The organism is Actinoplanes sp. NPDC051475, assembly GCF_040689425.1.
In the GTDB taxonomy this organism is placed as follows: domain Bacteria; phylum Actinomycetota; class Actinomycetes; order Mycobacteriales; family Micromonosporaceae; genus Actinoplanes.
The window spans coordinates 138,727-196,397 of the sequence record NZ_JBFAZZ010000008.1 but is presented as its reverse complement, the minus strand read 5'-3'; the positions used below and the strand labels follow the sequence as shown (position 1 = coordinate 196,397).

General features: G+C 69.5%; 51 protein-coding genes and 2 tRNA genes (1 of these 53 running past the window's edge). 21 read left to right on the top strand and 32 right to left on the bottom strand.

What is annotated here, in order from left to right; genetic code table 11:
• From AB0368_RS18510 to AB0368_RS18500, 3 genes are all read right to left on the bottom strand, one after another.
• Nucleotides 1-394, bottom strand: the 5' portion of a protein-coding gene (locus tag AB0368_RS18510) for a hypothetical protein (RefSeq protein WP_366155089.1). 56 nt of this gene lie to the left of the window's left edge; 394 of the gene's 450 nt are visible here — the first part of the coding sequence; it begins with the start codon at nucleotides 392-394; the stop codon falls past the left edge of the window.
• Between the two features lie 496 nt (nucleotides 395-890).
• Nucleotides 891-1,115: a DUF397 domain-containing protein gene (locus tag AB0368_RS18505; RefSeq protein WP_366155088.1), complete on the bottom strand. Its 225-nt coding sequence runs from the start codon at nucleotides 1,113-1,115 to the stop codon at nucleotides 891-893.
• Entirely contained in the window at nucleotides 1,079-1,960 is an 882-nt protein-coding gene (locus tag AB0368_RS18500; RefSeq protein WP_366155228.1) for a helix-turn-helix transcriptional regulator, read from the bottom strand. Before AB0368_RS18500 ends, AB0368_RS18505 begins: the two co-directional genes overlap by 37 nt.
• A gap of 448 nt (nucleotides 1,961-2,408) precedes the next feature.
• On the opposite strand from AB0368_RS18500, the gene AB0368_RS18495 reads away from it, so the two are divergent.
• Nucleotides 2,409-2,708, top strand: coding sequence for a hypothetical protein (locus AB0368_RS18495; protein ID WP_366155087.1), 300 nt, complete (start codon nucleotides 2,409-2,411; stop codon nucleotides 2,706-2,708).
• Between the two features lie 18 nt (nucleotides 2,709-2,726).
• Here the strand turns inward: AB0368_RS18495 and AB0368_RS18490 are convergent, their stop codons facing one another.
• Nucleotides 2,727-3,437 carry a PASTA domain-containing protein gene (locus tag AB0368_RS18490; RefSeq protein WP_366155086.1) on the bottom strand — a complete coding sequence of 237 codons (711 nt, stop codon included), beginning with the start codon at nucleotides 3,435-3,437 and terminating at the stop codon, nucleotides 2,727-2,729.
• A 215-nt stretch (nucleotides 3,438-3,652) separates the two neighbouring features.
• Here AB0368_RS18490 and AB0368_RS18485 point away from each other — a divergent pair, with 215 nt between their 5' ends.
• Entirely contained in the window at nucleotides 3,653-5,581 is a 1,929-nt protein-coding gene (locus tag AB0368_RS18485) for a Hansenula MRAKII killer toxin-resistant protein 1 (RefSeq protein ID WP_366155085.1), read from the top strand.
• Here AB0368_RS18485 and AB0368_RS18480 read toward each other — a convergent pair.
• Both AB0368_RS18480 and AB0368_RS18475 read right to left on the bottom strand, forming a co-directional pair.
• Nucleotides 5,578-7,089: a glutamate--cysteine ligase gene (locus tag AB0368_RS18480; protein ID WP_366155084.1), complete on the bottom strand. Its 1,512-nt coding sequence runs from the start codon at nucleotides 7,087-7,089 to the stop codon at nucleotides 5,578-5,580. The genes AB0368_RS18485 and AB0368_RS18480 overlap by 4 nt on opposite strands.
• 350 nt (nucleotides 7,090-7,439) lie before the next feature.
• Entirely contained in the window at nucleotides 7,440-8,021 is a 582-nt protein-coding gene (locus AB0368_RS18475; RefSeq protein WP_366155083.1) for a YceI family protein, read from the bottom strand.
• 99 nt (nucleotides 8,022-8,120) lie between these two features.
• Between AB0368_RS18475 and AB0368_RS18470 the strand changes: the two genes are divergently transcribed.
• A complete protein-coding gene (locus tag AB0368_RS18470; RefSeq protein ID WP_366155082.1) occupies nucleotides 8,121-8,606 on the top strand; it encodes a MarR family transcriptional regulator in 486 nt (161 codons plus the stop codon).
• 296 nt (nucleotides 8,607-8,902) lie between these two features.
• Here AB0368_RS18470 and AB0368_RS18465 read toward each other — a convergent pair whose 3' ends face one another.
• From AB0368_RS18465 to AB0368_RS18415, 11 genes are all read right to left on the bottom strand, one after another.
• Complete coding sequence (locus AB0368_RS18465; protein WP_366155081.1) at nucleotides 8,903-11,362, bottom strand: helix-turn-helix domain-containing protein; 2,460 nt, start codon at nucleotides 11,360-11,362, stop codon at nucleotides 8,903-8,905.
• 114 nt (nucleotides 11,363-11,476) lie between these two features.
• A complete protein-coding gene (locus AB0368_RS18460; RefSeq protein ID WP_366155080.1) occupies nucleotides 11,477-12,634 on the bottom strand; it encodes an acyl-CoA dehydrogenase family protein in 1,158 nt (385 codons plus the stop codon).
• Between the two features lie 23 nt (nucleotides 12,635-12,657).
• The gene (locus AB0368_RS18455) at nucleotides 12,658-14,184 is read right to left on the bottom strand and encodes an acyl-CoA carboxylase subunit beta (protein WP_366155079.1); all 1,527 of its coding nucleotides are present in this window, start codon (nucleotides 14,182-14,184) and stop codon (nucleotides 12,658-12,660) included.
• Between the two features lie 220 nt (nucleotides 14,185-14,404).
• On the bottom strand, nucleotides 14,405-15,559 hold the full coding sequence (locus AB0368_RS18450) for a chaplin family protein (protein ID WP_366155078.1): 1,155 nt from the start codon (nucleotides 15,557-15,559) through the stop codon (nucleotides 14,405-14,407).
• A 257-nt stretch (nucleotides 15,560-15,816) separates the two neighbouring features.
• A complete protein-coding gene (locus AB0368_RS18445) occupies nucleotides 15,817-16,845 on the bottom strand; it encodes a hypothetical protein (RefSeq protein WP_366155077.1) in 1,029 nt (342 codons plus the stop codon).
• A 153-nt stretch (nucleotides 16,846-16,998) separates the two neighbouring features.
• Nucleotides 16,999-17,880: a hydroxymethylglutaryl-CoA lyase gene (locus tag AB0368_RS18440; RefSeq protein WP_366155076.1), complete on the bottom strand. Its 882-nt coding sequence runs from the start codon at nucleotides 17,878-17,880 to the stop codon at nucleotides 16,999-17,001.
• A gap of 5 nt (nucleotides 17,881-17,885) precedes the next feature.
• Nucleotides 17,886-19,235: a biotin carboxylase N-terminal domain-containing protein gene (locus tag AB0368_RS18435; protein WP_366155075.1), complete on the bottom strand. Its 1,350-nt coding sequence runs from the start codon at nucleotides 19,233-19,235 to the stop codon at nucleotides 17,886-17,888.
• Nucleotides 19,236-19,600: 365 nt separating this feature from the next.
• The gene (locus AB0368_RS18430; RefSeq protein WP_366155074.1) at nucleotides 19,601-20,206 is read right to left on the bottom strand and encodes a helix-turn-helix domain-containing protein; all 606 of its coding nucleotides are present in this window, start codon (nucleotides 20,204-20,206) and stop codon (nucleotides 19,601-19,603) included.
• 179 nt (nucleotides 20,207-20,385) lie between these two features.
• The gene (locus AB0368_RS18425) at nucleotides 20,386-20,922 is read right to left on the bottom strand and encodes a VanZ family protein (protein WP_366155073.1); all 537 of its coding nucleotides are present in this window, start codon (nucleotides 20,920-20,922) and stop codon (nucleotides 20,386-20,388) included.
• A gap of 11 nt (nucleotides 20,923-20,933) precedes the next feature.
• The gene (locus AB0368_RS18420) at nucleotides 20,934-21,941 is read right to left on the bottom strand and encodes a sulfurtransferase (protein WP_366155072.1); all 1,008 of its coding nucleotides are present in this window, start codon (nucleotides 21,939-21,941) and stop codon (nucleotides 20,934-20,936) included.
• 5 nt (nucleotides 21,942-21,946) lie between these two features.
• Nucleotides 21,947-22,720, bottom strand: coding sequence for an SGNH/GDSL hydrolase family protein (locus AB0368_RS18415; RefSeq protein ID WP_366155227.1), 774 nt, complete (start codon nucleotides 22,718-22,720; stop codon nucleotides 21,947-21,949).
• Between the two features lie 147 nt (nucleotides 22,721-22,867).
• Between AB0368_RS18415 and AB0368_RS18410 the strand changes: the two genes are divergently transcribed.
• The 4 genes from AB0368_RS18410 (at nucleotide 22,868) to AB0368_RS18395 (ending at nucleotide 26,979) form a co-directional block, all read left to right on the top strand.
• On the top strand, nucleotides 22,868-24,592 hold the full coding sequence (locus AB0368_RS18410; protein WP_366155071.1) for a proline--tRNA ligase: 1,725 nt from the start codon (nucleotides 22,868-22,870) through the stop codon (nucleotides 24,590-24,592).
• Between the two features lie 373 nt (nucleotides 24,593-24,965).
• A complete protein-coding gene (locus AB0368_RS18405) occupies nucleotides 24,966-25,358 on the top strand; it encodes a CBS domain-containing protein (protein ID WP_366155070.1) in 393 nt (130 codons plus the stop codon).
• Nucleotides 25,359-25,906: 548 nt separating this feature from the next.
• The gene (locus AB0368_RS18400) at nucleotides 25,907-26,344 is read left to right on the top strand and encodes a SufE family protein (RefSeq protein WP_366155068.1); all 438 of its coding nucleotides are present in this window, start codon (nucleotides 25,907-25,909) and stop codon (nucleotides 26,342-26,344) included.
• Nucleotides 26,341-26,979: a DsbA family oxidoreductase gene (locus AB0368_RS18395; protein ID WP_366155067.1), complete on the top strand. Its 639-nt coding sequence runs from the start codon at nucleotides 26,341-26,343 to the stop codon at nucleotides 26,977-26,979. Before AB0368_RS18400 ends, AB0368_RS18395 begins: the two co-directional genes overlap by 4 nt.
• Before the next feature lie 238 nt (nucleotides 26,980-27,217).
• On the opposite strand, the gene AB0368_RS18390 is transcribed toward AB0368_RS18395, so the two are convergent.
• Both AB0368_RS18390 and AB0368_RS18385 read right to left on the bottom strand, forming a co-directional pair.
• Nucleotides 27,218-27,736 (bottom strand): GNAT family N-acetyltransferase, encoded by a 519-nt coding sequence (locus tag AB0368_RS18390; RefSeq protein WP_366155066.1) that lies wholly within the window; start codon nucleotides 27,734-27,736, stop codon nucleotides 27,218-27,220.
• 496 nt (nucleotides 27,737-28,232) lie between these two features.
• Nucleotides 28,233-28,793, bottom strand: coding sequence for a YbaK/EbsC family protein (locus tag AB0368_RS18385; protein WP_366155065.1), 561 nt, complete (start codon nucleotides 28,791-28,793; stop codon nucleotides 28,233-28,235).
• 178 nt (nucleotides 28,794-28,971) lie between these two features.
• Here AB0368_RS18385 and AB0368_RS18380 point away from each other — a divergent pair, with 178 nt between their 5' ends.
• Nucleotides 28,972-29,715, top strand: coding sequence for a hypothetical protein (locus tag AB0368_RS18380; protein WP_366155064.1), 744 nt, complete (start codon nucleotides 28,972-28,974; stop codon nucleotides 29,713-29,715).
• A gap of 12 nt (nucleotides 29,716-29,727) precedes the next feature.
• On the opposite strand, the gene AB0368_RS18375 is transcribed toward AB0368_RS18380, so the two are convergent.
• Nucleotides 29,728-30,126: an NUDIX domain-containing protein gene (locus AB0368_RS18375; protein ID WP_366155063.1), complete on the bottom strand. Its 399-nt coding sequence runs from the start codon at nucleotides 30,124-30,126 to the stop codon at nucleotides 29,728-29,730.
• A gap of 304 nt (nucleotides 30,127-30,430) precedes the next feature.
• Here AB0368_RS18375 and AB0368_RS18370 point away from each other — a divergent pair, with 304 nt between their 5' ends.
• Nucleotides 30,431-31,303, top strand: a complete 873-nt coding sequence (locus tag AB0368_RS18370; RefSeq protein WP_366155062.1) for a sulfotransferase domain-containing protein — start codon at nucleotides 30,431-30,433, stop codon at nucleotides 31,301-31,303.
• Nucleotides 31,304-31,617: 314 nt separating this feature from the next.
• On the opposite strand, the gene AB0368_RS18365 is transcribed toward AB0368_RS18370, so the two are convergent.
• The 7 genes from AB0368_RS18365 to gyrB all read right to left on the bottom strand — a co-directional run bounded on the left by AB0368_RS18365 (nucleotide 31,618) and on the right by gyrB (nucleotide 38,896).
• A complete protein-coding gene (locus AB0368_RS18365) occupies nucleotides 31,618-32,136 on the bottom strand; it encodes a helix-turn-helix domain-containing protein (RefSeq protein WP_366155061.1) in 519 nt (172 codons plus the stop codon).
• 613 nt (nucleotides 32,137-32,749) lie between these two features.
• A tRNA-Ala gene (locus tag AB0368_RS18360) sits at nucleotides 32,750-32,822 on the bottom strand.
• A 14-nt stretch (nucleotides 32,823-32,836) separates the two neighbouring features.
• Nucleotides 32,837-32,965, bottom strand: a complete 129-nt coding sequence (locus AB0368_RS18355) for a DLW-39 family protein (protein ID WP_211277715.1) — start codon at nucleotides 32,963-32,965, stop codon at nucleotides 32,837-32,839.
• Between the two features lie 40 nt (nucleotides 32,966-33,005).
• Nucleotides 33,006-33,079, bottom strand: a tRNA-Ile gene (locus AB0368_RS18350).
• 336 nt (nucleotides 33,080-33,415) lie between these two features.
• Nucleotides 33,416-34,291 carry a DUF3566 domain-containing protein gene (locus AB0368_RS18345; protein WP_366155060.1) on the bottom strand — a complete coding sequence of 292 codons (876 nt, stop codon included), beginning with the start codon at nucleotides 34,289-34,291 and terminating at the stop codon, nucleotides 33,416-33,418.
• A 3-nt stretch (nucleotides 34,292-34,294) separates the two neighbouring features.
• The gene (gyrA, locus tag AB0368_RS18340) at nucleotides 34,295-36,787 is read right to left on the bottom strand and encodes a DNA gyrase subunit A (RefSeq protein WP_366155226.1); all 2,493 of its coding nucleotides are present in this window, start codon (nucleotides 36,785-36,787) and stop codon (nucleotides 34,295-34,297) included.
• Between the two features lie 156 nt (nucleotides 36,788-36,943).
• The gene (gene gyrB, locus AB0368_RS18335) at nucleotides 36,944-38,896 is read right to left on the bottom strand and encodes a DNA topoisomerase (ATP-hydrolyzing) subunit B (RefSeq protein ID WP_366155059.1); all 1,953 of its coding nucleotides are present in this window, start codon (nucleotides 38,894-38,896) and stop codon (nucleotides 36,944-36,946) included.
• 611 nt (nucleotides 38,897-39,507) lie between these two features.
• On the opposite strand from gyrB, the gene AB0368_RS18330 reads away from it, so the two are divergent.
• Nucleotides 39,508-40,074, top strand: coding sequence for a hypothetical protein (locus AB0368_RS18330; RefSeq protein WP_366155058.1), 567 nt, complete (start codon nucleotides 39,508-39,510; stop codon nucleotides 40,072-40,074).
• Here AB0368_RS18330 and AB0368_RS18325 read toward each other — a convergent pair.
• From AB0368_RS18325 to dnaN, 4 genes are read right to left on the bottom strand one after another with little or no spacing between them, the layout of a single operon-like run.
• Entirely contained in the window at nucleotides 40,071-40,622 is a 552-nt protein-coding gene (locus tag AB0368_RS18325) for a DciA family protein (RefSeq protein WP_366155057.1), read from the bottom strand. The two genes, AB0368_RS18330 and AB0368_RS18325, sit on opposite strands and share 4 nt — an antisense overlap.
• Entirely contained in the window at nucleotides 40,615-41,742 is a 1,128-nt protein-coding gene (recF, locus tag AB0368_RS18320) for a DNA replication/repair protein RecF (protein ID WP_366155056.1), read from the bottom strand. The genes AB0368_RS18325 and recF overlap by 8 nt, the downstream gene beginning before the upstream one ends.
• Before the next feature lie 3 nt (nucleotides 41,743-41,745).
• Complete coding sequence (gene gnd, locus AB0368_RS18315; protein WP_366155055.1) at nucleotides 41,746-42,618, bottom strand: phosphogluconate dehydrogenase (NAD(+)-dependent, decarboxylating); 873 nt, start codon at nucleotides 42,616-42,618, stop codon at nucleotides 41,746-41,748.
• A 35-nt stretch (nucleotides 42,619-42,653) separates the two neighbouring features.
• Nucleotides 42,654-43,787 carry a DNA polymerase III subunit beta gene (gene dnaN, locus AB0368_RS18310; RefSeq protein WP_366155054.1) on the bottom strand — a complete coding sequence of 378 codons (1,134 nt, stop codon included), beginning with the start codon at nucleotides 43,785-43,787 and terminating at the stop codon, nucleotides 42,654-42,656.
• A gap of 1,503 nt (nucleotides 43,788-45,290) precedes the next feature.
• On the opposite strand from dnaN, the gene AB0368_RS18305 reads away from it, so the two are divergent.
• Together AB0368_RS18305 and AB0368_RS18300 are read left to right on the top strand one after the other, a co-directional pair.
• Complete coding sequence (locus AB0368_RS18305) at nucleotides 45,291-45,695, top strand: hypothetical protein (RefSeq protein WP_366155053.1); 405 nt, start codon at nucleotides 45,291-45,293, stop codon at nucleotides 45,693-45,695.
• A 243-nt stretch (nucleotides 45,696-45,938) separates the two neighbouring features.
• Nucleotides 45,939-46,313 (top strand): hypothetical protein, encoded by a 375-nt coding sequence (locus AB0368_RS18300; protein WP_366155052.1) that lies wholly within the window; start codon nucleotides 45,939-45,941, stop codon nucleotides 46,311-46,313.
• A 218-nt stretch (nucleotides 46,314-46,531) separates the two neighbouring features.
• On the opposite strand, the gene dnaA is transcribed toward AB0368_RS18300, so the two are convergent.
• Nucleotides 46,532-48,340, bottom strand: coding sequence for a chromosomal replication initiator protein DnaA (gene dnaA / locus AB0368_RS18295; RefSeq protein ID WP_366155051.1), 1,809 nt, complete (start codon nucleotides 48,338-48,340; stop codon nucleotides 46,532-46,534).
• A gap of 587 nt (nucleotides 48,341-48,927) precedes the next feature.
• On the opposite strand from dnaA, the gene rpmH reads away from it, so the two are divergent.
• The 9 genes from rpmH to AB0368_RS18250 all read left to right on the top strand — a co-directional run bounded on the left by rpmH (nucleotide 48,928) and on the right by AB0368_RS18250 (nucleotide 56,120).
• Nucleotides 48,928-49,065, top strand: coding sequence for a 50S ribosomal protein L34 (gene rpmH / locus AB0368_RS18290; protein ID WP_106128710.1), 138 nt, complete (start codon nucleotides 48,928-48,930; stop codon nucleotides 49,063-49,065).
• Between the two features lie 34 nt (nucleotides 49,066-49,099).
• Nucleotides 49,100-49,456 (top strand): ribonuclease P protein component, encoded by a 357-nt coding sequence (gene rnpA / locus AB0368_RS18285; RefSeq protein WP_366155050.1) that lies wholly within the window; start codon nucleotides 49,100-49,102, stop codon nucleotides 49,454-49,456.
• A complete protein-coding gene (yidD, locus tag AB0368_RS18280) occupies nucleotides 49,453-49,710 on the top strand; it encodes a membrane protein insertion efficiency factor YidD (protein WP_366155048.1) in 258 nt (85 codons plus the stop codon). Before rnpA ends, yidD begins: the two co-directional genes overlap by 4 nt.
• A 1-nt stretch (nucleotide 49,711) precedes the next feature.
• Complete coding sequence (yidC, locus tag AB0368_RS18275; protein ID WP_366155046.1) at nucleotides 49,712-50,737, top strand: membrane protein insertase YidC; 1,026 nt, start codon at nucleotides 49,712-49,714, stop codon at nucleotides 50,735-50,737.
• 147 nt (nucleotides 50,738-50,884) lie between these two features.
• Entirely contained in the window at nucleotides 50,885-51,445 is a 561-nt protein-coding gene (locus AB0368_RS18270; RefSeq protein WP_366155044.1) for a R3H domain-containing nucleic acid-binding protein, read from the top strand.
• A 106-nt stretch (nucleotides 51,446-51,551) separates the two neighbouring features.
• Nucleotides 51,552-51,815 carry a hypothetical protein gene (locus AB0368_RS18265; protein WP_366155043.1) on the top strand — a complete coding sequence of 88 codons (264 nt, stop codon included), beginning with the start codon at nucleotides 51,552-51,554 and terminating at the stop codon, nucleotides 51,813-51,815.
• A complete protein-coding gene (gene rsmG, locus AB0368_RS18260; RefSeq protein ID WP_366155042.1) occupies nucleotides 51,760-52,515 on the top strand; it encodes a 16S rRNA (guanine(527)-N(7))-methyltransferase RsmG in 756 nt (251 codons plus the stop codon). The genes AB0368_RS18265 and rsmG overlap by 56 nt, the downstream gene beginning before the upstream one ends.
• A 1,509-nt stretch (nucleotides 52,516-54,024) precedes the next feature.
• Complete coding sequence (locus AB0368_RS18255) at nucleotides 54,025-55,074, top strand: AAA family ATPase (RefSeq protein ID WP_366155041.1); 1,050 nt, start codon at nucleotides 54,025-54,027, stop codon at nucleotides 55,072-55,074.
• Nucleotides 55,071-56,120 carry a ParB/RepB/Spo0J family partition protein gene (locus AB0368_RS18250; protein WP_366155040.1) on the top strand — a complete coding sequence of 350 codons (1,050 nt, stop codon included), beginning with the start codon at nucleotides 55,071-55,073 and terminating at the stop codon, nucleotides 56,118-56,120. The genes AB0368_RS18255 and AB0368_RS18250 overlap by 4 nt, the downstream gene beginning before the upstream one ends.
• Nucleotides 56,121-57,671: the final 1,551 nt, after the last annotated feature.

Genomic DNA, 57,671 nt, shown 5'->3' with positions numbered 1-57,671 from the left:
ACCAGCGGTCCAGCCAGTCCGACGGCGGCAGGGTCCCACGGGCCGGGAGCTCCAGCAGCAGCCCCCGCAGCAGCGGGTGGTCCGCCATCGACGGGGACGGGGTCGCGTCGACCCAGCCCCCGGGCGGGAATACCGGCTCGGTCAGGCCCTGCATGTCCAGTGAGGGCAGCTTCGCCGCGCGGTCCAGGGCACTGGTCGGCTCGATCGGGGTACGGGTCGGCAGGCCGGACGAGGACAGACTCGGCCCGCTGCCCCGCGCCATCAGTTCGCCGTCGCCGTTCTCGGCCGCCAGCGCCGCTTCCCGCCGGTTCTGCCGGTATGCGCTCACGCCTCCGCTGAACCTGTCCTGCGCGGTGGGGGATCCGTTGCTCAGATTGTCGGAACCAATCGTCATGTTCTCGCCTTGCCTCGCTCGTTGAGTTGGCCCTACCCGCACCGTCACGCGAGGGGGACGGTCAGCCGTACGGGCAAACAGCGGTACGCGGGCGCGGTCCGGTCCGCGCTTAAGGCGTTCAACGAGGAGAGTCCCCGAGGAGCGACGGTACAAATACGGCGAAATGCGACGGCCGCCACCATGACCCGCGACAGCATCCCGCCGTTCTCGATCGGTGGGCCCGGCTTTCCGGCCCAACGGCCGCCACCCTGACCGGCGACGGCCGTCCCACCGTTTCTTGATCGCGCGCCGCACCCACCGCCGGCTCAACCATCTCTTCCGCGACTGGTCGGCATATACCCCGGCCGCTGGGCGTGTGCCCCAGCCGCTGGGCGTGTACTCCGGCCGCTGGGCGTCTATCCCGGCGGCTCGGCGTGCACGGCTTCCCGGCCCCGGCCCCAGCCCCATCCGTCCGGCATGGTCGCGGGCCCGAATCCGGGCCCTTGATCATCTGTTGCTAAAGATCGAACTCGCCGTCCTTGGCGCCGCCCACGAAGGCGTCCCACTCGGCGACGGTGAAGATCAGGGCGGGCCCGGCCGGGTTCTTCGAATCACGGACGGCAATGGCCTCGTCGACGAACGCCACCTCGACGCAGTTGTCGCAGTTGGGGCCGCTGCGCGTGCTCTTGAACCACTCAGCGCGGCTCAGATCGATCCGGAAACCCTTGGTCTCGACTTCCACAATGGCTCCTCTGCCAGCATTAAGATCATGTTTCTGGACTCCTCCGGTGAGAGGGCCGTCGCCCGGATGGTGTCGAAGATGGAGTTGTACTTGCGGAGTTCGTCGGTCTTCTCCAGGAAAAGCCCGCCGGTTGCGTTCTCGGCGAACACCACGTTCGGGTCCTCGGCATCGGGAAAGTCGAGGATCGCGAATGTGCCGTCCATGCCGGCGTGGGCTCCCACCGCGAAGGGCAGGATCTGGAGGGTCACGTTCGGCAGCTCGGTCATCTCGCCCAGGCGCAGCAATTGGTCGCGCATGACCTCGTCGCCACCGACCGGCCGGCTCAGCACCGCCTCATCGAGCACCACCCAAAGATCGATCGGATCGTCCTGAATCAATAACGCTTGGCGAGCCATTCGGACGCGTACCCGCTGCTCTATTTCTTGTTCGCTGTCACCCAGTCGGGCGGCCCGAATCATCGCAATTGCATACTTGTCGGTCTGCAAGAGTCCGGGCACCACCTGCTGCTCGTACGCCCGGATGGATTTGGCCGCCGCCTCGAGCCCCACATAGGCCCCGGTGAGCACGGTGCTGAACGGATGCCACCAGCCCTTCTGGCGGGCTTCACGCGCAATCTGCACCAATTCGTCAGAAGGTGCACCAGCCACGCCATAAATGTCCAACATGTCCTTTACATCGCGTGGCGTGGCGCTCGTGTGACCGGTCTCGATTCTGGACACTTTGGACGGTGAGCACCCGAGCCGGTCGGCGACCACGTCGATCGTCACGCCGGCGGCGTCGCGGTATCTGCGCAGCTCAGCACCGAGACGGCGGCGGCGGATGGTGGGGCTGCGGCGCGGATTCACGCGTACCTCCGGGGGCGCGGCGGAAACGGCGAGATGCTCCGCCGTACGGCGTTTGTCGCGTCCAGTCTCTCTGTTGATCTCTTGATCCTTCAAGCGTCGACAGTGATCACTTGGTCACTTACGGCTGACATGCAACTTGCATCGATGGGGTGCGTGGTGCAATCTTTCGGTATGGCAGGCGTCACTTAGTGTTCCGAGCGGCGCCACCTAGCCCGACGGTCCGCACCGAGCGCGTCGAATGCGGGGGTCGGCTCCAACCGAATGTCCTACGTGGACTTTACGAAGTCGCGGGGTCCTGGCGGGGGCCGACGGCGGCGTTACGGCACCGTTGTGATGATTGGCATCTTCACAACCTTGCCAAGGCGTACGAGCCGGGCACACTGGAGCATCTGTGTTCACTGTGCGGCAAAGCGGTGTTTGCCCGAGACTGTTCAGGACAGGAGTTGACGTGCTTCCTCGGTCCGGCGATGTCATACACGTGACGAAGGCGGCGAGCGTCCAATTCTCATCGCCGATGATTTTCCGGGTGATCCGCGTCCATGACTGGCCCACGTACGAGGGCTGGATCTGGCTGGACGGCTACGAGCTCAACTCCTCGGGCGACGCCGTCGAGCGCCGGTCCATCTTCGTGCAGGTCAGCGGCCTTCGCCAGGTCGGCAAGGCGCCGGACCCCCGTACCCGCAACGGCCGTCAGCCGGGACTGTCCTCGGGCACCATTCCCGCCCGGGCCCTGCGCGCCAACCGCTGACCGAGGTGAACGGCCCGGTCAGTCCGGGTCCACGTCGTCGGTTGCCGAGGGCGGGGTCGCGGGCGTGGTGGCGGTCGGCTCCGCCGCGATGATCAGGTTGACGATCGTGTCGCCGGGCACCTGCTGGCCCTCGATCGGGTCGCTGCCGATCACCGTGTCCGGGGGCGCCTCGGTGCTGGCCCGGTACCGCAAGCGGTAGTTCAGACCCGTACGGTTAAGCGCAGCTCGAGCCTCGTCCAGCGAGAGTCCCCGCAGCGCCGGGATCGCGACGTCGGCCGGGGAACTCGGCGGGGCGCTCGACGGCTCGGTCGTGGTGGGAGCCGTGGTCGGCGGCTTGGTGGTCGGTCTCGTCGTAGGCGCCTGGGCAGCCGAGGTCGTCACCACCGGCACCGGCGTCTCCTCGTCGTCGCCCGTGGACTGCAAGATCAGATAGACGCCCCAGCTCAGCGCGCCTAGCAGCACCAGGGCCACGATGCCCACCACGATCGGCATCCACCAGCGACCGCGCGGCTCGTCGGCGGGGACCGCCGCCCAATCCGTACGGGTGACATCGCCGCCCGGGCGCGGCGGCCGGACCCCGGCACGGCCGGCCCAGACCTGATCGTCGTCCGCCCAGTTGTCGGCGTCCTGCACGGGCGAGTAGACAGCGGTCGCGTCGGCCCCGGTTACCCGTGTCGCGTCATCGACAGTCGGCGTGATGCGCGTCGCATCGTCAGCCGCGGGCAGCACTTCCGTATGATCCGTATCCCCCGATCGAGGGTCCCCATTCGAGTGCTTTTCGCCCTCGTCGGAAGGTTCGCCGCGGAAAGGGAAGTACTCGCCGGTGTCGTCGGACATCGCCGCACCCTTTCTCTCGCCTCGTCCCTCAACCGTCAACTTAGCCAATCTTGAAGGATCCGCTCATCGATTCGCAGGCATGGTCCCGCCCGGCTACAGTGCCCCGCATGGCCGCGAGGGGCTGGACAGCGCAGGTGGCAGCCGCGGCCGGAGTGGCCGCGGGGACGGGTGCCGCCCAGCTCGGCCTCGGCTACGGCCTGGGTGTGGTGGTCTGGCCGACCGGCGCCGCGGACGGCGACGACGTCTGGCTGGGCAGCCTCGGCTGGGCGACCTGGATCGCGGCGAGCGCGACCGTGTTCGGCGCGGTCATCGCGGGGCGGCTCGGCCGGGCGGTGGGCGGACCATGGCGCTTCGCGCTCGCGGCCTCGGCCGCGGTCGGTGCCCTGCTGACGGTCGCGCTGATCGCGCTTCCGGCCCGCAATGCGGTACGCCCCGACACGTTCTCCCCGGAGACAGTGGCCGGCGGGTACGCGGTGATCGGCGTCCTGCTCGGCCTCATGATCGCGTACTGGGCGGTGCTCTCGCGCCCGGTCGCCGCCAACCTCATCGCCACGGCGGGCTGGCTCTGGGCATTGGCCACCGCGGCGATCGTGGCCGACGTCTTCTGGCACCGCCCGACGGCGACATACCTGTCGAGCTGGCAGTTCGCCTCGGCACACGGCGACGGCCAGGGCACGATCCACTGGCCGAGCGCGCTGCTCACCCTGCTGGCCGCCTTCGTCCTGGGCGTGATCGGCGCCTGGCCGGCCGCCCGCCGCGGGGATCTGGGCGTGGCCGCGGCGACCTCCGGTGCGGTCGGACCACTGCTGGTGGCGGCCGCCTTCTTCGTGCTCGCCCCGCAGCTGTCGCCGCCTTTCGGCCCGCTCGGATCGGCATACCTGATCGCGCCGTACGCGGTGCTGGCCGGGCTCGCCGGCTCGGCCGCGACGATCGCATTGGCCCAGCAGAGCGCGGCACGCCGGACGGCACGGACCGACACGCCGCGCGGGGCCGCGGTGCCCACTCCGCGATCCGGCACGGACGCCAAGCAGGCGGGACGTGCCGGCGCCGAAGCCAAGCAGACAGCGCGTCGCGGCGCCGCAGCCGGTCAGGCGACGCGTCCTGGCGGCGAAGCTCAGCAGGCTCCCGCGGCCGGCGCGAGGGGCAAGGCCGCCACACGCCCCGCGGCCGGCGCGAAGGGCAAGCCCGCAACGGGTCTCGCGGTCGGCGCGGAGGCCAACCCTGCGACACGCTCGGCGACCGGCACGGACGTCATGCCGGCACCCCGTTCTGCTCCCGGCGTGGAAGCCAAGCCGGCCGATCCCACGCCGCGTCCCGCTGACAAGGAAAGCAAGCCCTCGCTGTTCGGGCGCCTGCGGCGGGGCCGTACCGACAAGGGCGAGGTCGATCCGTCATCCGTGGCGACGGGACGAGCGCAGGCCCCGGCACCGGCTCGATCCTCTCCGCCGCCCGCTCAGCAGGCATCCGGCTCAGCGACGTCCACTCCGGCATCGACCGGAGCGCTCGCGGCGAAGGGCCAGGCCACGCCGCCGGCCACCAGGCCTGGCCCGGCGAAGAGCGCGCCCAAGCCGGCAACCCCGGGGTCGGTCCCTGCCAAGTCCTCCCCCGGAGTACCCCAAGCCCAGGCCCCCGGGACGCCCCCCGCCAAGTCGTCCTCCGGGGCGGTCCCGGCCAAGGGCACTGGGGCAATCCCGGCCAAGACTTCCGGCGCGGTCCCGGCTAAGGCTTCCGGCGCAGTCCCGGCCAGGGCGGAGACGAACCCCACCGGGGCAGTCTCGGCCCGAGCCGCCACGCAGCCCGCCGGGGCCGGCTCCGGCTCCAGTTCCGGCTCCGGCAGCGGGACCACCGACGCCGGGGCCGGCGCTCAGGCTCCCCAGCGGGAGACGGTCGCCCGCCCACCCGCCAGCCCGACCGTGGCAAAGATCAACCCGTCCGCGTCCGGGGGCACCCCTGCGAAGCGGGCACCCGCCAGGAAGTCACCCCCGGCGAAGAAGGCCCCGCCGCCGCAGGCCCCCGACCGGCAGGACCGGTCCTAGTCGACCGGCCAGGTGTGGACCGGCTCGTTCGTACGCTGGTGCGCGCTGTATCTCAGCAGCATGTCGTGCAGCGCCGCCTGCCGGTCGAGGCCTCGGTGGTGTTCCGCGCGCCACACCGCCTCGGTTTGCCAGGTGGCGCCGTTGCGGCCGGTGCGACATCGCTCCTCGATGATGCCCAGCAGGCGGTCGCGGTGGTACGCGTCGACGTCGAACTTCGCCAGGCCCTGGTGTGCTTTGGGCAGCAACTCGTTGCGGACCAGGTCGGTGACGAGGCTTTCCCCCGTACCCGGCCAATGGATTGTGGTTTCCATGCCTCGACGGGCCGCCGCGTGGAAGTTGTCCTCCGCCGCCGCGAAGGCGAGCCGGGTCCAGATCGGCCTCTCTTCCTCTGCGAGCTGTCGGGTCAGCCCGAAATAGAAGGCGGCGTTGGCCAGCATGTCCACCACGGTGGGGCCCGCCGGCAGCACTCTGTTCTCGACTCGGAGGTGGGGACGGCCGTTCATCACGTCGTAGACCGGGCGGTTCCAGCGGTAGACCGTGCCGTTGTGCAGGCGCAGCTCGCCGAGGTGCGGTACGCCGCCCCGCTCGAGCACCGCGACCGGGTCCTCCTCGTCGAGGATCGGCAGCAACGGCGGAAAGTAGCGGACGTTCTCCTCGAAGAGGTCGAAGACGGACGTGATCCACCGCTCCCCGAACCAGACGCGGGGCCGTACCCCCTGGGCCTTGAGCTCGTCCGGACGGGTGTCGGTGGCCTGCTCGAACAACGCGATCCGGGTCTCCGACCACAGCTGCCGCCCGTGCAGGTACGGCGAGTTCGCCCCGATCGCCACCTGGATCCCCGCTACCGCCTGTGATGCATTCCAGTACGCGGCGAACCTGTCCGGTGGCACCTGCATGTGGAACTGCACACTCGTGCACGCCGCCTCGGGCGCGATCGAGTCGTTGGCCGTCTGGAGCCGTTCGACGCCGCGGATGTCCACACTGAACTGTTCGCCGCGCGCGCCCGCGATCTGGTCGTTGAGGGCGCGGTAGCGTTCGTTCGCGGAGAGGTTCGCCAGTACGAGGTGGTCCGGTTTGAGGGTGGGCAGGCTGCCGATGAGCACGATCGTCGCGTCGCACTTGCCGGCCCGGTCCTCCGCCCTGCCGAGGCTCTCCAGCAGGTCCTGCTCGTAGTCGCCGAAGCCGTCGCCGCGGATCATCCGGGGGCGGGCGTTGAGCTCGAGGTTGAACTGGCCCAGCTCGGTCTGGAAGTTCGGGTCGGCCAGGTTGGCGAGGATCTCGGCGTTGCGCATGGCCGGCTCGGCGTCGGCGTCCATGAGGTTGAGCTCGATCTCGAGACCGGTCATCCGGCTGTCGGTGTCGAACGTGATCGCGCCGGGTGGGCCGTCCGCCGACTCCTCGCGACGGTCCAGCATCAACGCCAGGACGTCGAGGCAGCGGCGAACCTTCTGCCGGTAATGGACCCGGTCCTCGTTCGAGAAAACGGCACCGGACAGGTCCTTGCCCATCGATCCTCCTGGCACGTTCGCGTGACGCTCTCACGTTAGGTGGACCCGGTAACCGTGGCCAGGGACGAAACGGACATACATCAGCGCTTAGTGAGCGTTCGGGAGCGCTCGGTCCACCATCGCATTCCGGCGGCCCGCCCGCCAGCGGTGTCCCGAAGACCAGCCGACGCTCAGACTGTTTCGTGCGGGGCGCGAGCGCGCAGAGCCGCGAGGCGCTGGGCGCGGGGGGCACGCGGGCGCATGGGGCGCGGGGACGCGGGCGGTCACACCGACACCCACGGGCAGGTCGGGAAACGCGAGAGGCGCCACCCGAATCGGGTAGCGCCTCTCGCGAAAGGGAAGCCTGAGGATCAGGCCTGCCGAATGGCCTCGCCCTCGATCTCGATCTTGACCTTCTTGCCGATCATGACGCCGCCGGACTCGAGCGCCATGTTGTAGGTCAGGCCCCAGTCCTCGCGGTCGATCTCGGTGGTCGCGCTGAAACCGAAGAGGTGCTGACCGTACGGGCTGACGGTCGCGCCCTCGAACTCGACGACCAGCTCGACCGGCTTGGTGACGCCCTTGATCGTGAGCTCGCCGTCGAGGACGAACTCGTTGCCCTCGAACGACTTGATGCCGGTGCTGCGGAACTCCATGGTCGGGTACTTCTCCGCCTCGAAGAAGTCACCGGTGCGCAGGTGGTTGTCGCGGTCGGCCTGGCCGGTCTGCACGCTCGCGGTCTGGATGCTGGCGGTGACCGCGGACTCGAGCGGGTTCTCGGCGATAGTGACGGTCGCGGAGGCCTCGGCGAAGTTGCCGCGGACCTTGCTGACCATGAGGTGACGCACCACGAAGCCGACCCGCTTGTGCGCGGCGTCGAGCTCGTAGGTGCCGGCGGCGGGGATCTGGAGGCCCTGGAACTCGCGGGTACCAGTGGCGGCGGCGTCGGTCATGACGTGTCCTCTCGAGGGCGGTGCGGTAGTTGTCTGACACAGCAACTATATCCCGAGCAATATTCCCCCTGTCAAGTGTGTGCTGGTATCGTGAGTGTCGTGGGTACCGACTTCGACGATTCGCGCTTCACCGCCTTCGGCCTCTTCGCCGAGGCTTACACGGGTCTGACCAACCGATTCGCCGCTCAGTTCGAGCAGCACCGGATCTCGAGCGTCGAGTTCGAGGTGCTGCTGCGGCTGGCCCGGTCGCCGGAGAACAGGCTGCGCATGACCGACCTCGCCGGGCAGACGTCGCTCTCCACCAGCGGCGTGACCCGGGTGGTCGACCGCATGGACCGGGAGGGCCTGATCCGGCGCGAGGCCTGCCCGAGCGACCGTCGCAGCTCGTACGCGGTGATCACGCCGGCCGGCCTGCAGCGCCTCGAGGAGGTCCTGCCGGGCCACCTCGAGCTCATGCAGCGGTGGTTCATCGGCCAGCTCTCCCCCGCGCAGCTCGACCAACTGATGGAGTCCCTGCGTACCATCCGCGACGCGGTGAATCCCTGCGCAACTGCGGGCAGCAGAGAGACGGCCGACCAGCGCTGAGTGACGCTGTCACCGCCGCTGCGTGAGCGCTTGAAAAGAGACGGATGAGTAACCGGCAGAACTACCGGCAGAACCGCCGTCCCCCCGGGTCGAAACCCGCCTATCTACGCATTTCCCCAGCTCTACCCCGCTAGGGTGATCTCCGCAGGGGGACGCGGCGCGGCCGAGGCCGAGGCATGGCCAATGAGGGCATGGCAAACGGGGGAGCCATCGTTCTCGCCGCGTGACCGGGGCGTTGTGACGGTCGGCGTTGTGGGGGGCACGGAAAACGCCGGCCGTCCTCGCCGCGGTTCCCCTCAGTCGTTCGACACACCGATCAGGTCTCGCTCCCGGGGCAGCAGCGTGATGCCACCGGTACGGCACATCTCCGTCAAGCGGTGCACCACCTTGGCGCGCTGATCCGGCTCCGGGGTGCTGCGGGCCAGCCCCACCAACGCCTCCACGGTGTCGCGGGGGTCGTAGTCCCCCTCGTACGCGGCCACCGCCGCCCGGAAGCTTTCGGCGGCCTTGCGGTCGTCGCCTCGCAGCAGCGCCAGCGCCCCCTCCACCAGGGCGACCGGGCCGTCCACCGGCGCGTGGGTGTCCGAGGGCCGGAGCTCGGCGAGCGCGGCCTCGGCCTCTCGTTCCCGTCCGGCCTCGGCCAGCGCCAGGCCGACCGTGGCCAGGACGCGGCGGCGATGGTTCGGGTCCCCGACGTCCTCCAGCTCCGCGACAGCGTGCCGGCCCAGCCGCGCCGCCTCCTCGAAGTGGCCGTCGAGCCGCTCGACCTCCGCCAGGTTGCCTCCCGCGACCGCCCGCAACCGGTGCTCGCCGCACCGGCTGGCCAGCCTGTCCACCTCGGCGAGCCGGGCGCGCGCCGCGGCCAGGTCACCCTCGCGGATCTCGTGCCACGCCAGGTTGTTCTCCGCCACCGCCATGTCGCGCAGGCGGCCGCAAAGGCGGGCGAGCTCGAGCGCCGCCTCGCCGTGGTCGCGGGCGCGGTCGTAGCCGTGGGTGGTCATCCACAGGGCGGCGAGCTGGGTGTGGGCGGTGAGCTGGCCGGCCACGTCCTCCAGCTCGGTGAACTCCACGAGGGCCGACTCCGCCGAGCCGATCTCCTCGGCGCCCGAGCCGTGTTCCAGCGCCAGCTGCGCCAGCCCGACCTTCGCCCACGCCCGGTTCGCCGGGTCGGCGTCCGCCGTACGCGGGTCGGCGAGCAACCGCCGCAACCACTGGCGCCCGGTCACGTCGCGACCGCGGAACCGCCACCATCGGGGCAAGCACGCGGCGAGGCGCAGAGCCGTGTGCGGATCCTCCTTGGCCGCGTACGTGAGGGCGGCGCCGAGGTCACCGGCCACGTCGTCGAGCCGGGCGGCCGCCTCGGCGAGATGCGCGCCCTTGAGGTCGCGGGCGATGCTCGTCGCCAGGTCGGCCATCACCTCGGCGTGTCGCCGGCGAGCCGCCGGCAGGTCCCCCTGGGCCGCCGCCTGCTCGCACGCGTAGTCGCCCACCACGTCGAGCAGGCGGAAGCGGAACGCCCGGGCGCCGCGGGCGTTGAGCAGGCCGAGCTCGAGGAACCGGTCGAGCAGGTGCACCACGTCGATCGCCGGGTTGCGGTCGACGATCTGCTCGGCGAGGTCGAGGGACCAGCGGTTGCGGAACGTCGCGAGCCGGTGCAGCGCCATCTGCTCCTCGCTGGAGAGCAGGCGGTAGCTCGCCGCGACGGCCTCCCGTACCGAGACGACGCCGATCTCGGCGCCCACCACGCCGCCGTCGGCCGGGCGGCCGGACAGGTCGAGCACGCGGTCGCCGTACCGATCCAGGATTTCCGCGACGGTGAGCACCCGGCCCCGGGCGGCCGCCAGCTCGAGGGCGATGGGCAGGCCGCCGAGGCGGCGGACCAGAGCCGCCACCGGGGCTACTTCGTCCGGCTCGACGGGCACGCCGCGAACCCGCGCGAGCCGGTCGAGGAAGAGGGCGACCGCCGGGTAGCCGGCCACGTCGGCCAGTGCCGTCCCGGCTTCCGCAGGCGGGGCCACCAGCGGCGCGACCGGCCACACCCGCTCCGCCGGCAGCCCGATGGGGTGCCGGCCGGTGGCCAGGAAGCGCAGCGTCGGGTGCTGGGCGAGCAGCCGGCCGAGCGCTTCGGTGAGTGCCTCCGGGGCGCGGTCCACCGCGTCGACGAGCAACAGCGCCGAGCGGCCCGCGAACCGGGGCGCGAGATCTGCGGGGCGGCCCACCCCGAAGACCGCCGCCACCCCGCCCAGCACCTCCCCGGTGGTGGACCCGTCGGTGACGACGATGCCGGCGACCCCGCCGGGATAGGCCGCTGCGACGCGGTGCGAGACGGCGAGCGCCAGGCTGGTCTTCCCGACCCCGGCGAGGCCGACCAGCGTGACGCCGCGCGCGCCGTCGCTCGCCGGTTGCGAGAGGCGGGCGGCAAGTTGCGCCACGTCCTCGTCGCGGCCGATCAGATCCCCGGCCGGTGGCAGGCGGACGTACCGCGGTGCCGGCGGCGACAGCGACGAATGGCCCCGGGCGGCTGCGAGGAACGCGAGGCGATCGGCTCCGGCGAGGCCCAGCGCCGCGGCGAGCAGTTCCGCCGTGGTGCGCTGGGGCCGGGACGCCCGGCCGCGTTCAAGGTCGCGCACGGTACGCACGCCGACCGCGGCGCGGGCCGCGAGTTCCTCCTGGGTCAGCTTCGCCCGCAGCCGGTAGCTGCGCAGCACGGCGTCGAATCCCGGACCTTCGTGGTCCGCCCCGTGATCGGACGTCATGAAGACGAACCTAGGCAGACACGATGATGAATGCCGAGTTCAGACGGCCGATTGTCGACTAACCGACGCATCCGCCGTCGGATTTGCCGCGGATCCTGCCTCGGCGTCCAAGATCTACAGTCCGAGCCTCCGAGCGATGATCATCCGCTGCACCTCGGAGGTGCCCTCGCCGATCTCGAGGATCTTGGCGTCGCGGTAGAACCGCCCGACCGCCGACTCGTTCATGAAGCCGTAGCCGCCGTGCACCTGGGTCGCGTACCGGGCGTTGTCCATCGCGGCCTCGCTCGCGTACAGCTTGGCGAGGGCGGCCTCGTGCTTGAAGTCCTCGCCGGCCAGCATCCGCGCCGCCGCCTCGTAGTAGCCCAGCCGCGCGTTGCGGGCGCGCATCTCCATGTCCGCGATCATGAACTGGACGGCCTGGTAGTTGCCGATCGGCTGGCCGAACGCCTGGCGGTCCTTGGCGTACTTGACCGACTCGTCGACGCAGCCCTGGGCCAGGCCGGTGGACAGGGCCGCGATGGCGATCCGTCCCTCGTCGAGGATCCGCAGGAACTGGGCGAAGCCGCGGCCGCGCTCGCCGAGCAGGTTCGCCGCCGGCACGCGTACGTCGTCGAAGGCCAGCTCGTGGGTGTCCGAGGCGCACCAGCCGACCTTGGAGTAGCCGGGTGCGACGGTGAAGCCGGGGGTGCCCGACGGGACGATGATCGTGGAAAGCTCCTTGGAGCCGTCCGGCCTCGTCCCCGTCACCGCCATGACCGTCACCAGGCTGGTGATGTCGGTGCCCGAGTTGGTGATGAAGGCCTTCGAGCCGTTGATGACCCATTCGCCCGTCGCCTCGTCGAGCACCGCGCGAGTGGTCGTTCCGGCTGCGTCCGAGCCCGTGCCCGGCTCGGTGAGACCGAAGGCCGCCAGGGCTTCGCCGCTGGTCAGCTGCGGAAGCCAGCGCGCCTTCTGCTCATCCGTACCGAAGCGGTAGATCGGCATGGCACCCAGCGAGACGCCCGCCTCCAGGGTGATCGCGACGCTGCTGTCGACCCGCGCCAGTTCCTCGAGGGCCAGGCAGAGGGCGAAGTAGTCGCCGCCCATGCCGCCGTGCTCCTCGGCGAAGGGCAGCCCGAACAGGCCCATCTTGCCCATCTGCCGGATGAGGTCGTACGGGAAGGTCTTGTGCTCATAGTGCTCGGCGATCACCGGCGCGACCTGCTCGCGGGCGAAGTCCCGCACACTGTCGCGCAGCGCCTCCTGCTCGTCACTGAGCCGGAAGTCGACCATGGCGTGTCCTTTCGGGACGAGTTCTAGACGGGAGTGACGCCGTGGCGTCGACGGGAGAAGGTGCGATCCTTGCCGCGGGCGGCGGTGAACCGGCGGACGAGCTCGCCGCGCAGGTCACCCGGCTCGACGATGGCGTCGATGACGAGCTCGCTGGCGAGGCGCAGGATGTCGATGTCGCGCTCGTACTCGGCGCGGCGCTCGGCGATGAAGGCGGCGCGGTCCTCCTCGGGCAGCGCCGCGATCTTGTTGGCGTAGACGGCGTTCACGGCCGCCTCCGCGCCCATCACCGCGATCTTGGCGGTGGGCAGGGCGATCGTGGCCTCCGGGTCGAAGCCCGGGCCGGCCATCGCGTACAGGCCGGCGCCGTACGCCTTGCGGACCACGACGCAGATCTTGGGTACGGTCGCCTCGGAGATCGCGGTGATCATCTTGGCGCCGTGCCGGATGATGCCCTGCTTCTCCACCGCCGAGCCGACCATGAAGCCGGGTACGTCGGAGAGGAACAGCAGCGGCACGTTGAAGGCGTCGCAGAGCTGCACGAACCGGCTCGCCTTGTCGGCGGAGTCGACGAAGAGCACGCCGCCCTTGAACATCGAGTTGTTGCCGACCACGCCGATGACCTGCCCGTCGAGCCGGGCGAACCCGATCGTGAGCTCCTTGGCCCAGAGCGCCTGGATCTCGAAGAACGAGCCCTGGTCGACGATCCCCTTGATGTAGCGGCGCATGTCGAACGCCTGCCGCTCACTCACCGGCACCAGCGCGCCGAGATCCACATTGGCCGGTTCGGCCGCCTCCGCCGCCGGCGGCTGCTGGGTGTAGTTCGCCGGCAGATACGACAGGTACGACCGGACGGCCTCGAGCGCCTCCTGCTCGGTCTTGCACAGGAAGTGGCCGACGCCGGACTCCGCGCAGTGCACCCGCGCGCCGCCCATCGCCTCGAGCGTCGTCTTCTCCCCGGTGACCATCTCGACCATGCGGTCGGAGCCCAGGTACATGCTGGCGTTGCCCTCGACCATCGCGACGACGTCACAGAAGGCGGGGATGTAGGCACCGCCCGCGGCGGACGGCCCGAAGAGCGCACAGACCTGCGGGATCGACCCCGATGCCCGCACCTGGTTGTGGAAGATCTTGCCGGCCCCACGCCGGCCCGGGAACAGGTCGACCTGGTCGGTGATGCGCGCCCCCGCGGAATCCACGAGATAGACCATCGGTACGCCGGTCGCGTACGCCCGCTCGATGATGCGAATGATCTTCTCGACCGTACGGGCGCCCCACGACCCCGCCTTCACGGTCGAGTCGTTGGCCATGACACACACCTCGCGCCCGTCGATCCGGGCGTTTCCGGTGATCACGCCATCTGCCGGCAGTCCCTCGGCCAGACTGTTGGCGTAGAGCCCGTCCTCGACGAACGAACCGTCGTCGACGAGCAGGGCGATCCGCTCGCGCGCGAAGAGCTTGCCCTTCGCGGCGTTGGCGGCGTGGTACTTCTCCGCACCGCCGGCGATCGCCCGCTTGCGCGCCTGCGCCAGCGCTTCCTCGTCGAATGCCACGTGGCCCCCTCGTTCCGTCCTGAACGATCGTTAGGCTAGCGCATTCCAGAGTCTGGGACCAGACGCGAACGGGAGCCCCCGCGAGGTGCGGGGACTCCCGTCCGATTTTGTTGCCCGGCGCTGTGGAGGAGCACCGGTTTTCTTTCCTGCATCGGCGCCTTACGGCGCCGCTCGGGTCACGCCCGGGACCGGCGTAACCCGGGCCTGCTGGCTGCTCGCCTTACTTGAGCAGCTTCTGCACGTCGAGGCCGCCCAGGTTCACGCCACCGGCGTTGCTCAGGTTCTGGGTGAGGCCGTCTACCGCGGTGCCCTCGGTGTTGCTCGCGGCGTGCGCGTGCGACTTGCGCGCGGGCTCGCCGTAGGTGTCGTCGCCGTCGCCCATCGCGCCGCCGTCGCCACCGACGTCGTCGCCAGTGTCGTCACCGGGGTAGCCGCCCTGGTCACCGCCGTTGTCGTCGCCGCCCTGGTCACCGCCGTTACCGGTGGTGCCGTTCGAGCAGGCCGCCGCCGCGTCCGCCGTGCCCAGGACCGCGAGCGCGTTGCCGCACACGTTGACCGGGATGGTGATCGGCGCCGCTACCTGGGTGCCGTTCAGCAGGCCGACGTTGCCGTCGCTGTCCTGCTTGATGCCGCCGCCCTTGCTCGCCGACTCGTTCGACGACGCGCCGGCCGCGTTCGCGACACCGAGCACGGCGGCCGCGTTGCCGGTCAGGTTGAGCGGGGCGTACACCGGCAGCGCGACCTGCGTGCCGTTGCCGACGCCGACGTTGCCCGAGCTGTCCTGCGCGATACCACCCTCGGTGGAGTGCCCGCCGTTCATGCACGCCGCCTGCGCGTTGGACAGGCCCAGGATGGCCAGCGAGTTGCCGCAGACGTTGACCGGAACGTTGATCGGCGCGGCGACCTGGGTGCCGTTGAGGGCGCCGACGTTGCCGCTCGAGTCCTGGTCGATCTTGCCGCTCTCGGTCTTGGCGCTCTCGGTCTTGTTGACGCCGGTGCCGGCCGCGTTGGCCACACCCAGCACGGAGACCGCGTTGCCCACGACGTTCACGGGCACGTCGATCGGCACGAGGATCTGCGTACCGTTCAGGACCCCCACGTTGCCGTGCGAGTTCTGGGTGTACTTGCCCTTCTTGCCGCTCTCGACCCAGTTGATGCCCTGGCCCGCGGCGTTCGACTCGCCGGCAACGCCGATCGAGTTGCCGACCACGTTCAGCGGCACGGCCACCTTGGTGAGCACCTGCGTGCCGTTGGCGACACCGACGTTGCCGGTGCTGCTCTGCGTGGCGTCGGCGTGCGCCATGCCGGGGGCGAACAGGAGGGCGCCCGCGGCCAGGACACCGACGCTCAGAGTCTTACGAACCCAAGTCTTCATGGAGAGAAGAAGCCTTTCACAATTGTCAGAAATGGTGAGTCGCGTATTCAATTGAATGGTGCTTCCGGGCGCAGCGGTGCCCTGGCTGTTTTACGGTTGCCCTGACCCCGCTAGTCGACGTGCGCCCATTCGTGGTTCGGCGCTTTCGCTGCGGTGCATGACGTCCCGGGCCCGGAAATGATTCGCCGCTTGTTCGCAAACGGTTCCAGGAATCGGGCCCTCGTCGCCCGGGCGCGCTGCGCCCGGCGGGGGCGTCACTAGTCAGGTGAGACGGTCGGTGCCTCGGCGTCGTGGCGCCGGACCTCGACATCGGTCGCGATCGGCAGCCGACGGCAGGCCGTCGTGCTGTCGGCGACCGCTGACGGAAGGACAGCCGCAGAGGGGCCACCGTCCGTCGCAGTTCCCGCCCCGGAGGCCGGGAACCCGTTCGCTGCCCCGAGGTCAACCCGCAGCGGCGCGGGTCCATCACCATCGGGTGTTTCGCGGACCGTCTCCGGCGCGGAGACGGCTCCCACCGGATGCCGCACGAGGTCCTGGATGAGGACCGGTGCGGACTTCTGCTCGTCCATGGCCACGTCCACGCTGGACGGACCCCGCGGAACTGCCGTACGCGCGACGGCGGGCTTCGTGGCGCCCGCGTCCGGCTCCGGACGGTCCTGCTGCGATGCCACCGGCTCCGGATCCGCCGCGTGCTGCGGCAGGTCGGTCGCCGGAACGGTCACCGGGACGAACGGCCGGGCGTTCACCGCATCGCCGGTAAGGCGAACTGGGGCGGTGATGTCCCGGATGACACGGTCGACGCCGCTCAGGGCGGGAACCGCGTCTTTCGTGCCGTGCGCGACCTCGCCGACCGTGTCCACGAGGCGCTTGGGGATCGTGCTCACCGTGCCGAGACCGGTGTGATGCCCGCCGGATTCCAACGGCTTGACGGCCGTCTTGAGGACCCGGCCGACCATCGGCGCATCTGCCTGAGCGCCGTGCACCACGGCGCCCAGAAGTGAGGCGCTTCCCCCGTCATAGCCGGCGGCCTGGGTGGCGGCTCCGAGGAGTCCGCCGGTCACCGGCTCGTGTTCCGCGGCGTGGGCGGCGGCTCCGGAGAGCAGCCAGGCCGCGCCGGCGATACCGCCGACGACCAGTGCGCGCAGACCCCAGCGGGGTCCGGGCCGGTTCCCCCGCCGCCGCTCCGCCCCCTGGCTGTGGGGCGGCATGAGCGCGGGGCCGGTGGACGAGACAACCGACGGACGGCGTGCCGGGCGCGGCTTGCGCTCGACCCCCCACCCCGTCATTGGTCCCGCCCCTCGTCGTCGACTCGTGACCAGCAGCCGAAATGATCGGCCACTCGGTATTGGTAACGAAGCGACACAGTCAGGGTCACGCGGACGAATGGAGAAAATCGATCGGACGTTTACCCCATCAGGCCGGGGAATGAGAAACCGAGATCACACCAATCTGGTACGGGGCCCGGCCCGAAGAACACCCGACGGGAGCGTGCGCCCGAGCAGCCCTTCCGCCATACCGGCGACCTCGATCAGCGATTCCAGGTCGATTCCGGTGTGGATTCCCATGTCCTCCAGCATGTGCACGAGCTCCTCGGTCGCGATGTTGCCGGAGGCGCCGGGCGCGTACGGGCACCCGCCGATCCCGCCCACGCTCGCGTCGAACTCGGTCACGCCGAGCTCCAGGGCGGTCAGGACGTTCGCCAGCCCCGTACCCCTGGTGTTGTGGAAGTGGAGCAGCTCCGGGCGTACCTCCGAAAGAAGGTCACGGACCCGGCGGGGGGTCGCCATGCCGGTGGTGTCGCCGAACGCGACGCGGTCCGCGCCGTCGGCGCGGACCCGGTCCACCATCGCCGCGACCCGCTTCGGATCGATGTCGCCCTCGAACGGACAGCCGAAGCTGGTGGCGACGATCACCTCGAGCGTGGCACCCGCGTCGTGAACCAGCGGAATCAGCGCGGCGATGTCGTCGAGCGACTCCTCGGTCGAGCGGTTCAGGTTCCTGCGGTTGTGCGTGTCGCTCGCGGAGACGACAACCTCGATCTCACCGAAGCCGGCCGCGATCGCCCGCTGGGCGCCGCGGCTGTTGGGGATCAGCGCCGAGTAGCGGATGTCCGGGTTGTGCCAGGCCCGTGCCCAGACCTCGTCGGCGTCGGCCATCTGCGGGATGGCCTTCGGGTGGACGAAGGAGACGGCCTCGATCCGCTTGACGCCGGTCCGGGACAGGGCGTCGATCAGGCGCACCTTGTCGTCGGTCGGGATGGGCTCCTCGTTCTGGAGCCCGTCGCGCGGGGCCACTTCCCGGATGGAAACCGCCGCAGTCATGGTCATCACTTCTTTCCCGCGCGCATGCGGCCGACGATGCCGGTGTCGTAGTCGCCGGAGAGGAACTCGTCGTTCTCCAGCAGCTCGGCGAAGAAGGGCAGGTTGTTCTTCGGCCCGGCGATCTCGAACCCGGCCACCGCGGCCCGCGCCCGGTCCAGCGCCTCCGCCCGGTCGGCCCCGACGACGATCAGCTTCGCCATCAGCGAGTCGTAGAAGGGCGTGACCGTGGTGCCGGCCGCGTACCCGGAATCCACCCGGACCCCGTCACCCGCCGGCTCGACCCAGGTGGCGACCTGACCGGGACCGGGCAGGAACCGCTTCGGGTCCTCGGCGTTGACCCGCAGCTCGATGGCGTGACCGGTCGTCGCCAGGTTGTCGACGTCGAAGGTGGGCGCCTCACCCGAGGCGATGCGCAGCTGCTGCTCGACCAGGTCGATGCCGTGGATCAGCTCGGTGATCGGGTGCTCCACCTGCAGGCGGGTGTTCATCTCCAGGAAGAAGAACTCGCCGGTGGCCGGGTCGAGCAGGCACTCGACCGTACCGGCGTTGCGGTAGCCGACCGCCTCCCCCGCCTTGACCGCGGCGGCGAGGAACCGCGCCCGCAGCTCCGGCCCGACGGCCGGGCTCGGCGCCTCCTCGACCAGCTTCTGGTTGCGGCGCTGCACCGAGCACTCCCGCTCGCTGAGGGCGATCACCCGGCCGTCCGCCAGGCCGAGGATCTGCACCTCGACGTGCCGAACCCGGGGGAAATAACGCTCGATGAGCACGGAGCCGTCGCCGAACATCCGCTCGGCGAAGGCGCGGACCTTGTCGTACTCGGTCCGCAGGCCGGCCTCGTCGTTCGCGACGGCCATCCCCATGCCGCCACCGCCCGCGGCCGCCTTGACCATCACCGGATAGCCGATCTCGGCGGCCGCCTCGATCGCGGCCTCCACGGTCGCCGCCGGGTCCTGCGTACCGGGCGCGACCGGCACGCCGGCAGCCGCCATCAGATTCCGAGCATTGATCTTGTCGCCCATCGCGGTGATCGCATCGGCGGAGGGTCCGACCCACACCAGGCCGTTGGCTTCGACGGTACGGGCGAAGTCGGCGTTCTCGCTCAGGAAGCCGTAGCCGGGGTGGATGGCCTGCGCACCGGTCGCCTTGGCCGCGGCGAGGATGGCCTCGGCGTTGCGGTAGCTCTGGGCGGGGTTCGCCGGTCCCACACACACCGCCTCGTCGGCCTCGGTGACGAACGGCATGCCCGCATCCGCCTCGGAGTGCACCGCGATCGACCGGATCCCCAGCCGCCTGGCCGTACGGATGATCCGGCGGGCGATCTCGCCCCGGTTGGCGATGAGCAGCGACTCGATCATTTCGCTCTTTCTCTTGGGTCTCGAAGGGGTGGCTCGAGACGGTGGTGGGTGAGCTGTGGGCGGGGTGGGCCCGGCTCAGTGGTGGTCTGGGTTCAGCATGCGCGCTTTCGCGGTCGGCCTCTGCACATGCGCCGTTCCCAGCCGCAGTCGCTCCGCGGGGCGCTTCGGCGTCTCGAACCTCTGCACGTGGGCCGTTCCCAGTCGGAGTCGTTCCGGTCGGCGCGTCTGCACATGCGGCACTGTCCCCGCGGCCTCTCCACGAGCGGTCCGTCGCAATCCAGCCCTAGCGGCCGCCAGGTGCCACGGTGCGCCTCGGTCGCGCCGGGTCGGCGGCGGGTGAGGCGTGGGCCGTGGCCGCACATGGGTCAGTGGCCGATCAGCGCGTGAACCGTGGCTTCACGCAGGAGGGCGGCCCGCCGGTGCCGGTCCACCTCGCCACCGAGGAAGGGGGTGGAGTTCATCAGGCCGAACGCCGAGTGGGCAAGCACCCGAGCCTCGCCGGCATCCAGCTCGGGACGCAGCGTGGACAGCACGCCGACCCACTCCTCGACGTACAGGCGCTGCAGCCGGCGGATCTGCCGCCGCGGCTCATCCGGCAGCCGGTCGAGCTCGTGCAGATGCAGGGCGATCACGGCGGGATTGGCCAGGGCGAACTCGACGTGGAACTCGATCAGGTCGGCGAGGGCGGCCCGCGCGTCCTCCGGGTGACGGGCGACGCGCTCCTTGCCCCCGTGCAGGAGGCCCTCGCTCACCGGGATGAGGGCGGCCACCAGCATGGCCTCCTTGCCGGCGAAGTGGTGGTACAGCGCCGGGCCGGTGACTCCGGCGGCCGAGCCGATGTCATCCATCGACACGCCGTGATATCCCCGGGCGGCGAAGAGCCCGACCGCGATCTCCAGGATCTCGTCCCGGCGCGAGCGCCGACGCGGAGCCGGCGGTCCGGGACGCTGCTGCTGATCTACCGTCGTCACCTCGCAACTCTAACCCGCTGTCAAGCCCAATACTTAACGGGCGTTCAGGTAATTGCGCAGGCCTTGCGGTCCCCACCATGGACCCGTCCGGGCGTAGCGACTCCAGATGTGACCGGGATGACATCGCCCCGGCGCCCGCCTCATCCCGGTGCCCCGCCACTGGTGGACCGGGGCGGAGTTCAGGTGTTCAGAGAGGCAGCCTGGTCGATGCGACGCCCCTCATCGGCCCACCAACGCCGCGAAGACGTCGCCGCCAGCACCGCCCCGAGGGTGTTGACCAGGACGTCGTCGATGCTCGACACCCGGCCGATGGCAAGCAACCATTGCAATGCCTCCACCGACGCGGACGTGGCCACGGCTGCCACAAGAACCCGCCGCAGGGACGCCATCGCCGCGAAGCGGATCGGCAGGAAGAACCCGAAGGCGGCGAGCACGAGAAGATTGCCACCGAGCTGGGCGATACCCGTGTCGGCGGTCCCGCTCAGCCAGGACGGAAGGTCGTGCAGCGGTACGAGATCCACGGACCGGGGCGCCTTCTGAGGCGTAAAAATCATGATCGCCCACGGCAGCGAACCGGCGACCAGGCCCACCTCCGCGGCGGCCTGACGCCGGGACCCGCTCCGGCACCGCCACCGGTACGCGGCGAAGCTCAGCACCGGCAGAAGAAGCGCGGCCAGCACGATCGTCGTGCCGTGATTCCGCCAGACCGCCCCCACAGCACCGCAATCTAGGCCGCCCTGGCAAGACCGCCTCGGATGCCGCTGGAGATCCGGATCGCCGCAGGCTTCCGGGCGCGCTGAGGGCCGGCGCTCGGGGTGCCTGGCGGTAACTGAAGGTCAGGACAGCCGCCGGGCTCCGATCCCTTGGCGATGGGCGCCCGCACCAGGTTGCCCCACTCGGTCCACGAGCCGTCGTAGTTGCGGACCTGCGGATAGCCCAGGAGGTGACGGAGCACGAACCACGTGTGACTCGACCGCTCGCCGATCCGGCAGTACGCGATGATGTCGTCCCCGGTCTCCAGCCCCAGCTCGTCCTCGTAGATCTTGGTGAGCTCGTCGGCCGCCTTGAACGTGCCGTCCTCGTTCGCCGCCGACTTCCACGGCTTGCTCACCGCGCCGGGGATGTGGCCGCCGCGGAGGGCCCCCTCCTGCGGGTACGCCTCCATGTGGGTGAGCTCGCCCGTGTACTCCTGCGGGGACCGGACGTCGACCAGGGGACGGCCGCTCGAGATGTGGCCCATGACCTGGTCGCGGAAGGCGCGGATCGAGCTGTCCTCGCGGGCCGGGACCGGGTACGTCGCGGGTGGGCGTACCGTTTTCTCCCGGGTTGTCTCGCGGCCCTCAGCCACCCACTTCTGCCGGCCGCCGTCGAGCAGCCGGAGGTCGCGGTGACCGAAGAGACTGAAGACCCAGAGCGCGTACGCCGCCCACCAGTTGAAGTTGTCGCCGTAGAACACGATCGTGTCGTCCCGGCCGATGCCCTTGGCCTCACACAGCGCCGCGAACTTCTCGGGGTCGAGGTAGTCGCGGGTGAGCTGGTCGTTCAGCTCGGTGTGCCAGTCGACCTTCACGGCGCCCGGGATGTGCCCGGTGTCGTAGAGCAGCACGTCTTCGTCCGACTCGACGACCACGAGGCCGGGGGTCTCGAGATTGGCGGCAAGCCACTCGGTGGTGACCAGCTTGTCGGGGTGGGCGTACGCCTGCAGGGACGGCGCCGGGTCGTTCGCAACGGACATGGCACTCACGCTATCGCGTCGACGGGGGCGAGTTCGGGGCGCTTCGCCGTGACCAGATCGCCGGACGAGGCGCCGGCCAGCCTCCGCTTGAGCCACGGCGCCAGGTGCTGCCCGGCCCAGCGCAGGTCGGCGCCGCGCGCCAGGAGCCACGGGGTGGGTGCCGGCGTCGGCGGCACGAGCAGCCAGTCCTCGTCGACGCCGACGCCGAGCGCGTTCAGCACGTGTCCGGCGACACGGCGGTGTCCGGCAGCCGACATGTGCAGGCGGTCGGCGCTCCACAACAGCGGATTGTGGAAGGCCCGGTCGGCGAACAGGTCGATCAAGTAGGCGCCGTGGCGCTCGGCGACCCGGCGGGTGCCGTCATTGAGGACCGCAGCGCGCGGGCCGACGATGCGTTGTCCGGGCAGGTGGGCGGTGACATCCGCGAACCGGAAGAGGATCACGTCGGCGCCGGTCTTACGGATCCGGCCGATCGCCGAGTCGATCCCGTCGACCAGCGAACCGACGTCGACCTTGCGGCGCAGCAGGTCGTTACCGCCGGCCGCGAAGCTGACCAGGCCGGGTCGCATCGCCAGCACCGGCTCGAGCTGTTCGTCGACGACCTGGTCCAGGAGCTTGCCACGGACGGCAAGGTTCGCGTACCCGAATTGGGGGCCGGCATCGACGGCGAGCCGGGTCGCGACCAGGTCGGCCCACCCGCGATAGGTGCCGTCGGGATAGGCGTCGTCCATGCCTTCGGTGAAGCTGTCCCCCATCGCCACGAAGTTCTTCCAGGCCACGGCCACCCCCCTGAACGTGTGCTCATGTGCTCGGACCCCGCCGAGTTTTGCACTGCCGGGCCGGGAACGGGACGTGACGATGGCGACACCCGAGGGCCCGGCGATAACCGGGTGTTTTCGTCGGACCCCCTCCCTAGGCTCACGGTCATGCTGATCCGAATGTCCACGATGCTGCTCAAGACCCTGCGTGAGGAGCCGGCGGACGCGGAGGTGCCGAGTCACCGGCTTCTCCTGCGCGCCGGATACATCCGTCGCGCGGCGCCGGGCGGATACACGTGGCTTCCGCTCGGCAAGCTCGTCCTCGACCAGGTGAGCCGGATCATCCGCGAGGAGATGGCAGCCATCGGCGGCCAGGAGGTCGCCTTCCCGGCACTGCTGCCCCGCGAGGCCTACGACATCAGCGGCCGCTGGACGGAATACGGCGACGACATCTTCACGCTCAAGGACCGCCGCGGCTCCGACCACCTGCTCGCGCCCACGCACGAGGAGATGTTCACGCTGCTCGTGCAGGACATGACGAGCTCCTACCGCGACTTCCCGCTGATCCTCTTCCAGGTCCAGACGAAATTCCGCGACGAGGCGCGTCCCCGGGCCGGGCTGCTGCGGGGGCGCGAGTTCCTCATGAAGGACGCCTACTCGTTCGACCTCTCCGATCAAGGGCTGATCGAGGCGTACGGGAAACATCGCGCGGCCTATCAACGCATCTTCGAGCGGCTGGGCCTGGAGCACACCATCGTGGCAGCCATGTCGGGCGCGATGGGCGGCTCGGCTTCGGAGGAGTTCCTGGCCGCGGCGGACGTGGGAGAGGACACATTCGTCGGCTGCACGACATGTGACTACGCGGCGAACACCGAGGCCGTCGTCACCGTGGCGCCCGCAGCCGACACCCGCGAACACGGGCCGCTGACGGTGCACGACACCCCGGAGACTCCGACGATCGGATCCCTGGTCGACCTGGCCAACGCCCGCGCCCTCGAGGGCCGGACGGACTGGACGGCGGCCGACACGCTGAAGAACGTGGTGGTCACGGTCCACCACCCCGGCAAGGACGATGAGCTGCTGGTCATCGGCGTGCCCGGCGACCGCGAGGTGGACCTGAAGCGGCTCGACGCCGTGTTGAGCCCGGCCAGGGCGACGATGTTCGACGACTTCCCGTCGCGCCCCGACCTGGTCCGCGGCTACATCGGCCCCCAGGGCATCAAGGTGCGCTACCTCGCCGATCCTCGCGTGGCGCCCGGCACCGCCTGGCTGACCGGCGCGAACGAGGCGGGCAAGCACGCCACCTCGGTGGTGGCCGGCCGCGACTTCACCCCCGACGGCACCATCGAGGCGGCCGAGGTTCGCGCCGGCGACCCCTGCCCCCGATGCGGCGACGGCGAGCTCACCATGCGCCGCGGCATCGAGATCGCCCATATCTTCCAGCTCGGCCGCCGCTACACCGACGTGTTCAAGGTCGACGTGCTCGGCGCGGACGGCAAACCCGTACGCCCGACCATGGGTTCATATGGAATCGGCGTCTCCCGGGCCGTCGCGTCCATCGCCGAGCAGCACCACGACGAGCGCGGCATCATCTGGCCCGACGAGGTGGCCCCGGCCGACGTCCACGTCATCGGCGCGGGCAAGGACGGCCAGCTCCAGACGGCCCTGACCCTCGCGGCGGAGCTCGAGAAGGCGGGACTGCGGGTGCTAGTGGACGACCGCCCGCAGCTGTCCCCCGGCGTGAAATTCACCGACGCCGAGCTGATCGGCATCCCCCGCTGCGTCGTGGTCGGCCGCCGTCTGTCCGAGGGGTACGCGGAGGTGCGCGACCGGCGTACGGGTGACCGCCGCGACGTGCTCCTCACGGAGGTGGCAGATGCCCTTCTGGGGTGACCGGCTCCTTGTGGCGGCGCAGCCGCTTCTGGAGTGAACGCCACGAGCCGCTGGCGGTGGCCCGGCTCTTCCGGGGTGAACGCCACCACGTGCTCCTCACTGCCGTTACCCGGGCGCTTCTGGAGTGGACGCCACGATCTGTTCCTCGTGGCGTTCGCCCGGGGCCCTTCTTGGGTGACGCCACCACCTGCTCCCCGTGGCGTTGACCCTTGCGCTTCTAGAGGTGACGCCGCCACGTTCTCCTCATGGCGGCGACCCGTGCGCTTCTGGGGTGAAACCCTGATGGCCCCGCCCGGGCGTCCAGGGTGTAATCGGTGATACGGCCGGGTACCCGCCTGCATGACGGGCGGGCATGAACGCGGGGAGGTACGGCATGGCTAGGACGGCAGTGGCGGACGTGATGACCAGGAAGGTCGTGTACCTGCCGGGCGACACCATGCTCGACGAAGCCGCACAGGTGATGCGCGACCAGGCCATCGGCGACGTGGTGGTGACCACCGGCCCGACGATGACCGGCGTGGTGACCGACCGCGACATCGTGGTCCGGGCAATCGCGGAAGGCCTCGCTCCACAGACCACGACGCTCGGGTCGATCGCCTCGCTGGAGCTGATCATGGTGGAGCAGTCAGCCACTGTGGAGGACGCTATCCAGGCGATGCGTGAACGAGGCGTCCGCCGGTTGTTGGTGTGCGACGCCGATCGGAAGGTGGTCGGCATCGTCAGCCTCAGCGATCTGGCTGTGCTTCCGACCTCGGCTCCCGCCTGACCGGCACCTGCCTTTTCGGCCTCCGGCCGGTCAGTGCGCAGGCGGCGGACGTCCCGTCGTGGCCGTCGTATACCTCGGCGGCCGGCAGTCGCCACTGCCTGACCGCCACCTGTCCTCGGCGCTAGCCGATCTTCCGGCGGTGGCAAGTCGCGCCTGGCGTAACCGCCACCGCCCTCGCCCCGGCTCGGTTCCCCGGCCGCCGGAAGTCTGCCGCCCGACCGGACCGCCTCCTCGGCCGGCCACGGAACCAGTCGCCCTGCGCTGATCTACCTCCCGACTCTGACCGTCGCCGACACGTGGGCGCGGCTGAAGAGCATCGGCGGTACGCCACCGCATCGCCCGTGCGCAACCCGCGATCTTCCGCGACCGCACATCCGGTAGCCGCGACGTGGAGTCGCGGGACGGGGGCGTCCCGCACCATGACCGGCCTCTACCGGCCCGCTCTCGGCACGGCCGGCCTCACGTACCCCCAGTTCGTCGCCGTTCCCGGGTCCAGGGGCTCGCCGGTAACCGGCGGGAGTGGTCATCGACGACGTAGGGTCGCCATTGTGAGCGACATGCCCCCGAAGCTGGCCGAGATCGTCGATGAGTTCGCCTCCGCGCCTCGTGAAGTCGTGCTGGAGATGCTGCTCGAGTTCGCCGACGCCGTGCCGCAGTTGCCCGATGAACTCAAGGGGCACGAGGGGATGGAGCAGGTGCCCGAGTGTCAGACGCAGTTCTTCCTGCGCGCTGAGGTGCAGCCCGACGACACCGTGAAGACCTGGTTCGACTGCCCGCTCGAGGCACCCACCACGCGCGCGTTCGCCGGCATCCTGTCGGAAGGGCTGGAGGGCGCGACGGCGCAGGAGATCGTCACCGTGCCCGACGACCTGTACAGCCGGATGGGACTGGCGACGGCGATCAGCCCCCTGCGCATCCGGGGCGGTACGGCCATCCTCGCCCGACTGAAGCGCCAGATCCGCGAGCAGGAGGACGCCCGGGCGTGAACATCGAAGTGTGGTCCGACGTGATCTGCCCCTGGTGCTACATCGGCAAGCACCGGCTGGAGTCAGCCCTACAAGGATTCGGGGGCGACGTAACACTGACGTTCCGCGCCTACCAGCTGGATCCTTCGCCGGTCCCGCAGCCACTGCCGATCAAGCAGGCCTTGGCGGCGAAGTTCGGCGGCCCGCAGCAGGCCGAGCAGATGTTCACCCACGTCAGCGCAGTGGCCGCCGGTGACGGGCTGATCTTGGACTTCGACCGAGCGGTACTCGCGAACACCTTCAACGCACACCGGTTGATCGCCTGGGCGGCCGGCCAGGATCTTCAGCTGATGATGATCGAGACGCTGCAGCGAGCCCACTTCGCCGAGGGCATCGACCTCGGCTCCCACGCCGCTCTGGCCAGGCTCGCCGGATCCGTCGGACTGGATGAGCAGGCGGCCCTGACCCACCTCGAGTCACCGGCCGGCACCGACGCAGTGAACGCCGATCTGGTGGAGGCCCGAGAGCTCGGCATCACAAGCGTCCCCACCTTCGTCATCGACCGCAAGTACGTAGTCCAAGGCGCCCAGGAGACCTCGGTCCTGCGCTCAGCCCTCGACGAAATCGCCCGCCGCGAGGCAGTCGAGGCGTCTTAGTGATGTTCCACGTGAAACCACATCGGCGTCAGCGAAGTCGCACTGCGCCAAGCCCTCCCGTGATCCGCACCTGAGGGTTCTTCTGCGCCGGGTACCGGGACGACGAAGAGGCCGGACTGGGCCGGCCGCGCTCAGGAGCCCCTGTGACGATGCGCCATCGCAGCGTCGAGCAGCCCGGTGAAGTCCTGCCCCCGGTCTTCGGAAGCAGCCGCCGGGGAGACGCGGAACGAAGGAGCCCTCACGCCCCTACGGGCAGCTCCCTGCGCATAGCAATCCGCTCGACCGGATCCAGACCGTGCCGAGCCTCCAGGGCCATCAACCGAGCCAGCTCCGGCCCCAACTCCCCGTGCGTCAGCTCAACGAAGCCCAATCGCACGTAGTACGGCCCGTTCCACGGCACACCCCGGAAGGTGGTCAACGTCAGCGCAGCCAGACCACGACCAGCCGCCCACCGACCCACGAAGTCGATCAGCTGACGCCCCAGCCCTCGCCGCCCGTACGCGGGATCGACGCTGAGCTGCTCGATGTGAGCAAGCCCGTCGACCACCTCCACCAACACGAAAGCGACCGGCGCCCCGTCATCGTCGGCAACGACCCAACTCCGCCCGCCATGCACGAACCGCGCAAGCACCGCAGCCGGCGGCACGGGATGCGTAGCAATGTCAGGCATCCCCACCTCGTGGAAGAGCGCCCCGGCCCGAACCTCGATCGCCCGGATGGCCTCAAGGTCGTCGACCCGCGTCGCCCGAATTTCCACCAGCAGAGCGAACCAGCCGGCCCCACGGGCGTCCAGCCATTAACCCCGGCGACCTAGGCCCCGCCCCACCCATCCAGCTGAGTTAACCCGATTGCACGCCACAAGCCAGCCCGACCGGCAGGCGGCCACTGCCACGGGGGCGGGCACGGGGACGGGGACGAGGACGCGCACCGGGACGGGTACCGGGCACGGGCACCGGGCAGCGAGCGCGAGCAGCGAACAACGGCACGGCCGCGGGCAACAAGCGCGAGCAAGAGCAGGCCGCAGGCCGCAGGCCAACGCCAACGTGCTCCAGGCCGCCAAAAGGCACCGGCCAATGACACCCAACCAGCCCCGGCTCGCCAGGGCTCCCATCGACCTTCACCGCCGCAGGCCGGGTCCTCGTCGCCCACGCCGAGACAGTCCTGGGCGCGCTCGGACGCACGACGGCAGCGCTCACGGCAGTGTCCGCCCAGTTGACCGACCCGCTACGCCCCACCGATCACCGCCTCACCGACTAGACCTCCCGAGCCAGCCCCTCGATCACCTCAGCCCCAGGAAGCGCCCCCAACGCCGGCCCAGCGATAGCGATCTTGCTGTGCCGCACCCCCGACCCGATGATCACGTGCGGCGTAGCCACCACCCGGGCGTCGACCAGCACCGGCCAGTCCTTCGGAAGCCCGATGGGCGTGATCCCGCCGTACTCCATGCCCGTCAGCCGGACCGCCTCCTCAGTCGGGGCGAAGCTGGCCTTGCGGACGTCCAGATACCTCCGCACGCTGCCGTTGACATCCGCCCGAGTGGTGGCCAGCACGACGCACGCCGCGTACCGGGTCACTCCGCCCCTCTTGCCGGCCACGATCACGCAGTTGGCCGACTCGCCGAGCTTCACGTCGTAGGCCTCGCAGAAGGCCGCGGTGTCCGCCAGGTCCGCACTGATCGGCGCGACCAGCAGCTGGTCGCCGTCGATAGGCGCCTCGGCGGGCCACACTTCGAGCGCCGCAGCGACGGGAGCGGCGAGCAGGTCGAGCCGGGAGATCGCGGGTTCGAGCTTCAGGGTTCCGATCACGTTCGTCATCCTCCCCCGATTCTCGCGGCCTAACCACCAGGGTCACCCGCCCCGAAAGCTGGGGTGCAACGCAAGGCGACATGGGTGCGAACCACAGAAGCTACTTGCGGTTATCCCCACGCAAGCAACGATCATGAAACCGCCGAGTCGCTCAGCCATGCCGCGATCTTGCCGACTGTCAGGGGATGTGAGGGAGAGACGCGGCGCGAGGGTCGGAACCGTCAGCGGCCTCGCCCTGCTCACCGGCGGAACCGCGGTTGCGGCCGTCACCCACGGCGCCTCGTCGATCTTCCCCACGATCATGCTGGGACTGCTCGCCGCCGGCCTCGGCCACGCCCTCGGGACCGAAATCCAGCGCCAGGCACGCCGCGGCACCGCCGGGTGGGCCGCCGCGGACACGATCAACGCCGCCCTCCTGACGGCCTGGACCGCGGGCGCGATGATCATGACCCTCCTGCCCGCAACCCCACTTCCGGTCCGAGCCGTCGGGCTCCTTCTCTCTTTCGGGTACGCCCTCAGCAGCGCCTACTTCATCACGGAACGCCACCGCACTCTGGTCCACGCCTCCGCCTCGGAGAAGGCCGGGGCTGGTCACCACACCGCGAGCACCGAGGACTCCACAGGCCACGAGCAGTCACAAAGCGCTGAAGCCACCAAACACGCCCCGACGCCACCGAGCGCCCCGGACGTTTCCATGGAGTCCGCGTCAGCTCCGGCCCCGCCGATCGCCCCGGCCCCTTCGCTGGCGTCCGCGACAGCATCGGCCCCACCGATCGCCTCGGCCCATTCCTTGGAGTCCGAGACAGCACCGGCCCCGCCGATCGCCCCGGTCCACTGCCCGGAGTCCGTGATAGCACCGGCCCACACCGCGGCCCCCGCGATCCCCCCGGACTCCGCGATCGATTCCGTTCCGGCGGAACCCGTCAACTGAGGCGCGGCCCGATCACTCGAGCCGCAAGGCGACGATCATCGGCGGTATAGGCACCAGCCCTTCATCCCCTGGCACCACATCGGGCACCGGTACCCAGTCGAGCCCGATCGGTTCCGGCCCGGTCACATGCGGCCCCAACTGCGGCTGGTCGTCCCCGACGGTGCACACGAACACCGACGTCATCCCCGATGGGTACGGCATGTCATGCAGGTACCGCGCCTCCTTGACGACCAGGCCGACCTCCTCCAGCACCTCACGGCGTACCGCATCCTCCGCCGTCTCGCCGGGGTCGATCCCGCCCCCGGGCAGCGTCCACCACTCCCGGCCCCCGTCGCGCCGGCTCCGCTCGTGCACCATCAGCACCCGGCCGTCCCGGATGATGATGGCAGCAGCTCGTCTCCGTCCACTCACGAGTGAAGGCTACTCACGACGGGATTACCACCAGGCAAGCGGACGGGCACGCACCCGCGAACGATCCAGCTCCCGATTTCTGTCAGACCCCCACCCTACGGTCTCCCCATGACCGGAAACCGCACCCAGCCGCCGCCGGCATCCCTGTCCTCGGACCGCACGGGACCGCCGATACCCAGGTCGCGACCTGGGCTTTCACGGCGACGTCGGATCCGGGCGCCGACCGCTCGGCAGGCCTGCGAGCAGCGGCCGCCGCTGCTCAAATCGCTGGTAGTCCGGACCGCGCTCTCCTAGGTTGGACGGAATGCGCTATCGCTCTTCCGACGAGGACAGCGCCCGCTGGGACGGATTCCCGTTCCGCGAGGGCGACATCATCATCAGCACGAGATCGAAGAGCGGCACCACGTGGATGCAGATGATCTGCGCGCTGCTCGTGTTCCGAAGTCCCGATCTGCCAGCCTCACTGTCGGAGCTGTCGCCGTGGGTCGACTGGCTGATAGTCCCGCGCGACGAGGTGTTGGCCCGCCTGGAGGCTCAACCGCACCGCCGCTTCATCAAGACCCACACCCCGCTCGACGGCATCCCACTGGATCCGCGAGCCACGTACGTCGTGGTGGCCCGGCACCCCCTCGACATGGCGGTCTCCCTCTTCCACCACGTCGACAACCTCAACAGAGAGCGAATGGCCGAGCTCCTCGGCGGCCCTGCCCCGGCGGCCCCGAGTGCCCCGCCGCGGTCGATCCACGACTCGTTGGTCACCTGGATCAACCGGGAGGTGGCACCGGCTGAAGCCATGGATTCTCTACCCGGCGTCATGTGGCACCTCACGGACGCCTGGCAACGCCGCCACGAGCCGAACGTGGTCCTGATCCACTACGCCGACCTGGTGGACGACCTCAACGGCGAAATGCGCAGCCTCGCGGCAAAGCTCGGCATCGACGTACCGGAAGAGCAATGGCCCCTCCTGGTAGACGCGGCCGGCTTCGCCCAGATGCGCGCCCGCGCGGCCCAGCTGGCACCCGACCCCGTCGGCATCCTCAAGGACCGCAACGCCTTCTTCCACCGCGGCGGGTCGGGAGCGGGCCGCGAACTGCTGACGGACGAGGAGTTCACCCAGTACGAGAAGCGAGCGGCTCAGTTAGCGCCGAACGACCTCCTGGCTTGGCTGCACCGATGAGCCGCACCTGCTGCGAGCGGCCGAGCCAACCACCTCGCCGGACGGCGGCCGATCGCCTGAGAGCGACGGCGAAGCCCACCGGGCAACCATCTCGCTGGACGTCAGCTGATGCTGCGAGCAGCCGGGCCGACCGGGCAACTACCTCGACCGCTCTCCAGGCGCCCCGCGCCGCCCCGGCAGTCCCGCGCGCGAGTCGCGGACGCGCTGGCTGCCGGCCGCCGGCCGCCGACCACTGACCGGCCGACCGGCTGGCGGCCGGCGGCCGGCGGCCGGCGGCCATGGTCTGTCCATGCGTGGCTCTGCCGCAACGACCCTCAGACCGTCCGCAGAACCCGCTCGAAGACTTCGGGCCGCATCGGACGCGCACGATCCTGGCGGCTCTGCACAAAGGCCGCCAACACCTGACGGCGCTCGTCCTCGGCCAGGATCCCGGCGAACGGAGAATTCTCTCTCAGCTCGATCGCGTACTCGGCGGACGAAGTCAGCGCCTCCAGCACCGCCTCCACGCCCTCGTCGAGGACGGCGTCCCAGCGGTCCAGCCATTCCCAGGAGCGACCCTCGGGGTGCATCCGCCGGAGCCGCCGCAGATTGATCTGGACGGCCGCCATGAGCGCCCGCGGGTCTCGCACCATCTTCCCGGCCACCGCCCGGTGGAGCCACAGGACCTTCAGCTGTTCCCGGCTCATTCCCGGCCGCATCAGGGCCTCGACGTCACAACGACGCATCCGCCGTTGACCGCCGATCGTCACGTACGGCAGCAGCCCTCGAAGGCACAGGTCGACCACGTGCGCCCGCGACGACCGCAGCAGCACCGCTGCCTCACCGGTCGTCACCCACCCTCGAGCGCGCATAGTCACACGTGGATATTTACTCCTGCCTGGCGCGGGATGCAACAACCGAACGGTTAATGGCTCTTTCAGCGCGGGTGCATCGGCCAGACTGCCGGCCCTTGCGGACTCGCGGCGAACCGGCCTGACGACGGTCAGATCGAGCGGCCCAGCAGGGCCGGGCGCTCAAGACGAAATACTCGGCGGCAAACCAGGCCGCATGTGAGCACAAGGCAGGTGACAACACCTCGGCAACACCAGGCCGGCAACGAGCGGCACGTCAGCTCGAGGCCTGCAGCGGTCCGGCGGGTCAGCACAAGCCCGGCAGGGGCCAGGCGGCAGGGTCAGCATTTATCGGGGCGCAACATCAGCCCATGACCGGCGCCGCCCACCTCATCGCGAACAGTCACGGGCGGCACGTCAGCGCGCATCCGCCAACGACAAACCTGGCTCCACGCCGCGCTACTTACGCTGCCGTACGGCATAGATCAACAGGCCGGCTACGACAATGACCACGGAGATCGCGCACAGCAGGGCCATGATGTGCCACGGCTTGATAGCTCCCATCCGCGGACCCTAACAAGGGGCGGATCTTGAAACCAGCCGCAAGGAGATCGAGTGGAGCCCAGGGGACTTGAACCCCTAACCCCCGCCTTGCAAAGGCGGTGCTCTGCCAGTTGAGCTAGGGCCCCCGGAACTACGGGGCTCAGCGCAGGTCGGGCGCCGTGGTGGCCTCGTGCCAGAGGGCGCGCTCGTCGCTGGAGGCCTTGACCCTCTTGACCACCAGGGCGGCCGCGCCGACGATGCCGGCGACGATCAGGAGCTTCTTCAGCATGGCCGGGTCCCCTTTGATCTGCGGCGGAGGACGTGCAGGGTGGGGCTAGCTGGAATCGAACCAGCGACCTCAGAGTTATCAGCTCTGCGCTCTAACCGACTGAGCTATAGCCCCGTGACAGCGACACGAAGGTTACCGCACCCGGCTCGGCTCGCTCAAATCGGGGGGCCGCTCGCCGAGTCGCGCCGGGAGCGCGGCAACCGCCGGCCGGAGGCCGGCTGGCAAGCCATTCCAGCCCGTAACTCCACCGGCGCCGGCGAAGTAACGGCGGGATGAGGGCGACACCCGCCACGGCGGAGACCCCTACCCGGCCGGCCGAGGCCCGGGCCGTGTCAGCCCAGCCCTAAGCCGCCCCGAGGGGACGGAGAAACCAGTGAGCTCGACCGCGCGAAAGGGCCGGTGACGACGACAAGCCGCCCCGAGGGACAGCTTGTCGTCGAGCGGCTTACGTCAGTCCCGCTCGGCGAGCGTCAGCTCCACGCCGCCGACCAGGTCTGCGCACACGTTGTAGATGAACGCACCCAGCGTGGCCAGCGCGGTGAAGAGCACTACGTTCACCGCGCCGATCAGCATGGATGTGCCGATGACGCCCCAGGCTGTGATGCGGAAGCCGGCGTCGGCCGAGTTCGTGCCACCGCTGGCGTTCACGAGGCTCTGCAGGCTCGTGTTCACCTCGGTCCACACGCCCATGGCGTCGAGGGCCAGGTAGAGCACCGAGGTGGCCACGACCACCACGATGAACAGGACCACGGAGACGGCGAAGGCGAACTTCATCACGGACCAGGGGTCGATCCGTTTGAGGTTCAGGCGGGCCCGGCGGGGGCCTCGTGCGGCTGCCGAGGACACGGTCGAGCGGGCCGACCGTACGGCCTCGGACACCCTGGCGGCGCCCACCGCTGCCGAGCCGCTGGCGGCCGCGCCACCGGACGGGGGCTTGGGCGCCGTGCCGGGCCGCTGCGGGACCGTGCCGGGCTTGGACGGGGGCGGGGTGACCGTCGTACGACCGGCCTGGGCCGAGGGTGCCGGAGCAGCGGCGCTCTTGCCCTTGGTGACGATCGGCACAGTGGCCGAGCCCTTCGCCACCGCGGGGCCGCCCGGGCGTTTGCCGTCGGACTGGCCGTCGCTGTCGGCACCCGGTTCACCGGGCGGCGGGGCCATGCCCGGCGCACGGGTGAACTTCGGCGGGGACGGGGCATCCGCGGCGGGGACCGCCGCGCGGCCAGCGGCCTCGCGCCCCTTCGATGCGGCGCCGTCCTTCTTCGGCTCCCCATCGACGGGAGTCGACGAGCCCCCCGGGCCTCCCGACTTCGCCTGTGTCTCCGGCATCAACTAGTCCTGTTCGTCAGGCTCGTCGGCATTACGAGCAAGCGCCACGATGGTTACACCTTCTGGGAGGTCCATGAGCTTGACCCCCATTGTGTTCCGATCCCGCGTGCGCCGTACAGGCTTCACGGGAGTCCGGATGACACCACCATTGCTGGTGATGGCAAACAGTTCATCCTCCGGGCTGATCACGAGCGCTCCGACCAGGCCACCACGACGCTCCGTGATCTTCGCGGTCAGCACGCCCTTGCCACCCCGTCCCTGCACGGGATACTCCTCGATCGGCGTCCGCTTGGCATACCCGCCGTTGGTGGCGACCAAAACGTCCATGCCCTCCTGGACCACCTCCATCGCGAGCAGCTCGTCGGCGTCGCCGAAGCGCATGCCGATCACACCGGAGGTCGCCCTTCCCATCGGCCGCAGCGCCTCGTCGGTCGCGTTGAACCGGATGGCCTGGGCCCTCTTCGAGACCAGGAGCAGGTCGTTCTCCGGCGCTGCCAGCGTGGCGCCTACCAACTCGTCATCCTCCCGCAGGTTGATGGCGATGATGCCACCGCTGCGGTTGGAGTCAAATTCGGTGAGGCGGGTCTTCTTCACGAGGCCATTCTTGGTGGCGAGCACAAGGTACGGCGCGACCTCGTAGTTCGGGATCTGGATGACCTGCGCGATGTGCTCGTCCGGCTGAAAGGCGAGCAGGTTGGCGACGTGCTGGCCCTTCGCGACCCGGTTGGCCTCCGGCAGCTCGTACGCCTTGGCGCGGTAGACCCGGCCCTTGTTCGTGAAGAACAGGATCCACGAGTGCGTCGAGATGACGAAGAAGTGGCTGACGATGTCGTCCTGACGCAGGGATGCGCCGCTCACGCCCTTGCCGCCGCGCTTCTGCGAGCGGTACAGGTCGACCTTCGTGCGCTTCGCGTACCCGGTGCGTGTGATGGTTACCACAACGTCCTCGCGCGCGATGAGGTCCTCCATCGAGACCTCGCCGTCGAACGGGATGATCTGGGTCTTTCGGTCGTCGCCGAAGCGGTTGACGATCTCGGCCAGCTCCTCGGACACGATCGCCCGCTGCCGCTCCGGCTTGGCGAGGATGTCCTTGAGGTCGGCGATCTCGACCTCGATGCTGGCGAGCTCGTCGATGATCTTCTGCCGCTCGAGGGCCGCAAGGCGCCGCAGCTGCATGTCGAGGATCGCCTGGGACTGCACCTGGTCGATGTCGAGCAGCTGGATCAGGCCCTGCCGGGCGTCCTCGACGGTCGGCGAGCGGCGGATCAGGGCGATGACCTCGTCGAGCGCGTCGAGGGCCTTGACCAGGCCGCGCAGGATGTGCGCGCGCTCCTCGGCCTTGCGTAGGCGGAACGCGGTCCGCCTGCGGATGACCTCGATCTGGTGATCGACGTAGTAGCGGATGAACTGCGCCAGGTTCAGCGTGCGGGGCACGCCGTCGACCAGCGCCAGCATGTTCGCGCCGAACGTCTCCTGCAGCTGGGTGTGCTTGTAGAGGTTGTTCAGCACGACCTTCGCGACCGCGTCGCGCTTCAGGACCAGGATCAATCGCATTCCGGTACGCCCGGACGACTCGTCCCGGATGTCCGCGATGCCGGTGAGCTTGCCCTCCTTGACGAGCTCGGCGACGCGCTCGGCCAGGTTGTCGGGGTTCACCTGGTACGGCAGCTCGGTGACCACGAGGCAGGGCCGCCCACGGGCGTCCTCCTCGACCTCGACCACCGCGCGCATCCGGATGGAGCCACGACCGGTGCGGTACGCGTCCTGGATCGCCTGCTGCCCGACGATCAGTCCCCGGGTGGGGAAGTCGGGTCCCTTGACGATCTCCAGAACCGCCTCGAGGGTGGTGGCCTCGTCCGCCTCGGGGTTGTCGAGGTACCACTGCACGGCCCCCGCGATCTCGCGCAGGTTGTGCGGCGGGATCTTGGTGGCCATACCGACGGCGATGCCCTCGGAGCCGTTGACGAGCAGGTTGGGAAACCGCGCCGGCAGGATCGTGGGTTCCTTGGTCCGGCCGTCGTAGTTGTCCTGCATGTCGACGGTGTCCTCGTCGATGTCCCGCAGCATCTCCATGGCGAGCGGCGAGAGCTTCGACTCGGTGTACCGCATGGCCGCCGGCGGGTCGTTACCCGGCGAACCGAAGTTGCCGTTGCCGTCGATCAGCGGGTAGCGCAGCGACCACGGCTGGCCCATCCGGACCAGGGCGTCGTAGATCGAGGAGTCACCGTGCGGGTGGTAGTTACCCATGACGTCGCCGACGACGCGCGCGCACTTGACGTAGCCGCGGTCGGGGCGGAAGCCGGCGTCGTACATCGCGTAGAGGATCTTGCGGTGCACCGGCTTGAGGCCGTCGCGGACGTCCGGCAGCGCGCGGCCGACGATCACGCTCATCGCGTAGTCGAGGTACGACCGCTGCATCTCGACTTCGAGGCCGACCGGCTCGACGCGCTGGCCCACGCCGCCGCCGGTGGCGTCCTGCGGCTCCTCGGCGGGGATCTCGGGAGTATCCGTCACAGTTAACCCTTACTTACGGTCGAACCCGACAAACGGGCTCGAGCTACGCATTTCGCTGTGGATAACGCTGTGGAAAGCAGTGGAACGCTGTGCATAACCCGAGGTGAGCGGGGCCGCGGGGCACCGCTCACCCGCGGATCAGATGTCCAGGAAGCGCACGTCCTTGGCGTTGCGCTGGATGAACGAGCGGCGGGCCTCCACGTCCTCACCCATGAGGACGCTGAACAGCTCGTCCGCCGTGGCGGCGTCGTCGAGGGTCACCTGGCGCAGCGTTCGGGTGGCCGGGTCCATCGTCGTGTCCCACAGCTCGTGGAAGTTCATCTCGCCGAGACCCTTGAACCGCTGGATGTCGTCCGGCTTGGCGTTCGCCTTCTTCTGCTGACGCAGCGCGATCAGGCCGTCACGCTCGCGGTCGGAGTACGCGTACTGCGCGTCGTCGCCGCGCTTGTTCCACTTGATCTTGTAGAGCGGCGGAGCGGCGAGGTAGACGTGGCCCTGCTCGACCAGCGGCCGCATGAAGCGGAACAGCAGGGTCAGCAGCAGCGTCTGGATGTGCTGCCCGTCGACGTCGGCGTCCGCCATCAGCACGATCTTGTGGTAGCGCAGCTTGGCGATGTCGAAGTCGTCGTGGATGCCGGTGCCCAGCGCCGTGATCAGCGCCTGGACCTCGTTGTTCTTCAGCACCCGGTCGATGCGGGCCTTCTCCACGTTGAGGATCTTGCCGCGGATCGGCAGGATCGCCTGGATCTGGCTGTCGCGGCCCTGCTTGGCCGAGCCGCCGGCCGAGTCGCCCTCGACGATGAACAGCTCCGAGACCCGGGGGTCGGTCGACTGGCAGTCGGCCAGCTTGCCCGGCATCGAGCCCGACTCCAGCAGCGACTTGCGCCGGGCCAGCTTGCGGGCCTGCTGGGCGGCGATCCGCGCCCGGGCCGCCTGGGAGGCCTTGGTGATGATCATCTTGGCCTCGGCCGGGTTCCGGTCGAACCAATCGGCGATCCGCTCGTTGGCGATCTTCTGCACGAAGCTCTTCATGTCGGTGTTGCCGAGCTTCGTCTTGGTCTGCCCCTCGAACTGCGGGTTCGCCAGCTTGACCGAGATGATCGCGGCGAGGCCCTCGCGGATGTCCTCGCCGGAGAGCTTCTCGTCGCTCTTGAGGAACTTCTTCTCGACGCCGTACCGGTTGACGATGCCGGTCAGCGCGGCCCGGAAGCCCTCCTCGTGCGTGCCACCCTCGTGGGTGTTGATCGTGTTGGCGAAGGTGTACACCGACTCGCCGTACGACTCGTTCCACTGCATGGCGATCTCGAGGGCCATCCCCTCGTCGTTCGCCTCGGCCTCGAACTCGATCACCGACTTGTGGATCGGGGTCTTGGTGTTGTTGAGGTGGCGCACGAAGTCAGCGATGCCGTTCTCGTACATGAAGGTGACCTCACGGGCCTTGCCCTCCTCGTCCACGTGCTCCGGACGCTGGTCCGTCAGGTGGATGGTGAGGCCCTTGTTGAGGAACGCGTACTCCTGGATGCGGCGGTAGATCGTCTGCCAGTCGAACTCGACGGTCTCGAAGATCGTCGGATCCGGCCAGAACTGAACCTTCGAACCGGTCGTCGAGGTCGCCTCGCCCTTCTCCAGCGGGCCCGGCTTGGACATCGCGTACTTCTGCCGGTACACGTTGCCCGACTTGTGGATCTCCACCGCCATCCGGGTGGAGAGGGCGTTCACGACCGAGACGCCGACCCCGTGCAGACCACCGGAGACGGCGTACGCCTTGCCGTCGAACTTGCCGCCCGCGTGCAGGACGGTCAGCGCGACCTCGACGCCCGGCTTCTTGAGCTTGGGGTGCAGGTCGACCGGGAATCCTCGGCCGTTGTCGGTGACGGAGACGCCGCCGTCCGCCAGCAGGACCACGTCGATGGTGTCGCAGTGACCCGCGAGCGCCTCGTCGACCGCGTTGTCCACAACCTCCCAGACCAGGTGGTGCAGACCGCGCTCGCCGGTGGAACCGATGTACATACCGGGACGCTTGCGGACCGCCTCGAGGCCTTCGAGCACGGTGATGGACTCGGCACCGTATTCCTGCTTCTTCTCTGCCACCCTCGGCCACTTTCTCGCACCGGTCCCGCGGAGGGCCCGGTCACGGGGTTGGCGAGCGACCGGCGGGCAGCCGGCGAGCAGGGCGGACCACAGACAAGCGAGCCGCGGAGAGGAGGCGGACCACCGGTGGAGCCGAGCGCGCCGGTCGCCGCGGTCGTCCCGCGGATCGTGATCGGCTGGAAAACGCGTAGCGTGACGACTGATCGCCACGGGCCGAGTTCGGCACTGCCGAAGTCTCGGTACCGGGCGGAGCCGACACGGGTCGCAGTTTCCCGGTCTCCGTCGATTCTACTCCGTCCGAGCGAGTTATCGGGGGTCCGGCACCCTCGTACGGGCACCTCAGATTGCCGTAGCGCCCCGGAGGGCCGTTCCCACGGGTCCCCCTACACGGAATGAGCCCCCACCGCAACGCTGCACCGTCCGGCGGGTGGCCGTTGGAGCGCGTCTGCACCGGCCCGGCGCCACGCGCTGCGACACTGCCTCACACCGGTGGGCGAGAGTGTCGTAACCTCGCCCGCGCGGGCCGCAGCGTGGCCGGACGGCCCGCACCCCGGCGTAGCGACACCCCGCCGGGCGGTCGGCAGCCGGCGTCGAGGAGAGGTGGGAGCCCCATGGCGCACGACAAGGGGCTGGACAACGTCGCCGTGCACTGGCCGCGGACGAACCGGTTCTACGACCCGGTCGCCCCCGCGGAATTCGTGGACTTCGGCGCCGTCGCCGACGCGCCGGACATCGCCGCGCCCACGGGAGCTCTTGCGCTGCACATCGCCAAGACGGGAACGGTACGCGCGACCGCGTACACCGAGCTCGTGGATCTGCTGCTGGGGCTGGAGGGCGTCCTGTACGCCACGGACGCCGCGGCCGAGGACGAGGACCCGGTCATCGACCCAGACGGTTGCGCGTGGATCGCGGGCGGGCTGGAGCGGTTCGTCGAGGGCCACCAGCCCTTCGGCGACCTGGTCACCTTCGACAGCGTCGCCGAGGTCATGCGGGCGGCGGTAGCGGCGGGGCGGCTCGCCGAACAGCAGCTGCGGTGGCTGGACCAGCGGTTGGCGGCGCTGCGCGACGAGGCGGGCAACGCGCCGCACTGGAGCTTCGCGCGTACCGAATTAGCGATTTTGGCCGGCTTCTACCGCCGCTGCGCCGACCGGGGTTATGCCGTCTTCGCGGACTATTAGCCGTAAGTGTCCCGCGGGCCGCGTCCCTGGACGCGGCGCGGGCCGCGGTTCCACGACGGTGCCGCCGGGCCGTGGATGTTGAGCCTGGTCACGACGTTGTGGCCGACCTCTTTGGCGATGTTGCGCAGCAGCGTCGCGGCGAGCAGGCGCAGCTGCGTGGCCCAGGCCGTCGACTCCGCCTCGACGGTCAGCACGCCGCCCTCCAGCTTGACCGGATTGCTGTGCTTGGCGATGTCGGACCCGACGACCTTCTCCCAGGCGCCGAAGACCATCGCCTCCGCGGCCGGCTTCTGCCAGCCGCGCTGCTTCATGATCCGTTCGAGGACCGCGCCGAAGAGCTGCGGATCGCGGGGGTCCGGGCCCGGACCGGAATAGCCGCGCAGGCGTTTGCCATCGCCCTCGGAGCTTCCGGTACGGCGGGGACGCGCCTGCTGGGCCGCCCGCCGTTTCGCCAGCGCCGCGTCGAGCACCGCGCGGGCCAGCTGCGGACCCGCCTGCTCGGGCCCTGAGGCGGCCGCTGCACCCTTTTCGGCGGGTTCCTCAGGCACGGATCACCGTTCCAGCTCCGACGTCGTAGCGGGCCCCCTGCAGGGCCGCCGGGACATCTTCCGCCACCGCGCAGGTCACCAGCAACTGGGCGGCGTCCGAGACCAGGGCCGCGAGGCGCTCGCGACGGCCGGCGTCGAGCTCGGCGAACACGTCGTCGAGGATCAGGACCGGCTCGATGCCGTCGGTGCGGAGCAGGTCGTACGCCGCCAGCCGCAGCGCCAGGGCGAACGACCAGGACTCGCCGTGGCTCGCGTACCCCTTTGCCGGGAGGTCTCCCAACGCCAGCGTGAGGTCGTCGCGGTGCGGGCCGACCAGGGTGACCCCGCGCTCGGTCTCCGCCTGACGGCGCTCCGCCAGCGAGGTGAGCAGGGCCTCTTCCAGCGCCGGGCGGTCCGGTGCCAGGCCGTCGCCGAGGCGTGACGCGTACGCGATGGAGGCGGACGACCGCCCGGCCGCCACCGCGTCATAAGCCTTCATGAGGTGCGGGGCCAGGGCCGCGACCAGCTCGATCCGGCCGGCCAGCAGCTCGGCGCCGTGGTGGGCGAGGTGCTGGTCCCACACCGCGAGCGTCGACAGATCCTGCCCTCGCGTGCCACCGACCTTGCGCGTGAGGTACGCCGTACGCAAAAGAGCGTTGCGTTGTTTGACCACGCGGTCATAGTCGGCGCGCACCCCGGCGTAGCGCGGCTGCCGGGCGACGAGCAGGTCGTCCAGGTAACGCCGGCGCTCCGACGGGTCACCGCGGACGAGCTCGAGATCCTCCGGCGCGAAGAGCACCATGCGCAGGGCGCCGAGGATCTCGCGCGACCGGCGTACGGGTGACCTGTTGAGCCGGGCCCGGTTCGCCTTGCCGGGCACGATCTCCAGCTCGACCAGCAGCTCGCGTCCATCGTGGACGATCTCGCACCGGATCACCGCGGACGTCGCGCCGGCGCGGACCAGCGGGGCGTCGGTGGCCACCCGGTGACTGTCCAGAGTGGCCACGTACCCCAGGGCTTCGACCAGATTGGTCTTGCCCATGCCGTTCTGGCCCACGAGCACCGCGACGCCCGGGTCGAGGTCGACCGCCACCCGCTCGTACGAGCGGAAATCGGTCAGCTCGACCCGGCGCACGTGCATGGATCAGCGCTTGACGGCGTGGCCGCCGAACTGGTTGCGCAGCGCGGCGACGGCCTTCATCGCCGGCGAGTCCTCCTGGCGGGAGGCGAAGCGCGCGAAGAGCGAGGCGGCGATGACGTTGGCCGGCACAGCGAGGCGCACGGCCTCGTCGACGGTCCAGCGGCCCTCGCCGGTGTCCTCGGCGTAACCCTTCAGGTTGGCCAGCTCCGGGTCCTCGTCGAGCGCGCGGTCCAGCAGGTCGAGCAGCCAGGACTTGACGACCGAGCCCTCGCGCCAGCTCTTGATGACCTCGGGGACGTTCTCGACCAGCTCGGAGGCCTTGAGGATCTCGTAGCCCTCTGCGTACGCGTGCATGAGGCCGTACTCGATGCCGTTGTGGACCATCTTGGAGTAGTGGCCGGCGCCGTGCGGGCCGGCGTGCGCGAAGCCGAACTGGCCCGCAGGCTTGAGCGCGTCGAAGATCGGCTGGCAGTGCGCCACGATCTCGGCGTCGCCGCCGACCATCAGGGCGTACCCGTTCGTGTTGCCCCAGATGCCACCGGAGACGCCGACGTCGAGGTAGTGAATGCCCTTGGCCTTGAGCCGCTCGGCGCGGGGCCCGTCGTCGGTGAACTTGGAGTTGCCGCCGTCGATGATGATGTCGCCCTCGGAGAGCAGCTCGGCGAGCTCATCGATCGTGTTCTCGGTGATCTGGCCGGCTGGGACCATCGTCCAGACCACCCGCGGGGCCGCCAGCTTCTCGGCCAGCTCGGCGAGGCTGGCGACGTCGGTGGTCTCCTTGTGGTGGTCGTAGCCGACGACCTCCTGGCCGGCGGCGCGCAGGCGGTCGCGCATGTTGCCGCCCATCCGGCCTAGACCGATAAGGCCGAGCTGCATGATGTCCCCCTAGGTGTGTGTCTCTTAGCCCAGTATCAGCGGGTTACCCGGATAGGCATGATCAGATAGCGGTATCCGGGCACGATTTCGCCGTCTTCGCCTGCGGGGGAGATCACAGCGGGCTTGAAGGCGTCGACGAACGACAGAACCGCGGTGGGGGCACCGAGGTTCTGGAGGCCGTCGATCAGATACTGCGGGTTGAAACCGATGGTCAGCGGCTCGCCGGTGAAGGTGGCCTCCATGGCCTCGCTGGCCCGGGCCTCCTCGGTGCCCCCGGCCTCCACCACGAGGCCGTCCTCGCCGAAGGAGAGCAGCACCGGGGTGGTGCGCTCGGCGACCAGGGCCACGCGCCGGACGACCTCGACCAACGCCGAGACGGTGATCCGGGCCTCCGCGTTGTGGCTGGCCGGGAAGAGAGACCGGACCGGCGGGTAGTTGGCGCCGTCTAGCAGCCGGCTCGTCGTACGGCGGGTGCCGCCGGCGAAGCCGATCATGCCCTCGCCGGCGTTGCCCTGGGCGAGCGCGAGCGTGACCGAGCCGCCGATGGGGCCCAGCGCCTTCGCGGTGTCGTTGAGGGTCTTCGCCGGCACCAGCGCGTTGAGGCTGATATCCGGGTCGTCCGGGTTCCACTCCAGCTCGCGCATGGCGAGGCGGTAGCGGTCGGTGGCCAGCATCGCCATCGTCGAGCCGTTCAGCTCGATGCGTACGCCGGTCATCATCGGCAGTGTCTCGTCACGCCCCGCGGCGACGGCCACCTGGGCCACCGCGACCGCGAAGGCCTGCGCGTCGACCGTGCCGGCGCTCGAGGGCATCTCCGGCAGCGTCGGGTAGTCCTCCACCGGCATCACCGGAAGGGTGAACCGGGCGCTGCCGCAGACAAGCTCAAGGTGCGAGCCGACGGCGGCGATGTCCACCGGCTTGGCCGGCAGCGCCTTGGTGATCTCGGCCAGCAGGCGGCCGGAGACGAGCGCTGCGCCGTCCGCGTCGGCCTGCACCTCCACGCTCACCTGGCTGGAGACCTCGTAGTCGAACCCTGAGACGTGCAGCCTGCCGTCGGTCACCCGCAGCATGACGCCGGCAAGGACCGGCACCGACGGGCGGCTGGGCAGGCTCTTGGCCGTCCACGCCACGGCGTCGGCGAGTGCGTCTCGCTCCACCCGGAACTTCATGCCATGCCCTCCGCGTCACTTTCCTCGACGATCAGCTTGCGAACGAATCAGCTTCAGTACGGACCAGCTCCAGTGCGCACCAGAGCTTCTAGTACGGACCAGGTTCAGTCTCTAGTGCGACCAGGTTCAGTACCGACCGGTCTTAGTGCAGACCAGCCTCAGTGCCGACCACTTCAGTACGGACCACCTTCAGTACGCCCTGGCTGAGGTCGGACCGGCCTGAGTGCGCACCAGCTTGAGCTCGGATGTGCTGATGAGCCCACTGAACTCTATGGCGCGGGTAGGTGTCTCGTCCGCCCGGCCCCCGGTTGCCCCGGTGCTTCGGTTCAGGGGTGGATCGGGCCGCGAGCGGCTCGTCCACACCTTCCCCAACGCTGGTGATTGCCTTTTAGATTTTCCGAGAGAGATATCAGTCGTAATCATCGGTCCTGTGCACACTGTGGAGAACTCCCGTATCCGCAGGTCAGCAGGTTATCCACCGGTGATTCACATGTGGGCAACCGGGGTATAAACCGGGGTCCGCGTCCACAGTCGCCGACGCGAGGCCGGTTGTCCACCGTTGTCCACCGGTTGTCCACCGGCTATCCACGGGGTTTGTCCCCCGGCCTGGGGATAACGCCGGGACGCTACCGGCTCGTCGTCCCCAGAACCTTCAACAGGAAATCCACACCCGTCCACAGGGTGTGGGGACAGCCGTGACGTTGAGTGTCTGTCCACATCGATTTCCCCAGGAGTTCTCCACATCTGTGGGGAGAGGTCGCTGGAGTTGTCCACCGCTTGGGGATGAAGCCTGTGAAGTCCTGTGGATTGGTGTGGATAACGTTGGCACGAAACGGTCTCGTCGCGACGTTGACAAACCGATCATGTGGATGAGCGGGGTCGGGCGGCGCGGATCTGTGGAGGGCTTGCTCGGGCTGAGGACCGGTCGGATGGTCGGGCGGCGTGCGTCTGTGGGGGCGCTGCGCGGGCCGAAGGGCTGATTCGGTGTTCCGGCGGCGTTGGATCTGTGGAGTGCTGGTCGGGTCCGCGGTCCTGGTTCCTGGTCCGGGCCCCGGTGCCAGCGTTACGCGTGAGACAGCCGGGGACCGGGGACCGGGGATCTTGGGCTGGGGGCCTGAGTCCGGGGGCCTGAGGATGGGGGCCTGAGCCCGGGTGGCCTGAGCCCGGGTGGCCTGAGCCCGGGTGGCCTGAGTCCGGGTGGCCTGAGTCCGGGTGGCCTGAGTCCGGGTGGCCTGAGTCCGGGTGGCCTGAGTCCGGGTGGCCTGAGTCCGGGGGGCCTGAGGCTGGGGGGCCTGAGGCCCTTGGGGTCGGGGGCCCTGGGCCATTGGGTCGGGGGCCCTGGGGTCGGGACCTGGGGCCGGGGCTGGTTGGGTGGTCGGTTTCATTTGCTCGGCGTCGGCGTCGGCGTGGGCGTGGGCGTGGGCTTCCAGTTGCTCCGCAAGCGCGTCTTGCTCACGCGTTGACGCCTCTCGGTCAAGATCCGTGAGGCGTTAGGGTGCGCGCATGCCGAAGTTCTCCGCGACCGGGGCGTTCGTCACTCCGACGCGCCGACTTTCAACCTGCGTGGGGCTGCTCATCGTGGGCGTCCTCGTGGGTGGGCTGCTCACGTGGCATTTGCGCTATCCCCACACCGTTTCGGCCGAGCGGCTTACCGGCACGGTGTCGTGGTCGAATCAAGAGACCCGGCTCATCGCCTTCGAAGAGGACGGCAAACCGCAGGATCCTGAGGGCGACCAGACCTTCTACAACGTCATAGCCGACGACTTGAACTTTCCGAGTTGCCTGGTCGGGACCTCCGACGAACCAGTGCGACAGGATCAGCGCCGGGTTGAGGTGGAAGCCGTCCATCAGGCCCTCGACGGACAGCAACGAGTCCACTTTGCGGTATCCGTGCGATGCCTCGGATGACCGTGTAGCCGGATCACGTTCGAGCCATCAAGATCTAACAGGCACTTGGCGCCAGAGCCGACAACCAGCACCACTTGTTGACCACCGCCGAGGCAGCGCGAAGTCCGCACAGGTTTGAGTCACTCCCCGTAGACGTGACTGCGATGGCGTCCGACGGGTCGATGCGCACGTCGAGACCGCCGGCGGGCGAGCGCCGACCCGATAGCGTGGCGGCCCGCAAGCCGGCAACGGACGAGAGGGATCGTGGAACCGAAGCTGATCGACTGGATCCTGCCGGGGTTGGTGCTGGCGATCTGGATGCTGTCGTGGTGGGCCGGCACCCGCCGGTTCCGGCTGTGGTTCGCGCTGCTGGCACCGTTCGCTTGCACCCTTGGTCTCATCCTCGGGCTGATCGGGGCCGGTTCCCAGGCTGACGGCTCATGCTCTTCGTCCTGCGCGGGCGGCGCTGTGCAGCGGTGGGCGGCCGATTTCGACTCCCCGTCAGCGAGCGTCGTTTGGCTTCAGGCGAGCTCGCGGCTGGCGCTCTTCGTCGCGGTGGTGTTGACCGTCCTGACCCTGGTCGTCGAGTACATCCTCTTGGTGCTGCGAGACCGGCGCAGGAACGATCGCATCAACTGAGCGCGCATCGCCCCCGGTGATGCCTTGCCCAGTGACGGTTGTTTCCGCCGTCGTGGGTAAGCGAAAAAGCCCGGCACAGCTGGATGGATGCTGCCGCGTTCGCGGTGCAGAAACGCCGCGGGTCCCCTCTGGTGGGTCTGGGGAGAACGGCCTGGGGCGCCGTGAGGTGTCCGGCCACGGTGTTGCGGTTGGGACGGTGTGTGGCCGTACCGTCGAAGTCAGGTGTTTTGTTTGATGCGGTTGGTCAGTTCGGCGATCTGGTTGTAAAGCGACCGGCGCTCGGCCATGTGCTGGCGGATTTTGCGGTCCGCGTGCATGACCGTGGTGTGGTCGCGGCCGCCGAAGGCTTGGCCGATGCGGGGCAGGGACAGGTCTGTCAGTTCTCGGCAGAGGTACATGGCGACCTGGCGGGCGTTGACCAGGACTCGGGAGCGGGAGTGGCCTCTCAGGTCCTCGAGGCTCACGCCGAAGTAGTCCGCGGTCGAGACCATGATCTGGTCGGCGGTGATCTCCGGGCCGGCGCCGTCGGGCATGAAGTCGCGGAGGACTTCCTCGGCGAGTGACAGCTGGACCGTGCTGCGGGTGAGGCTGGCGAATGCCGTCACCCGGATGAGGGCGCCCTCGAGCTCTCGGATGGAGTTGGAAACTCGGCTGGCGATGAATTCGAGGACGTCGTCCGGGGCGTACATGCGCTCCTGGGCGGCCTTTTTCTGCAGGATCGCGATGCGGGTCTCGAGGTCCGGGGGCTGGATGTCGGCCAGCAGGCCCCATTCGAAGCGGGTGCGCATGCGGTCTTCGAGGGTGGCCAGCTGGCGCGGGGAGCGGTCCGAGCTGATCACGATCTGCTTGTTGGCGTTGTGGAGGGTATTGAAGGTGTGGAAGAACTCCTCCTGCGTGCGCTCGCGGTTCTCCAGGAACTGGATGTCGTCGATCAGGAGGATGTCGACGTCGCGGTAGCGGCGCTGGAAGGCCTGGGTCTTGTCGTCGCGCAGGCTGTTGATGAAGTCGTTGGTGAATTCCTCGGTGGAGACGTAGCGCACGCTGCGGGCGTGACCGAGGGTCGTCGCATAGTGGCCGATCGCGTGCAGCAGGTGGGTCTTGCCGAGGCCGGAGCTGCCGTAGATGAACAGCGGGTTGTAGGCCTTCGCCGGGGACTCCGCGACCGCGACTGCCGCCGCGTGGGCGAAGCGGTTCGAGGAGCCGATGACGAACGTCTCGAACATGTACTTCGGGTTGAGACGGTTGCCGTCGTTGCCGCCCGGGCGCGCCCCGGACTGGGCGCCGCGCATGTCGACCGGGGTACGGCCCGGGCCGTTGTCACCGCCGTGGCGCATCTGCAGCGTGTCGTCGCGGCGGTCCTGGCCGATCAGCGTCGGGCGGTCGTCGGGGCGGCGCTGGTTGTCGCGGAGCTGGGACGGCTCGGTGGCCATGCGGTGGCCGGCCGCCTCGTTCGGGTTCTCCGGGAAGTGCGGGAGCTGGCGCGGCGGCTCCGCCTTCGGCTTCTTTTCCTCCGTCACGGAGGCTTTGACCGGCTCCGGGAAGAGCGCGTCCTGGCTGTCGCGCGCCGCCGGCACGCTGCGAGGAAACGGCGCCTGCGCCGACCCGGTCGGCGCATCGGTCGGCTCGTAAGTCTCCGTGTACGCGGTGGGCTGTGGATAACGATCCGGGTACGCCGGGGGCGGGGCGTCCGCGTAATGCGCAGGTGGCTGCGTCGACGGCTCGGGCGGCGGGCTGCCGTACACCGTGCCCGGGCGGCCGGAGCCGTCCTCGGGCGGGCGGACCGTCACAGCGACCTGGATCGGGCGGCCCAGCCGGCGGGAGAGCGCCTCGGTTATCGCCAGGCGCAGGCGGGACTCGATCACATCCCGGGTGTACGTGTCCGGGACGGAGAGCAGCGCTGTGTCCTCAACTATGGCGCGCAGGCGGGTCAGCCGCAGGTACGCACGCTGCTGCGCGGACGCGATCTCGTCCGCCAGCTCGTCCGTCGCCGCAGCCCAGACCCCGCCAAGGTCGACCGTGTCGGCCACCGCCGCGCCACCCCCATCACCACCGTTCCCGGTGGCCTTGTCCGGCTTCCGCCCTTGCCTGCCGTCACCCGTACGGGCGACGGACCGGCTCCCCCCAACCCAGCACATTCAACGTGCTGAACATGCACGGCGCCACCGGCTGTCCACAGGTTATCCACAACCTGTGCACTGTTCGGTGGTCGCTACCCGGCCGGTTGGTCGGCAGACTTCCCGGAGCCTGTGCTGGCGCGGGAAAACAGGCTCACCGTGCCGAACGATTCACCGCCCTGTCGGTTCCTCTCGGGTCCCGGCGGGGGCGGTGTGCGAACAGCGCTGAAGACCAGCAAACGGGCACGCTAACAGCGCGGCCGTGTCCGCATCAACTGCCGGTACCCACCGCGGGCGCACCTGGCACGAAAAGATTCATTCCGTACGCGGGACGACCGGCGTGAGTGACGAACCGTACCCCACCTCGGCGTGCCGCCCCGCGGATAGTTGACCACCGCTGCACCCCTGCGTAGGGTCGAGCGGTTGCTCCGCCGCGCTCTGCTAAAGTGGCGTCTTGCAGCCGATGCCCCCTGGACGTAGTACGAAGACGGAGTTCTGACGTGAGCAAGCGCACCTATCAGCCGAACAACCGCCGGCGCGCCAAGACCCACGGTTTCCGGCTGCGCATGCGCACCCGGGCCGGCCGCGCCATCCTTTCCTCCCGCCGCACCAAGGGCCGCGGCAAGCTGTCGGCCTGAGCCGACGCCTGCCGGGGTCGGATGCCAGGTAGTCGTGCTGGCCGCTGCGCAACGACTGCGGCGTAGCACCGACTTCGCCGCAGCGGTCCGCGGCGGCCGCCGAGCCGGTCGCGGCACCGTGGTGGTCCACCTGCTCGTCGATGAGCCGGCGCAAGCCTCTGAGGCGCGCGCCGGCTTTGTCGTGTCCAAGGCGGTGGGCAACGCGGTCGTCCGCAACAAGGTCCGCCGCCGGCTGCGCCACCTGGTGCGTCCGCGGCTGGACTCGCTCCCGCCGGGCGCGTCGCTGGTGGTCCGGGCACTCCCCGCCGCCGCGACCGCATCGTTCGAGAAGCTCGGCACGGATCTCGACGCGGCTCTCGCCGCTGCGCGCGCACCGCGGAGGCGGCGATGACACCGCTTGCCCGCCTGCTGACCGCGGCGATCGTCGCGTACCGTCGTTATGTGAGCCCGGCTCTGCCGGCCCGCTGTCGGTTCTACCCCTCGTGCAGCGCGTACGCCCAAGAGGCGCTCGCCAAGCACGGCGCGCTCCACGGGACCGGCTTGGCGATCTGGCGGCTGCTGCGCTGCCACCCTTTCCACCCTGGCGGGTTCGACCCGGTGCCCGATCCGATCCGTCACCGTCCTGCCGATGTGACTGGAGCATGAATTGAGTCTCGACTGGATCTACTACGGCATTTCGTGGATCCTCCTGCGCTGGCATGCCCTCTGGGACACCATCGGCATCCCCGAGGGCCGGGTGCTCGGCACCAACTGGGCCTGGATCCTTTCGATCGTCTTCCTGGTGGTGACGCTGCGCGTCATCCTGTTCCCGGTCTTCGTGAAGCAGATCAAGTCCCAGCGGGCCATGCAGGCATTGCAGCCCAAGGTCAAGGAGCTGCAGGAGAAGCACAAGGGTGACCGGGAGACGCTCCAGAAGGAAATGATGGAGCTCTACAAGGTCGAGAAGGCCAACCCGCTGATGGGCTGCCTCCCGATGTTCCTGCAGATCCCCGTCTTCCTCGGCCTGTTCCACGTGCTGCGCCGGCTCAACCCGGAGAACCCGCGGCCCACGCTGTACGGCTGGACCGCCGATCAGTTCCGGGACGCGACCCACTCCGCGCTGTTCACCACCCCGCTGCCGGCCAAGTTCGGCTCGACGCCCGCCGAGCTGACCCAGCTCGGCGCCCACAGCGGCGTCACGGTGAAGATCATCGCCGGCATCCTGGTCCTCACGATGATGGCGACCACGTACCTCACCAGCCGCCAGATGATCCTCAAGACCGGCTGGGCCGAGGACCCGCAGCAGAAGATGATCCAGCGCCTGATGCTGTACGGCATCCCGCTGTCGCTGCTCGTATCCGGCTCGCTGTTCCCCATCGGCGTGGTCATCTACTGGGTCACGAACAACATGTTCAGCCTGGCCCAGCAGCAGTGGGTGCTCCGCAAGTTCCCGCCGCCGCAGATGGCCGGCCGATCCGGCGGCTCGACGGCCCGCCCGGCAGCCGGTGGCGCCGCCAAGAACGGCTCGAAGAACCCGGTGCAGCCCGCCAACCGTGGCCTGTTCGGCCGCAAGCAGGCGGAGCCCGAGGCGCAGACCCCGGTCGTCGACACCAAGGCCCTCGCCCCGAAGCCCGGCGCGAAACCGGTCAACCCCAAGAAGGGCGCCAGACCGGCGAACAAGCCCAAGGGATGACGCAGCAGCGGCCCGGACCGTCGTCCGGGCCGCGCGCGGCCCTCGCCAGGGCGGCGACAAAGACCTCCCCGGACCGGCGAACGGACGCCGCCGGTACGGGAAACAGCGGACCGAGCGGGTCCGGCCCGAGAGTACGGAGATGAGACCGTGACCGACACCAGCACTCCCAGCACCGAGGAGACGACCGCCGCCACCGCGGAGTCGACCGGTACGGAGGAGACCAAGAAGTCGGAGAGCGTGGCCTCCGACTCCGACCTGTTCCGGCAGAGCGAGATCGCCGCCGACTACGTGGAGGGGCTGCTCGACATCCTCGACTACGACGGCGACATCGACGAGCTCGTGTCGGCGGGCCGCCCGATGGTCGAGGTCGTCGGCGGCCGCCTCCAGCCGCTCGTCGGCCAGCGCGGCGCCACGCTGGAGGCGCTGCAGGAGCTGACCCGCCTGGCGATCTTCCGCGCGACCGGCTCGCCCAGCCGGCTGCTGCTCGACATCGGCGGATACCGCGCCAGCCGCCGCAAGGAGCTGACGGCGGTGGCCCGAAATGCCGTGGAGAAGGTCAAGGAGCACGGGGATGCCGTGCGGCTGGAGCCGATGTCCGCGTTCGAGCGGAAGTGCGTTCATGACGTGGTGAATGCGATGTCCGGGGTGGAGAGCGAGTCCGAGGGCGTGGAGCCGAACCGTCGTATTGTCGTGCGGCCGGCGGACTGATTTCGGTTATGAGTGAACCCCGCTTCGGCGTGGGGGGCGGCGGCTCGGGTGCTGGGGTGCCCGGGCCGCTTTCGTCTCCCTCGGCTGGTTCTTTCTCGTCTTCTGGTTGTTCTGCTTTGCCGTTGGGCTGTTCGTCGGCCTCTTCTTCTCCCCCGCCGGGTTCGCTTCCCGAGTCGTTGCCGGGTTCTTCGTCGGCGTCTACTTCCGCTTCGTCGCCTGGTTCCTTGCCGGCTTCGCCTACCTCGCCGGCTTCCCCGGCTTCCAGGCGTGCTTCGCCGGCTTCCCCGGCTTCCAGGCGTGCTTCGCCGGCTTCGGTGCCCGCTTCGTTGCCGGCGGAGCATCGTGCTGCCGCGGAAGCGGTCTTCGGTGACCGTCTGGCCTTGGCCGGACGGTACGCCGAGCTGTTGGCCACGGACGGCGTGGTGCGCGGGTTGATCGGTCCCCGGGAGGCGCCCCGGCTGTGGGAACGTCACCTGATTAACTGTGGCGTTATGGCCGAAATGATCCCTATCGGCGCTTCGGTGACTGACGTGGGGTCTGGTGCCGGTTTGCCCGGTATCGTGCTGGCAGTGGCCCGGCCTGATTTAACGATCACCCTGGTCGAGCCGCTGGCACGACGTACCGCTTTCCTGTCCGAAGCGGTGACAGCGCTCGGCCTCGACGCGACCGTCACGGTCGTACGGGGACGAGCGGAAGATCTCGCCGGTGGACCCCCCGCCCCCGCCGATGTCGTCACCGCCCGCGCTGTGGCGCCGCTGGACCGGCTCGCCGGATGGTGCCTGCCCCTCACCGCCGTCGGCGGCCGTCTCGTAGCGCTCAAGGGCGCTTCGGCGGAGGACGAGGTGGCGGAGCACCACCAGGCGATTGCCCGTCTCGGTGGTGGCGAGCCGATCGTCCGGCTCTGCGGGGTTGGTCTCATCGACCCGCCGTCCACGGTTGTGGAGATCGTGCGGGAACGCGACGTGGTGGCATCACGGCCGAGGCCGTCCAAGCGGGCGGCCGCCCCGGGCCGGTCCGCCGGCGACGCCGGCGGGCGCGGTTCCGGGAACAGGAGATCGCGGAGGAGATAGATGGCCAGGCGGGGCGCGCGGAAACGTACCGGGAAACTCCCACGACCCGCGCCTGGGCCTGCTCCTTCGCCATCGCGGGTCGGGGTCGGGTCGACCGGGTCGCGGGGCGGCGCGCCTGAAGCGGCATCGGTTGGGTCCGTTGCACCGCCGTCGTCCGGTGCGGCGTCCCGCGCGGCGGCGGCTGTCGTGGCTGCGGAGCCTTCAGGGGTCGTTGCGGCGCCTTCTCCCATCATTGCGCCACATGGTGTGGACGGCGATTCAGTTGCTTCTGCGTCGTCGGCTTTGGCCGGGTCGTCCGTAGCTGCGTCGTCTGTTGCGCCGTCTGTTGTTGCGTCGCCTGCGGTTGCGACGGCTGCTGTTACGGCGCCTGCGGTTGCGGCGGTTGCTGTTACGGCGCCTGCTGTTACAACGCCTGCTGTTGCGAGGGCTGCCGTTGCGACGGCTGCGGTTCCGACGGGTCCCGTTGCGACGGCCAGCGTGATTGGGTCGCCTGCTGGTGCTGAGTTGGTGTATTGCCTTGCGGCTGCTTCCGGCGCCAAGCCGCGTCCCGGTGCTGGGTCGGACTCCGCCCCCGAGTCGTCGAGTGATGCTGAGTCACCTACTGGCGTGGAGATCAATTCCATCGCCAAGTCGCCTGCCGGTGCTACTTGGCCGCTGCCAGCTCGAACCTCCGCCGCGGCCGCCATTCCCGACCCACCCCGCGTCGCGTCGGCCACTCCACCCGCCGCCCCAGCGCATCTTCACCGGAGGGCTTCACCGCCGGACTCGTCCATCGCGCCCGCTCCGCGGTCGGGACCCGTTCCCCCTCGCGAGCCCGTCGTTTCACCCGCTCGGCGGTCGGCTTCCGGACTCGGTTGGCCTGGTTCCTTCCGGATGTACGGCGGTAGGCTCCGCCTCCTACCCGGATTCATGGTCTTCGAGGCGTCCCCAATCCTGACGGTCTGGACTCATCAGGCGGACAACCGTGGCAACGCTCGCCCGACGGCCGTAGGCTGGCCGCGCGTCGATAGTGTGGACCGGACGGCGGGCATGAATGCACCGCCGTTTCCTGCCGGACCGCACGCTCGCGGTGCCGACTCAATCCAACCAGGCAGGGATAAAACGGTGCATGAGCATGGCAGGGGCCCTGATGGCGACCCCGGCTGGGACGAGGTTTCACGTGAAACCGATCCATACGCCGGCTCCGATCGGAGTGTGAGCTTGAGTGTGAGCTTCAACAGTGGGGAGCAGGGCGTGCCTCAGCCACGTGCCGGAAACGGTGGGCAGGTGTACGGAACGCCGGTGAACCCTGACGTCGCGTCGGCCGATTCCCGGCGCCTCGCTCCGGCGCCTCGAACGGAACCGTCGGCTGCGCCGGTGGCGGGGTCTGCCTCCGTACCGTCGGCGGCCCCGAGATCCGCTCCGCCCGACGGGTCCGGGTCGGGGGCTTCACCCGTACCGTCGGCGGCTCCGCGATCTTCCCCACCCGGCGCGTCCGCGGCGGGCTCTGCGCCCGTACCGTCTTCTGGTATGAGCACGCAGCATGGCGGGGACTACGCAGCCCAGCCCACCCCGGCGCCCCCGGTTTCTGCTCCCCCCACCTCCGCGCCGCCCGCGTCGGGCCCGTCCGTGGCCGTGTCGGCGGAGCCGACGCCGGACGGCGCGACCTCAGGCGAGCATGTTTCACGTGAAACGCCGACCCGGGATGAGGACGATCCGCCCCTGGCCATGGAAGCGTTGCGAGCTGTGCAGATCCTCAATCCGAGCGGCGAGATCACCATGCCCCGGCCCGACCATCCGCGGGTCCTTTGCGTGGCAAACCAGAAGGGCGGCGTGGGAAAGACGACCACGACCGTGAACCTCGCGGTGGCCCTCGCGCTGCACGGCAACCGAGTCCTCGTCGTCGACCTGGACCCGCAGGGCAACGCGTCAACGGGACTGAACGTGCCCCACCACGCCGGCGTGCCCGACGTGTACGACTGCCTGATCGACAACGTGCCCCTCGCCGAGGTGGCGCAGCCCGTGGAGGGCATTCCCAACCTGTTCTGCGTACCGGCGACGATCGACCTCGCCGGCGCGGAGATCGAGCTCGTCTCCGTCGTCGCGCGCGAATCCCGCCTCGCGCGGGCGATCCAGGCGCACCCCGAGAAGTTCGACTACGTGTTCATCGACTGCCCGCCGTCGCTCGGCCTGCTGACGGTCAACGCCCTCTGCGCGGCGCAGGAGGTCCTGATCCCGATCCAGTGCGAGTACTACGCGCTGGAGGGCCTGAACCAGCTGATCAACAACATCAACCTGGTACGGCAGCACCTCAATCCCACGCTCGACGTCTCCACAATCTTGCTGACCATGTACGACCGCCGTACCCGTCTCGCGGACGCGGTCGAGCAGGACGTCCGCAATCACTTCGGCGCCAAGGTGCTCGAGGCGGTGATTCCCCGCAACGTACGAGTGTCGGAGGCACCCAGCTACGGCCAGTCCGTGATGACCTACGATCCGGGTTCGCGGGGCGCTACGAGCTACTTCGAGGCGGCACTGGAACTCGCTATGCGCGGCGTCAACACGGGAGGCACGGCATGAAGAACCGTCCACGGGGTGGCCTCGGCCGCGGCCTGGGGGCCCTGATCCCCACAGCGCCGACGGCCGGTGCCGCGGTCGCTGACGAGCCACCGCCTCCGGTCGCCGCGCCGGCGCCTGCCCAATTCTCGGCCCCGGCGGAGCCCCCGAGGCCCGAGCCTGAGGCCGCCACTCCCCCAGAGCCGGCCCCGAGCGAGCCGGTCGACGAGGGCCTCGCGCCCGTACCGGGTGCGCGCTTCGCCGAGCTTCCCGTCACGGCGATCGTCCCCAACCCGAAGCAGCCGCGTCACGTCTTCGACGAGGAGGCATTGGAGGAACTCAAGACCTCGATCCAGGAGGTCGGCTTCCTCCAACCGATCGTCGTCCGTGACATCGGCGATGGTAACTACGAACTCGTCATGGGTGAGCGCCGCTGGCGTGCCGCTCAGGCAGTCGGCAAGGAAACCATCCCGGCGATCGTCCGCGAAACCCGCGACGACGCCATGCTCCGAGACGCGCTGCTCGAGAACATCCACCGCGCCAACCTCAACCCCCTGGAAGAGGCGGCCGCCTACCAGCAGTTGCTGGAGGAGTTCGGCGCGACGCACGAGGAGCTGGCGCGGCGGATCGGCCGCAGCCGCCCGCAGATCTCGAACACCATCAGGCTTCTCAACCTGCCGGCACCGGTCCAGCGCCGAGTAGCGGCCGGCGTTCTGTCGGCGGGTCACGCGCGGGCGCTGCTCGGCCTCGAGGACGGCGACGCCCAAGAGCAGCTCGCACTTCGGATCGTGGCCGAGGGTCTTTCGGTACGGGCAACAGAAGAGCTGGTGTCCCTCGCCATCGCGGACGGCCCGGCGAAGAAGTCGGCCCCGGCCCGACGGCCGAAGGTCCACGCGCCGGCATTGAATGATCTGGCCGAGCGACTGTCGGATCGGTTCGACACACGCGTCAAGGTCGACATCGGCCGGAACAAGGGCAAGATCACGATCGAGTTCGCGACGGTTGATGACCTTGAGCGGATAGTGGGGATGATCGGCGTAGAGGACGAAGGCGCGGGGTCTTCAGAGTGAGCCGTTCCGGTCGGCCCGCGGGTTGACCGGGTGCCGCGTGGCGGGCGGCATGCACGATGACGGACAGGCACGTGAGACTGGCGGATCACGTGCCTTCTTCATGTCCGGCGGCGAGTGGTTGTCTGATCTTGCCTTGCGGGACCGTTTCGCGGGCCAGCTCCGGTTCTGTCAGAACGATTCTCCTGGGATTTTGAATCAGCCCGGTTTGCCGGTTGCCCCCAAATCGAACGCCCGATTTCGCCGTTTTTCCGTTTCGGACTCGGCGGGAGCGGGCGACCCGACGACTAACATGAAAGTTGATCGTCTTCCGCTCCATGTGGGAGTCGTCCCCGTGACCTTGCGACCTCTCCGATCTCGCTTCGCTGCATCACGCCGCGGCGTCCCGAAGAAATACCGTGATGCCGGACGGTTCCTGACTAGGCGCCAGCCTGCTTCCCAGGTGACTCGTTGATTCCTCGAAGCTGCTGCTGCTGCTGCTGCTGCTGCTGCTGCCGCCCGGGCGGTCGGGCGGGCCGTCCCGCTCGAGCGCATCCCCGCGACAGCGATCGGTTCTCGATCTCATCGCGTGGTGGCGCTGGAAGTACGTAGGCAGACTCGCCCCGTCCGCAGAGGCGGCGGACGCCATCGGCCTCGCGGATGTATGACCCCAGTGGGCTGTGAAGCTATAGCCCGATCTCGTCGAGGGCCCTGCGCCGCCAGTTGGCGGCGGGGGTGGTCGTGCTAGCCGCCAGCTTCCGCTCGTCGGCATAGTCGGTTGCCGGCGGGTGCCCTTGGAGCTGGCTGGCGTGCCCGTAGCAAGACGACTTCGCCCTGATGTGTTGCCCGGCTCTCATAGCTCAGCTCCGACGTGCATGCCGAGGGTGTCGGCGACGCCGAGCCTTGCGGCTTCGGCGCGAACGGCACTACCGCCTCGGCTTGATGCCTCCTTCGGAATCCATGGGTGCTCTGAGGGCAGAGCATGCTGGCCACCACTATCGGCGGCCGGTGCTGTGCTGCCGTGTTCTACACAGTGACTCAGCCTTCCAGGGCTCTAGTGGGGTCGCGCGGCCGCCGGCTTTCGCCTCTGGTGACATGCGGCTGCGGCTAGCCTCGTAAGCCGATCTCCCATCGGAGCAAGCGATGCCGGACCGCCCGCTAAGAGATAGCTGCCGTTCCACGTGGAACGGATGGCGGGCCGATGCCCACGAGGCCGGCCATGGGCCGCTCCCGCTCTCTTGGCTGCAGACCTGACAGACGTGGCTAGGAGCATGCTTCGTGTGGCCTATGAATGTCGCCGCCGGCTGAGGGCAGGGAGGCCCGGGCTGACTGAGTGGATCAAGCCGGCCCCGCATGGCGTTGACGGGAGGCGCTTCCCCGTCGCGATGTGCGGCAACTTTGGGAAGACCACTCGCCGAAAGAACGAGAGCGAAGTCGCCTTGCTGTTTCACGTGAAACCGATGTCACCATTCCCCGGAGCCCGGAGCCCGGAGCCCGGAGCCCGGAGCCCGGAGCCCGGAGCCCGGAGCCCGGAGCCCGGAGCCCGGAGCCCGGAGCCCGGAGCCCGGAGCCCGC

Bases quoted from the DNA above. Each gene is read 5' to 3' on its own strand.
- AB0368_RS18485 (WP_366155085.1), top strand. From the start codon at position 3,653: ATGGCCGCGAGGGGCTGGACAGCGCAGGTGGCAGCCGCGGCCGGAGTG.
- AB0368_RS18480 (WP_366155084.1), bottom strand. From the start codon at position 7,089: ATGGGCAAGGACCTGTCCGGTGCCGTTTTCTCGAACGAGGACCGGGTC.
- AB0368_RS18475 (WP_366155083.1), bottom strand. From the start codon at position 8,021: ATGACCGACGCCGCCGCCACTGGTACCCGCGAGTTCCAGGGCCTCCAG.
- AB0368_RS18465 (WP_366155081.1), bottom strand. From the start codon at position 11,362: ATGACGTCCGATCACGGGGCGGACCACGAAGGTCCGGGATTCGACGCC.
- AB0368_RS18460 (WP_366155080.1), bottom strand. From the start codon at position 12,634: ATGGTCGACTTCCGGCTCAGTGACGAGCAGGAGGCGCTGCGCGACAGT.
- AB0368_RS18450 (WP_366155078.1), bottom strand. From the start codon at position 15,559: ATGAAGACTTGGGTTCGTAAGACTCTGAGCGTCGGTGTCCTGGCCGCG.
- AB0368_RS18445 (WP_366155077.1), bottom strand. From the start codon at position 16,845: ATGACGGGGTGGGGGGTCGAGCGCAAGCCGCGCCCGGCACGCCGTCCG.
- AB0368_RS18440 (WP_366155076.1), bottom strand. From the start codon at position 17,880: ATGACTGCGGCGGTTTCCATCCGGGAAGTGGCCCCGCGCGACGGGCTC.
- AB0368_RS18435 (WP_366155075.1), bottom strand. From the start codon at position 19,235: ATGATCGAGTCGCTGCTCATCGCCAACCGGGGCGAGATCGCCCGCCGG.
- AB0368_RS18420 (WP_366155072.1), bottom strand. From the start codon at position 21,941: ATGTCCGTTGCGAACGACCCGGCGCCGTCCCTGCAGGCGTACGCCCAC.
- AB0368_RS18410 (WP_366155071.1), top strand. From the start codon at position 22,868: ATGCTGATCCGAATGTCCACGATGCTGCTCAAGACCCTGCGTGAGGAG.
- AB0368_RS18405 (WP_366155070.1), top strand. From the start codon at position 24,966: ATGGCTAGGACGGCAGTGGCGGACGTGATGACCAGGAAGGTCGTGTAC.
- AB0368_RS18385 (WP_366155065.1), bottom strand. From the start codon at position 28,793: ATGACGAACGTGATCGGAACCCTGAAGCTCGAACCCGCGATCTCCCGG.
- AB0368_RS18370 (WP_366155062.1), top strand. From the start codon at position 30,431: ATGCGCTATCGCTCTTCCGACGAGGACAGCGCCCGCTGGGACGGATTC.
- AB0368_RS18355 (WP_211277715.1), bottom strand. From the start codon at position 32,965: ATGCTGAAGAAGCTCCTGATCGTCGCCGGCATCGTCGGCGCGGCCGCC.
- AB0368_RS18345 (WP_366155060.1), bottom strand. From the start codon at position 34,291: ATGCCGGAGACACAGGCGAAGTCGGGAGGCCCGGGGGGCTCGTCGACT.
- AB0368_RS18330 (WP_366155058.1), top strand. From the start codon at position 39,508: ATGGCGCACGACAAGGGGCTGGACAACGTCGCCGTGCACTGGCCGCGG.
- recF (WP_366155056.1), bottom strand. From the start codon at position 41,742: ATGCACGTGCGCCGGGTCGAGCTGACCGATTTCCGCTCGTACGAGCGG.
- gnd (WP_366155055.1), bottom strand. From the start codon at position 42,618: ATGCAGCTCGGCCTTATCGGTCTAGGCCGGATGGGCGGCAACATGCGC.
- dnaN (WP_366155054.1), bottom strand. From the start codon at position 43,787: ATGAAGTTCCGGGTGGAGCGAGACGCACTCGCCGACGCCGTGGCGTGG.
- AB0368_RS18305 (WP_366155053.1), top strand. From the start codon at position 45,291: ATGCCGAAGTTCTCCGCGACCGGGGCGTTCGTCACTCCGACGCGCCGA.
- yidD (WP_366155048.1), top strand. From the start codon at position 49,453: ATGACACCGCTTGCCCGCCTGCTGACCGCGGCGATCGTCGCGTACCGT.
- AB0368_RS18255 (WP_366155041.1), top strand. From the start codon at position 54,025: ATGAGCACGCAGCATGGCGGGGACTACGCAGCCCAGCCCACCCCGGCG.
- AB0368_RS18250 (WP_366155040.1), top strand. From the start codon at position 55,071: ATGAAGAACCGTCCACGGGGTGGCCTCGGCCGCGGCCTGGGGGCCCTG.